The sequence below is a fragment of the Streptomyces albofaciens JCM 4342 genome, assembly GCF_008634025.1.
GTDB lineage: Bacteria > Actinomycetota > Actinomycetes > Streptomycetales > Streptomycetaceae > Streptomyces > Streptomyces albofaciens.
Genome location: NZ_PDCM01000001.1, coordinates 665,115 through 722,785, shown reverse-complemented (window position 1 = coordinate 722,785; position 57,671 = coordinate 665,115). Strand labels below are relative to the sequence as shown.

At 71.4% G+C, this 57,671-nt stretch carries 50 protein-coding genes and 4 tRNA genes (1 of these 54 only partly in view); 16 read left to right on the top strand and 38 right to left on the bottom strand.

Annotation, left to right across the window (positions count from 1 at the left end; translation table 11 throughout):
• The 10 genes from CP973_RS03405 to CP973_RS03355 all read right to left on the bottom strand — a co-directional run.
• Positions 1-1,653: the 5' portion of a DNA-directed RNA polymerase subunit beta' gene (locus tag CP973_RS03405; RefSeq protein ID WP_150243081.1), read on the bottom strand. 2,247 nt of this gene lie to the left of the window's left edge; 1,653 of the gene's 3,900 nt are visible here — the first part of the coding sequence; it begins with the start codon at positions 1,651-1,653; the stop codon falls past the left edge of the window.
• A gap of 96 nt (positions 1,654-1,749) precedes the next feature.
• Positions 1,750-5,232: a DNA-directed RNA polymerase subunit beta gene (gene rpoB, locus CP973_RS03400; protein ID WP_150237430.1), complete on the bottom strand. Its 3,483-nt coding sequence runs from the start codon at positions 5,230-5,232 to the stop codon at positions 1,750-1,752.
• A gap of 608 nt (positions 5,233-5,840) precedes the next feature.
• Positions 5,841-6,230, bottom strand: a complete 390-nt coding sequence (gene rplL / locus CP973_RS03390; protein ID WP_150237429.1) for a 50S ribosomal protein L7/L12 — start codon at positions 6,228-6,230, stop codon at positions 5,841-5,843.
• A gap of 89 nt (positions 6,231-6,319) precedes the next feature.
• Positions 6,320-6,871, bottom strand: a complete 552-nt coding sequence (gene rplJ / locus CP973_RS03385) for a 50S ribosomal protein L10 (protein WP_150237428.1) — start codon at positions 6,869-6,871, stop codon at positions 6,320-6,322.
• Between the two features lie 317 nt (positions 6,872-7,188).
• Positions 7,189-8,022 carry an SCO4651 family lipoprotein gene (locus tag CP973_RS03380; RefSeq protein WP_150237427.1) on the bottom strand — a complete coding sequence of 278 codons (834 nt, stop codon included), beginning with the start codon at positions 8,020-8,022 and terminating at the stop codon, positions 7,189-7,191.
• Positions 8,023-8,295: 273 nt separating this feature from the next.
• Positions 8,296-9,018 (bottom strand): 50S ribosomal protein L1, encoded by a 723-nt coding sequence (gene rplA / locus CP973_RS03375; RefSeq protein ID WP_150237426.1) that lies wholly within the window; start codon positions 9,016-9,018, stop codon positions 8,296-8,298.
• 106 nt (positions 9,019-9,124) lie between these two features.
• A complete protein-coding gene (gene rplK / locus CP973_RS03370; RefSeq protein ID WP_004571802.1) occupies positions 9,125-9,559 on the bottom strand; it encodes a 50S ribosomal protein L11 in 435 nt (144 codons plus the stop codon).
• Between the two features lie 169 nt (positions 9,560-9,728).
• Positions 9,729-10,631, bottom strand: coding sequence for a transcription termination/antitermination protein NusG (gene nusG / locus CP973_RS03365; RefSeq protein ID WP_150237424.1), 903 nt, complete (start codon positions 10,629-10,631; stop codon positions 9,729-9,731).
• Between the two features lie 72 nt (positions 10,632-10,703).
• Positions 10,704-10,997 carry a preprotein translocase subunit SecE gene (secE, locus tag CP973_RS03360; RefSeq protein WP_150237423.1) on the bottom strand — a complete coding sequence of 98 codons (294 nt, stop codon included), beginning with the start codon at positions 10,995-10,997 and terminating at the stop codon, positions 10,704-10,706.
• Between the two features lie 109 nt (positions 10,998-11,106).
• Positions 11,107-11,179, bottom strand: a tRNA-Trp gene (locus CP973_RS03355).
• A 184-nt stretch (positions 11,180-11,363) separates the two neighbouring features.
• On the opposite strand from CP973_RS03355, the gene CP973_RS03350 reads away from it, so the two are divergent.
• Both CP973_RS03350 and CP973_RS03345 read left to right on the top strand, forming a co-directional pair.
• Positions 11,364-12,596 (top strand): pyridoxal phosphate-dependent aminotransferase, encoded by a 1,233-nt coding sequence (locus CP973_RS03350; RefSeq protein WP_150237422.1) that lies wholly within the window; start codon positions 11,364-11,366, stop codon positions 12,594-12,596.
• Positions 12,597-12,715: 119 nt separating this feature from the next.
• Positions 12,716-13,738, top strand: coding sequence for an adenosine deaminase (locus tag CP973_RS03345; protein WP_150237421.1), 1,023 nt, complete (start codon positions 12,716-12,718; stop codon positions 13,736-13,738).
• 6 nt (positions 13,739-13,744) lie between these two features.
• Here the strand turns inward: CP973_RS03345 and CP973_RS03340 are convergent, their stop codons facing one another.
• The 6 genes from CP973_RS03340 to CP973_RS03315 all read right to left on the bottom strand — a co-directional run bounded on the left by CP973_RS03340 (position 13,745) and on the right by CP973_RS03315 (position 16,362).
• Positions 13,745-14,800, bottom strand: a complete 1,056-nt coding sequence (locus CP973_RS03340; protein WP_150237420.1) for a UDP-N-acetylmuramate dehydrogenase — start codon at positions 14,798-14,800, stop codon at positions 13,745-13,747.
• Positions 14,801-14,870: 70 nt separating this feature from the next.
• A complete protein-coding gene (locus CP973_RS03335; RefSeq protein WP_150237419.1) occupies positions 14,871-15,305 on the bottom strand; it encodes a MaoC family dehydratase in 435 nt (144 codons plus the stop codon).
• A 4-nt stretch (positions 15,306-15,309) separates the two neighbouring features.
• Entirely contained in the window at positions 15,310-15,765 is a 456-nt protein-coding gene (locus tag CP973_RS03330) for a MaoC family dehydratase N-terminal domain-containing protein (protein ID WP_030589579.1), read from the bottom strand.
• A gap of 152 nt (positions 15,766-15,917) precedes the next feature.
• Complete coding sequence (gene rpmG, locus CP973_RS03325) at positions 15,918-16,082, bottom strand: 50S ribosomal protein L33 (RefSeq protein WP_004571794.1); 165 nt, start codon at positions 16,080-16,082, stop codon at positions 15,918-15,920.
• A gap of 87 nt (positions 16,083-16,169) precedes the next feature.
• Positions 16,170-16,242, bottom strand: a tRNA-Met gene (locus tag CP973_RS03320).
• A 47-nt stretch (positions 16,243-16,289) separates the two neighbouring features.
• Positions 16,290-16,362 (bottom strand) — tRNA-Thr (locus CP973_RS03315).
• A gap of 182 nt (positions 16,363-16,544) precedes the next feature.
• On the opposite strand from CP973_RS03315, the gene CP973_RS03310 reads away from it, so the two are divergent.
• On the top strand, positions 16,545-17,834 hold the full coding sequence (locus CP973_RS03310) for an amidohydrolase family protein (RefSeq protein WP_150237418.1): 1,290 nt from the start codon (positions 16,545-16,547) through the stop codon (positions 17,832-17,834).
• Positions 17,835-17,902: 68 nt separating this feature from the next.
• Positions 17,903-18,574, top strand: coding sequence for an SDR family oxidoreductase (locus CP973_RS03305; protein WP_150237416.1), 672 nt, complete (start codon positions 17,903-17,905; stop codon positions 18,572-18,574).
• Between the two features lie 100 nt (positions 18,575-18,674).
• Here the strand turns inward: CP973_RS03305 and CP973_RS03300 are convergent.
• Positions 18,675-18,756: transfer RNA gene (locus tag CP973_RS03300), tRNA-Tyr, on the bottom strand.
• Positions 18,757-18,947: 191 nt separating this feature from the next.
• Here CP973_RS03300 and CP973_RS03295 point away from each other — a divergent pair.
• Together CP973_RS03295 and CP973_RS03290 are read left to right on the top strand one after the other, a co-directional pair.
• Entirely contained in the window at positions 18,948-19,436 is a 489-nt protein-coding gene (locus CP973_RS03295; protein ID WP_150237413.1) for a YajQ family cyclic di-GMP-binding protein, read from the top strand.
• Positions 19,437-19,620: 184 nt separating this feature from the next.
• A complete protein-coding gene (locus CP973_RS03290) occupies positions 19,621-20,346 on the top strand; it encodes an antibiotic biosynthesis monooxygenase (protein ID WP_150237411.1) in 726 nt (241 codons plus the stop codon).
• Between the two features lie 45 nt (positions 20,347-20,391).
• Here the strand turns inward: CP973_RS03290 and CP973_RS03285 are convergent, their stop codons facing one another.
• From CP973_RS03285 to CP973_RS40680, 15 genes are all read right to left on the bottom strand, one after another.
• Positions 20,392-20,787 (bottom strand): YccF domain-containing protein, encoded by a 396-nt coding sequence (locus tag CP973_RS03285; RefSeq protein WP_150237408.1) that lies wholly within the window; start codon positions 20,785-20,787, stop codon positions 20,392-20,394.
• A gap of 151 nt (positions 20,788-20,938) precedes the next feature.
• Positions 20,939-21,802, bottom strand: a complete 864-nt coding sequence (htpX, locus tag CP973_RS03280; RefSeq protein WP_150237406.1) for a zinc metalloprotease HtpX — start codon at positions 21,800-21,802, stop codon at positions 20,939-20,941.
• A gap of 369 nt (positions 21,803-22,171) precedes the next feature.
• On the bottom strand, positions 22,172-23,755 hold the full coding sequence (locus CP973_RS03275; protein WP_150237404.1) for an NADH-quinone oxidoreductase subunit N: 1,584 nt from the start codon (positions 23,753-23,755) through the stop codon (positions 22,172-22,174).
• Positions 23,755-25,437 carry a complex I subunit 4 family protein gene (locus CP973_RS03270; protein ID WP_150243079.1) on the bottom strand — a complete coding sequence of 561 codons (1,683 nt, stop codon included), beginning with the start codon at positions 25,435-25,437 and terminating at the stop codon, positions 23,755-23,757. The genes CP973_RS03275 and CP973_RS03270 overlap by 1 nt, the downstream gene beginning before the upstream one ends.
• 17 nt (positions 25,438-25,454) lie before the next feature.
• On the bottom strand, positions 25,455-27,488 hold the full coding sequence (locus CP973_RS03265) for an NADH-quinone oxidoreductase subunit 5 family protein (RefSeq protein ID WP_150237402.1): 2,034 nt from the start codon (positions 27,486-27,488) through the stop codon (positions 25,455-25,457).
• Positions 27,485-27,883, bottom strand: a complete 399-nt coding sequence (gene nuoK / locus CP973_RS03260) for an NADH-quinone oxidoreductase subunit NuoK (protein WP_150237400.1) — start codon at positions 27,881-27,883, stop codon at positions 27,485-27,487. Before nuoK ends, CP973_RS03265 begins: the two co-directional genes overlap by 4 nt.
• Positions 27,883-28,575, bottom strand: coding sequence for an NADH-quinone oxidoreductase subunit J family protein (locus CP973_RS03255; RefSeq protein ID WP_150237398.1), 693 nt, complete (start codon positions 28,573-28,575; stop codon positions 27,883-27,885). Before CP973_RS03255 ends, nuoK begins: the two co-directional genes overlap by 1 nt.
• On the bottom strand, positions 28,572-29,201 hold the full coding sequence (locus CP973_RS03250) for a NuoI/complex I 23 kDa subunit family protein (RefSeq protein WP_150237396.1): 630 nt from the start codon (positions 29,199-29,201) through the stop codon (positions 28,572-28,574). The genes CP973_RS03255 and CP973_RS03250 overlap by 4 nt, the downstream gene beginning before the upstream one ends.
• Positions 29,201-30,166: a complex I subunit 1/NuoH family protein gene (locus CP973_RS03245; protein WP_031189458.1), complete on the bottom strand. Its 966-nt coding sequence runs from the start codon at positions 30,164-30,166 to the stop codon at positions 29,201-29,203. The genes CP973_RS03250 and CP973_RS03245 overlap by 1 nt, the downstream gene beginning before the upstream one ends.
• Positions 30,163-31,563: an NADH-quinone oxidoreductase subunit C gene (locus tag CP973_RS03240; RefSeq protein WP_150237394.1), complete on the bottom strand. Its 1,401-nt coding sequence runs from the start codon at positions 31,561-31,563 to the stop codon at positions 30,163-30,165. The genes CP973_RS03245 and CP973_RS03240 overlap by 4 nt, the downstream gene beginning before the upstream one ends.
• Entirely contained in the window at positions 31,560-32,384 is an 825-nt protein-coding gene (locus tag CP973_RS03235; RefSeq protein WP_425281932.1) for an NADH-quinone oxidoreductase subunit B, read from the bottom strand. The genes CP973_RS03240 and CP973_RS03235 overlap by 4 nt, the downstream gene beginning before the upstream one ends.
• A complete protein-coding gene (locus CP973_RS03230; RefSeq protein ID WP_150237392.1) occupies positions 32,375-32,776 on the bottom strand; it encodes an NADH-quinone oxidoreductase subunit A in 402 nt (133 codons plus the stop codon). Before CP973_RS03230 ends, CP973_RS03235 begins: the two co-directional genes overlap by 10 nt.
• Before the next feature lie 165 nt (positions 32,777-32,941).
• On the bottom strand, positions 32,942-33,979 hold the full coding sequence (locus tag CP973_RS03225; protein ID WP_244409257.1) for a CpaE/TadZ family protein: 1,038 nt from the start codon (positions 33,977-33,979) through the stop codon (positions 32,942-32,944).
• A 429-nt stretch (positions 33,980-34,408) separates the two neighbouring features.
• Complete coding sequence (locus CP973_RS03215; RefSeq protein ID WP_150237387.1) at positions 34,409-35,761, bottom strand: EsaB/YukD family protein; 1,353 nt, start codon at positions 35,759-35,761, stop codon at positions 34,409-34,411.
• Positions 35,754-36,464: an RDD family protein gene (locus CP973_RS40680; RefSeq protein WP_244409256.1), complete on the bottom strand. Its 711-nt coding sequence runs from the start codon at positions 36,462-36,464 to the stop codon at positions 35,754-35,756. The genes CP973_RS03215 and CP973_RS40680 overlap by 8 nt, the downstream gene beginning before the upstream one ends.
• A 143-nt stretch (positions 36,465-36,607) precedes the next feature.
• Between CP973_RS40680 and CP973_RS03205 the strand changes: the two genes are divergently transcribed.
• From CP973_RS03205 to CP973_RS03175, 7 genes are all read left to right on the top strand, one after another.
• Positions 36,608-37,939, top strand: a complete 1,332-nt coding sequence (locus CP973_RS03205; protein WP_150237385.1) for a sensor histidine kinase — start codon at positions 36,608-36,610, stop codon at positions 37,937-37,939.
• A 387-nt stretch (positions 37,940-38,326) separates the two neighbouring features.
• Entirely contained in the window at positions 38,327-39,643 is a 1,317-nt protein-coding gene (locus CP973_RS03200) for a sensor histidine kinase (RefSeq protein ID WP_425281931.1), read from the top strand.
• A gap of 402 nt (positions 39,644-40,045) precedes the next feature.
• Positions 40,046-40,705, top strand: a complete 660-nt coding sequence (locus tag CP973_RS03195) for a LuxR C-terminal-related transcriptional regulator (RefSeq protein ID WP_280119013.1) — start codon at positions 40,046-40,048, stop codon at positions 40,703-40,705.
• 275 nt (positions 40,706-40,980) lie between these two features.
• Positions 40,981-42,984 carry a 2-oxoacid:acceptor oxidoreductase subunit alpha gene (locus tag CP973_RS03190; protein WP_150237381.1) on the top strand — a complete coding sequence of 668 codons (2,004 nt, stop codon included), beginning with the start codon at positions 40,981-40,983 and terminating at the stop codon, positions 42,982-42,984.
• On the top strand, positions 42,977-44,071 hold the full coding sequence (locus tag CP973_RS03185; protein WP_150237379.1) for a 2-oxoacid:ferredoxin oxidoreductase subunit beta: 1,095 nt from the start codon (positions 42,977-42,979) through the stop codon (positions 44,069-44,071). Before CP973_RS03190 ends, CP973_RS03185 begins: the two co-directional genes overlap by 8 nt.
• 210 nt (positions 44,072-44,281) lie before the next feature.
• Positions 44,282-45,316, top strand: coding sequence for an EamA family transporter RarD (rarD, locus tag CP973_RS03180; protein WP_150237377.1), 1,035 nt, complete (start codon positions 44,282-44,284; stop codon positions 45,314-45,316).
• A 255-nt stretch (positions 45,317-45,571) separates the two neighbouring features.
• Positions 45,572-46,864, top strand: a complete 1,293-nt coding sequence (locus tag CP973_RS03175) for a M28 family metallopeptidase (protein ID WP_425281930.1) — start codon at positions 45,572-45,574, stop codon at positions 46,862-46,864.
• Positions 46,865-46,915: 51 nt separating this feature from the next.
• On the opposite strand, the gene CP973_RS03170 is transcribed toward CP973_RS03175, so the two are convergent.
• From CP973_RS03170 to CP973_RS03145, 6 genes are all read right to left on the bottom strand, one after another.
• Positions 46,916-47,896 carry an ABC transporter permease gene (locus CP973_RS03170; protein WP_208853126.1) on the bottom strand — a complete coding sequence of 327 codons (981 nt, stop codon included), beginning with the start codon at positions 47,894-47,896 and terminating at the stop codon, positions 46,916-46,918.
• Complete coding sequence (locus CP973_RS03165; RefSeq protein WP_150237375.1) at positions 47,883-48,956, bottom strand: ABC transporter ATP-binding protein; 1,074 nt, start codon at positions 48,954-48,956, stop codon at positions 47,883-47,885. Before CP973_RS03165 ends, CP973_RS03170 begins: the two co-directional genes overlap by 14 nt.
• Before the next feature lie 165 nt (positions 48,957-49,121).
• Complete coding sequence (locus CP973_RS03160; protein ID WP_150237373.1) at positions 49,122-50,438, bottom strand: LolA family protein; 1,317 nt, start codon at positions 50,436-50,438, stop codon at positions 49,122-49,124.
• 419 nt (positions 50,439-50,857) lie between these two features.
• Positions 50,858-51,871, bottom strand: coding sequence for a polyprenyl synthetase family protein (locus CP973_RS03155; protein ID WP_150237371.1), 1,014 nt, complete (start codon positions 51,869-51,871; stop codon positions 50,858-50,860).
• A 402-nt stretch (positions 51,872-52,273) separates the two neighbouring features.
• Complete coding sequence (locus tag CP973_RS03150; protein ID WP_150237369.1) at positions 52,274-53,473, bottom strand: FAD-dependent oxidoreductase; 1,200 nt, start codon at positions 53,471-53,473, stop codon at positions 52,274-52,276.
• A 154-nt stretch (positions 53,474-53,627) separates the two neighbouring features.
• Positions 53,628-54,914, bottom strand: a complete 1,287-nt coding sequence (locus CP973_RS03145) for a carboxylate--amine ligase (RefSeq protein WP_244409255.1) — start codon at positions 54,912-54,914, stop codon at positions 53,628-53,630.
• Positions 54,915-55,224: 310 nt separating this feature from the next.
• On the opposite strand from CP973_RS03145, the gene fahA reads away from it, so the two are divergent.
• The 3 genes from fahA to CP973_RS03130 all read left to right on the top strand — a co-directional run bounded on the left by fahA (position 55,225) and on the right by CP973_RS03130 (position 57,654).
• Positions 55,225-56,424, top strand: coding sequence for a fumarylacetoacetase (gene fahA / locus CP973_RS03140; protein ID WP_150237367.1), 1,200 nt, complete (start codon positions 55,225-55,227; stop codon positions 56,422-56,424).
• Positions 56,421-57,089, top strand: a complete 669-nt coding sequence (locus CP973_RS03135; protein ID WP_150237365.1) for a GOLPH3/VPS74 family protein — start codon at positions 56,421-56,423, stop codon at positions 57,087-57,089. Before fahA ends, CP973_RS03135 begins: the two co-directional genes overlap by 4 nt.
• A gap of 73 nt (positions 57,090-57,162) precedes the next feature.
• Positions 57,163-57,654, top strand: a complete 492-nt coding sequence (locus CP973_RS03130; RefSeq protein WP_150237363.1) for a hypothetical protein — start codon at positions 57,163-57,165, stop codon at positions 57,652-57,654.
• The last annotated feature ends 17 nt before the right edge of the window (positions 57,655-57,671 follow it).

The following is a 57,671-nucleotide window of genomic DNA, read 5'->3' as shown; positions in this document are numbered from 1 at the left end:
CGCCTCCGCGGACAGCGGCAGGTGCACGGCCATCTGGTCACCGTCGAAGTCCGCGTTGAACGCGGTGCACACGAGCGGGTGAATCTGAATGGCCTTGCCCTCGACCAGCTGCGGCTCGAAGGCCTGGATGCCGAGGCGGTGCAGCGTGGGCGCACGGTTCAGCAGAACCGGGTGCTCCGCGATGACCTCTTCGAGGACGTCGTAGACGACCGTGCGGCCGCGCTCGACCATCCGCTTGGCGCTCTTGATGTTCTGCGCGTGGTTCAGGTCGACCAGGCGCTTCATCACGAACGGCTTGAAGAGCTCCAGCGCCATGGCCTTCGGCAGGCCGCACTGGTGCAGCTTCAGCTGCGGACCGACGACGATCACGGAACGCGCGGAGTAGTCCACACGCTTGCCGAGCAGGTTCTGACGGAACCGGCCCTGCTTGCCCTTGAGCATGTCGGACAGCGACTTCAGCGGACGGTTGCCGGGGCCCGTGACCGGGCGGCCGCGGCGGCCGTTGTCGAAGAGCGCGTCGACGGCCTCCTGGAGCATGCGCTTCTCGTTGTTCACGATGATCTCGGGCGCGCCGAGGTCGAGAAGCCGCTTCAGGCGGTTGTTGCGGTTGATCACACGGCGGTACAGGTCGTTCAGGTCGGAGGTCGCGAAGCGGCCACCGTCCAGCTGCACCATCGGACGCAGGTCCGGCGGGATGACCGGGATGCAGTCCAGCACCATGCCGTTGGGGCTGTTGCGGGTCTGCAGGAACGCGGAGACGACCTTCAGGCGCTTGAGCGCGCGGGTCTTCTTCTGGCCCTTGCCGGTACGGATGATCTCGCGGAGCTTCTCAGCCTCTTCGTCGAGGTCGAAGGACTCCAGGCGCTTCTGCAGCGCGGCCGCGCCCATGCCGCCCATGAAGTACGTGCCGAAGCGGTCACGCAGCTCGCGGTAGAGCAGCTCGTCGCCCTCCAGGTCCTGGACCTTGAGGTTCTTGAAGCGGCTCCACACCTCGTCGAGGCGGTCGATCTCGCGCTGCGCGCGGTCGCGCAGCTGCTTCATCTCACGCTCGGCACCCTCGCGCACCTTGCGGCGCACGTCGGCCTTGGCGCCCTCGGCCTCCAGCTCGGCGAGGTCGGTCTCCAGCTTCTTGGCGCGGGCCTCCAGGTCCGCGTCGCGGCGCTGCTCGATCTGCTGGCGCTCGACGGAGACGTGCGCCTCCAGCGAGGGCAGGTCGCGCGTACGGCGCTCCTCGTCCACCCACGTGATCATGTAGGCGGCGAAGTAGATGACCTTCTCCAGGTCCTTCGGGGCGAGGTCGAGCAGGTAGCCCAGCCGCGACGGAACGCCCTTGAAGTACCAGATGTGCGTGACCGGGGCGGCCAGCTCGATGTGGCCCATCCGCTCACGGCGCACCTTGGCGCGAGTGACCTCGACGCCGCAGCGCTCACAGATGATGCCCTTGAAGCGGACACGCTTGTACTTGCCGCAGTAGCACTCCCAGTCCCGGGTGGGGCCGAAGATCTTCTCGCAGAAGAGGCCGTCCTTCTCGGGCTTGAGGGTGCGGTAGTTGATGGTCTCCGGCTTCTTGACCTCGCCGTGGGACCACTGTCGGATGTCGTCCGCGGTCGCCAGGCCGATCCGCAGCTCGTCGAAGAAGTTGACGTCGAGCACTGTCGTCAATCCCTCTTTCAGGGTCGAGTCTCAATCATGGTCTGAGGGGGTCCGGGGTGGGGCCGGGACCTCGCTGGGAGGTCCCGGCCAGACCCGTCAGACCTCTTCGACGCTGCTCGGCTCGCGCCGGGACAGGTCGATGCCGAGCTCCTCCGCGGCGCGGAAGACATCCTCGTCCGTGTCGCGCATCTCGATGGACATGCCGTCCGAGGACAGCACCTCCACGTTGAGGCACAGCGACTGCATTTCCTTGATGAGGACCTTGAAGGACTCGGGAATGCCGGGCTCGGGGATGTTCTCGCCCTTGACGATGGCCTCGTAGACCTTCACGCGGCCGGTCACGTCGTCGGACTTGATGGTCAGCAGTTCCTGGAGGGCGTACGCGGCGCCGTAAGCCTCCAGCGCCCACACCTCCATCTCACCGAAGCGCTGGCCACCGAACTGGGCCTTACCACCCAGCGGCTGCTGGGTGATCATCGAGTACGGGCCGGTCGAGCGGGCGTGCAGCTTGTCGTCGACCAGGTGGTGGAGCTTCAGGATGTACATGTACCCGACCGAGATCGGGTCCGGGAACGGCTCACCGGAACGGCCGTCGAACATCCGGGCCTTGCCGGAGTTCTTGACCATCCGCTCGCCGTCGCGGTTGGGGAGCGTCGCGTCGAACAGACCGGCGAGCTCGTCCTCGCGCGCACCGTCGAAGACCGGGGTCGCGACGTTGGTGCGCGGCGCGACGTCGTCGGCGCCGATCGCCTGGAGGCGCTTCTGCCAGTCCTCGTCGCCCTCGACCTTCCAGCCCTGGCTGGCGAGCCAGCCGAGGTGGATCTCCAGGACCTGTCCCGGGTTCATTCGGGACGGGACACCCAGCGGGTTGAGGATGATGTCGACCGGGGTGCCGTCCTCCAGGAACGGCATGTCCTCGACCGGCAGGATCTTGGAGATGACGCCCTTGTTGCCGTGGCGGCCGGCGAGCTTGTCACCGTCGGTGATCTTGCGCTTCTGCGCCACGTAGACGCGGACCAGCTGGTTCACGCCCGGGGGCAGCTCGTCGCCCTCCTCGCGGTCGAAGACGCGGACGCCGATGACCTTGCCGATCTCGCCGTGCGGGACCTTCAGCGAGGTGTCACGGACCTCACGGGCCTTCTCACCGAAGATCGCGCGCAGCAGGCGCTCCTCGGGGGTCAGCTCGGTCTCACCCTTGGGCGTGACCTTGCCGACGAGGATGTCGCCGGCGACGACCTCGGCACCGATCCGGATGATGCCGCGCTCGTCGAGGTCCGAGAGGACCTCCTCGGAGACGTTCGGGATGTCCCGGGTGATCTCCTCGGGGCCGAGCTTGGTGTCCCGGGCGTCGACCTCGTGCTCCTCGATGTGGATCGAGGACAGGACGTCGTCCTGCACGAGGCGCTGCGACAGGATGATCGCGTCCTCGTAGTTGTGGCCCTCCCACGGCATGAACGCCACGAGGAGGTTCTTGCCGAGCGCCATCTCGCCCTGGTCCGTGGACGGACCGTCGGCGAGCACCTGGCCCACGACCACACGGGCGCCCTCGTCCACGACGACCTTCTGGTTGAAGGAGGTGCCCTGGTTCGAGCGGGTGAACTTGGCGACGCGGTACGTGGTGTACGTGCCGTCGTCGTTGGCGACGGTGATGTAGTCCGCGGAGACCTCCTGGACCACACCGTCCTTCTCCGCCTTGATGACGTCGCCGGCGTCGACCGCGCAGCGGTACTCCATGCCGGTGCCGACCAGCGGGGCCTCCGCCTTGATCAGCGGCACGGCCTGGCGCATCATGTTCGATCCCATGAGCGCGCGGTTGGCGTCGTCGTGCTCCAGGAAGGGGATCATGGCGGTCGCGGCCGACACCATCTGGCGCGGCGAGACGTCCATGTAGTCCACGTCCTCGCGGGCGGCGAGGTCGACCTCACCACCGCGGCGGCGGCACATCACACGGCCCTCGGCGAACTGCATGTCCTCGGTGAGGGGCGCGTTCGCCTGGGCGATCAGGAAGCGGTCTTCCTCGTCGGCGGTCAGGTAGTCGACCTGCTCGGTGACCCGGCCGTCGACGACCTTGCGGTACGGCGTCTCGATGAAGCCGAAGACGTTGACCCGGCCGTACGAGGCGAGCGAACCGATCAGACCGATGTTCGGGCCTTCGGGCGTCTCGATCGGGCACATGCGGCCGTAGTGCGAGGGGTGCACGTCACGGACGTCCAGGCCGGCCCGCTCACGGGAGAGACCACCGGGGCCCAGCGCCGACAGACGGCGCTTGTGGGTCAGGCCCGACAGCGGGTTGGTCTGGTCCATGAACTGGGACAGCTGGCTGGTGCCGAAGAACTCCTTGATGGAGGCGACGACCGGCCGGATGTTGATCAGGGTCTGCGGCGTGATCGCCTCGACGTCCTGGGTGGTCATGCGCTCGCGCACGACGCGCTCCATACGGGCGAGACCCGTACGGACCTGGTTCTGGATCAGCTCGCCGACGTTGCGCAGACGGCGGTTGCCGAAGTGGTCGATGTCGTCGGTCTCGACGACGATCTCCGTGCCGTTCTCGCCGATCGTCTCGGTCTCGCCCGCGTGGAGCTTCACCAGGTACTTGATCGTGGCGATGATGTCGTCGGTGGTCAGCACACCCGCGTCGAGCGGCTCGTCCCCGCCGAGCTTCTTGTTGACCTTGTAGCGGCCGACCTTCGCCAGGTCGTAGCGCTTGGGGTTGAAGTAGAGGTTCTCCAGCAGCGTCTGCGCGGCCTCGCGCGTCGGCGGCTCGCCCGGACGCAGCTTGCGGTAGATGTCGAGCAGCGCGTCGTCCTGGCCCTGGGTGTGATCCTTCTCCAGGGTGGCGCGCATGGACTCGTACTCGCCGAACTCCTCCAGGATCTGCTCGGTCGTCCAGCCGAGGGCCTTGAGGAGGACGGTCACGGACTGCTTGCGCTTGCGGTCGATGCGCACGCCGACCATGTCGCGCTTGTCGATCTCCATCTCCAGCCAGGCACCCCGGGACGGGATGATCTTGGCGGTGAAGATGTCCTTGTCGGACGTCTTGTCGATCTGGCTGTCGAAGTAGACGCCCGGCGAGCGGACCAGCTGCGAGACGACGACACGCTCGGTGCCGTTGATGCAGAAGGTGCCCTTGTTGGTCATGAGCGGGAAGTCGCCCATGAAGACCGTCTGGGACTTGATCTCCCCGGTCTCGTTGTTGGTGAACTCAGCCGTGACGAAGAGCGGGGCCGCGTACGTGAAGTCGCGCTCCTTGCACTCGTCGATGGAGTTCTTCGGGGGCTCGAATCGGTGGTCGCGGAACGTCAGCGACATCGACCCGGAGAAGTCCTCGATCGGGGAGATCTCTTCGAAGATCTCCTCCAGACCGGACTTGGTGGGGACGTCCTGACCACTTTCCAGCGCAGCCTCGACGCGACCCTTCCATGCGGCATTGCCGAGCAGCCAGTCGAAGCTTTCGGTCTGCAGCGCAAGGAGGTTCGGAACCCCGAGGGGCTCCTTGATCTTCGCAAAAGAGATGCGCAGCGGGGCGGTGCTGTCGCCGTTGTTCGTATTGGCAGTCGAGGCGTTGCGCGAGGCGGCCAAGAGGGGGTCCTTCCGAGGGCTCGGACTCACTACGCGCGTACCGGTCCCGGACCGAACACAGCCGGAGGAAAGGCCCAGGTCAGGGCGGTTCGGTCGGCATTGCTCGGGCTCGGGTATGCCCCTGGTGACGGGCAGGGAGCAGCTAACAGGCAGCGCAAAGGGTCAGTGTAGCCACTCGGCACACTGATGTCCAGAGCGAGTTTCCGGAGACCGGTCCAGCACTGTGATACCGATCTTCTCCCTCCGGGAGGCGGCACCCTCCGTGACGGAGGTACCCCTCTTTGTTCTTCTCAACGCCCAACGTCTCATGCCTGCCGCAAGCCATGCGCCAAGAGGCGCACTCCGATGCTTCCCTCTTCGCCGGCGATCCATGCCTCGAACCCGGATCGCTTCTGGCGTCGCGTCCTGAGAATTGCGCGCTGCGTGCGGTTCGTCAAGGCCCCCCACCCGCTGGAAGATCGTCACGGGGCGCGGAGCCGCGGGGCAACGAAGATCACCATACTCGCACGGAAGGGCGGGTCCGCGCAGCCGCGGCCCGAACGCCCGAAGGCGACCACCCGCATGGGTGATCGCCTTCAGGTGTGTGAAGAGTCGGCAGACTCGTCAGGTCACTTGACCTCGACGGAGGCGCCGGCGCCCTTGAGGGCCTCGGCGGCCTTGTCCGCGGCGTCCTTGGCGACCTTCTCGAGGACCGGCTTCGGGGTGCCGTCGACGAGGTCCTTGGCCTCCTTCAGACCCAGCGAGGTCAGCTCACGCACGACCTTGATGACCTGGATCTTCTTGTCGCCCGCACCGGTCAGGATGACGTCGAACTCGTCCTGCTCCTCGGCGGCGGCGGCCTCGCCACCACCCTGGCCCGGGGCGGCAACGGCGACGGCGGCCGGAGCGGCAGCCTCGACCTCGAACTTCTCCTCGAACGCCTTCACGAACCCGGAGAGCTCGATGAGGGTCATGTCCTCGAACTGGGCGAGCAGTTCTTCCTGGGTGAGCTTCGCCATGATGGCGGTCCTTCCACTAAATCGGCTGGTGCCGGATGTACATTGCGGCGGGCGTGCTGAGCAGACGTGCCCGCAGGACTGCGGAGTGGTTACTCCGCGGCCTCGGCGGGAGCCGGCTCACCGGCACCGCCCTGCTCGACCTTGCTGCGAAGAGCTTCCGCGGTGCGGACCATCTTCGTGAGCGGGGCCTGGAAGGTCGCCGCGGCCTTGGCCATGGACGCCTTCATGCCACCCGCCAGCTTGGCGAGCAGAACCTCGCGGGACTCAAGGTCCGCAAGCTTCTTGATCTCGTCGGCGGACAGCGCCTTGCCTTCAAGGACACCGCCCTTGATGACGAGAGAGGGGTTCTCCTTGGCGAAGTCACGAAGACCCTTCGCCGCCTGGACCGGGTCACCGGTCACGAAGGCGACCGCCGTCGAGCCCTTGAGGTGCTCGTCCAGCGTGATCCCGGCCTCATTGGCCGCAATCTTGGTCAGCGTGTTCTTCACCACACGGTACTGAGCGTTGTCACCGAGCGAACGGCGCAGCTCCTTGAGCTGAGCGACGGACAGTCCGGTGTACGCGGTCACAACAGCGGCGTTGGAGTTACGGAGCTTCTCCGTGATCTCCTCGACGGCTGCGACCTTGTCGGGCCTCGCCATGAGCCTCGGCCTCCTTCCGGGTGATGAGGACCGCGCAGAAGGGGCTGGGCAAAACAAACGCCCCGGCGCAAGCGCACGGGGCATGGCTCAACCGGGAGAAACGGAGTTCTTCCGGGAGATCTTCCTCGTCCACCTGCGCAGGCCGTCCGCAGCTAGCGGATCCTTCGGTTCCGTACGCCCATACAGGCGCGCGGAGACAACCAGCGGTCTTTGGCTTCCTCGCTACGGTACGCGAACGGCCCAGGCGCAGGCAAATCCGTCCCCGGGCACGGCAGCGCGCGGCGCGCCGGGCCCGGGAACGGCGGTTCTCGGCGGCGTCAGCCCGCCAGGCCGCCGCCCATGGCACCGGCCGCGTCGGTGACCTGCGAGGCCGGCGGCTCCTCGACGGAGACCTTGGTGCCGTAGTCCGAGTAGAAGACGGTGCTCTCGAAGCCGCCCTGGTTGTTCTGCATCTTCTCGGTCTTCTTGACGAGCAGGTCGTCGGGGCCGATCCACAGGTCGATGGTCTCGTTCTTCGTGCCGCTCTTCCTGAGCGACTCCTCCATCGACTTCATGTCCTTCTCGCTGAAGTCCTTGGACGCCTGCATGCGGGTCAGCTCGGCCACGTCGAAGGTGGCGGTGTAGTGGGTCGCCTTGACGCCGCGCACGTCCTCCGTACCGACCTTCTCGGCCTTGCCCGTGGCGAGAACCAGGCCCACGGACCGCGACGGGTTGTTGTTCTGCATCTGGTCCTTGAGCAGCGCGAACACCGGGCTCTTCTTGGCCATGGCGTTGTAGTCGTACTTCATCCAGGGCTTGCCGCCGAGCCCGAGGTTGAGGTACATCGCCTCGGGCGTGTACAGGGCCTTCATGGGCTTGCCGCCGCCCAGGCCGCCCTGGCCGGTCGTCTCGACGTTCATCCGCATGCCCTGGGACCAGTCCATCGCGCCCTTCATGGACTGGGTGGTCTGCCCCGTCTTGGTCGTGCTCTCGACCTTGGCCGACTTCTCCGAGCCGGTCTTCTCGGACGCCGTCCGCAGGGCCGCGGCGGCGGCCTGGACCGGCGAGCCGCCGCCCGCCTTGTTGCCGCCGTCCTTGCCGCCGCAGGCGGTCAGTCCGGCCAGCATGACGACGCCGGCGGCCGCGGCCGCGGTGATCCGCGCAGTACGCACTGTGCTCTCCCCGTTGTAGATCAGCTTTACGACTGCGAGTGAGCGTAGTGCAGGGGGCTGACAGCGCCCGCCGCCGGGCCCGCGGGCGTCCCAAACGCCCGGTGACACCCCGTACGCCCGGCGACGCCCCGTACGGGCCCGGTGTCCGCGCCACGGCCGCCCCACGCCGTCGCACACCGCCCCGGCCGTCCGCCGCCGCCCGGACATGCGTCGGGCCCCGCACCTCGGTGAGGTACGGGGCCCGACGTACGCGTACGCGCGGCGTCGTCAGTGTCAGACGGCGGCCGGGTCCTCCTCGGTGAGGAGGTTGCGGGTGCGGTTGGCGTCGACCTGGACACCGGGGCCCATCGTGGTGGTGATGGTGGCCTTCTTGATGTACCGGCCCTTGGCGGCGGACGGCTTGAGACGGTTGATCTCTTCCAGCGCCGCGGCGTAGTTCTCCACCAGCTTGGTGTCGTCGAAGGACACCTTGCCGATGATGAAGTGGAGGTTCGCGTGCTTGTCCACGCGGAACTCGATCTTGCCGCCCTTGATGTCGGTGACAGCCTTGGCGACATCCGGGGTGACGGTGCCGGTCTTCGGGTTCGGCATCAGACCACGGGGACCGAGCACGCGGCCGAGGCGGCCGACCTTGCCCATGAGGTCCGGCGTGGCGACGACGGCGTCGAAGTCCAGACGGCCCTTGGAGACCTCGTCGATCAGTTCGTCGGAGCCGACGATGTCGGCGCCCGCGGCTTCCGCGGCCGCAGCACGGTCGCCGGTCGCGAAGACCAGGACCCGGGCGGTCTTACCGGTGCCGTGCGGAAGGTTCACGGTGCCACGGACCATCTGGTCGGCCTTGCGCGGGTCGACACCCAGACGCATGGCGACCTCGACGGTCGCGTCGAACTTGGCCGTGGAGGTCTCCTTGGCCAGACGGACGGCCTCGAGCGGGGCGTACAGACGCTCCCGGTCGACCTTCGCGTCCGCGTTGCGAAGATTCTTGCTGCGCTTCACTGCTGCTCCTGAATGATGGCGATGGAGTCGTGGTGCGGGCCAGCGCCTGGCCCTGCCACGTGCCCCTGGCTGCGGCGGGTGCCGCGGGGCGGGTGCGGGGTGGCTGTCAGCCCTCGACCGTGATGCCCATGGAACGGGCGGTGCCGGCGATGATCTTCGACGCGGCGTCCAGGTCGTTGGCGTTCAGGTCGGGCATCTTGGTGGTGGCGATCTCGCGAACCTGGTCGGCCGTGATCTTGGCGACCTTGTTCTTGTGCGGCTCGCCGGAGCCCTTCTCCACGCCCGCGGCCTTCAGGATCATCTTCGAGGCCGGCGGGGTCTTGGTGATGAAGGTGAAGGAACGGTCCTCGTAGACCGTGATCTCCACCGGGATGACCCAGCCGCGCTGCGACTCGGTCGCGGCGTTGTAGGCCTTGCAGAACTCCATGATGTTGACGCCGTGCTGACCCAGCGCGGGGCCGACCGGCGGAGCCGGGTTCGCGGCACCGGCCTGGATCTGGAGCTTGATGAGCCCCGTGACCTTCTTCTTCTTGGGAGGCATGCTCTCTCCGGGTCCTAGTGAGAGGTTTTTCGCCAGTCCATCCGGTCATCCGGATGGAGGCATACCGCACCACGATAACGGGTATGGCAGTACGGCCAAAAACCGAGCAGGTCAGACGGTCCCCGGAGGGTCCGCCCGACCTGTTCGGAAGCTGGTGTCCTGAAGAGCGTCAGTTCTTCTGGATCTGGTCGAAGCTCAGCTCGACCGGGGTCTCGCGGCCGAAGATCTCGACGAGGCCCTTGACCTTCTTCGAGTCGGCGTTGATCTCGTTGATCGTGGCCTGGAGCGTGGCGAACGGGCCGTCGGTGACGGTGACCGAGTCGCCCACCTCGAAGTCCAGCACCTGGACCTCGACCTTGCGGGACGGGGCCGGCTTGCCCTCGGCCTCGGCGGCCTCCTTGGCGGCCTTCTCCTCGGCCTCCGGGGCGAGCATCTTGACGATCTCGTCCAGGGTGAGCGGGTACGGGTCGTAGGCGTTGCCCACGAAGCCGGTGACGCCCGGCGTGTTGCGCACGACGCCCCAGGACTCGTTCGTCAGGTCCATGCGCACGAGCACGTAACCCGGGAGCTTGTTCTGGCGGACGTTCTTGCGCTCGCCGTTCTTGATCTGGACGATCTCTTCCTCGGGGACCTCGGCCTGGTAGATGAAGTCCTCGACGTTGAGCGAGACGGCGCGCTGCTCCAGGTTGGCCTTCACGCGCTTCTCGTAGCCCGCGTAGGTGTGGATCACGTACCACTCGCCCGGCAGGGTGCGCAGCTCCTCGCGCAGCGCGGCGATCGGGTCGGCCGGCTCGTCCTCGCCCTCGGCCGCCGCGTCCTCGGCGGTCTCGGCACCCTCGGCGGCGTCCTCGTCCTCGGCGGTGACCGCGGCCTCCTCGGCGGCCTCGCCCGCCTCGGCCTCCTCGGTGTCGAGCTCGTCGGCCGCGTCGGCGCCCTCGACGATCTCGCGGGCGGCCTCTTCGCCGGCGCTCGCCGCAGCGTCGCCCTCGACCTCGGCCGAGGCAGCCGCGTCAACGTCGGCCGCTGCCGTCTCGACGGAGTCGGCGGCGTCGTTCAGGTTCGGGTCAGACACGGTGGCTGCTTCTTCCTGGCTTCAAGGGGTTGAACATGCAAAGGGGCGCCCGCAAAGGCGCCCTTCGCGGGATCAGCCGAAGACGTACTTGACGGCCTGGTTGAATCCCAAGTCAATCACGGTTACGAGACCGATGACGATGACGACGAAGATGATCACCACAGTGGTGTACGTCGAAAGCTGGCCCCGCGTGGGCCAGACGACCTTGCGGAGCTCCGCGATGATCTGCCGGTAGAAGAGCGCCAGCCGGGCGAAGGGGCCCTTCTTGCCGCGCTTGCCGCCGCGACGGGGCTTCTTCGACTCCGAGGCCTCGCCTTCGGAACGACCGCGCTCAGGCATGTCGATGGAGCCCAGGGCGTCCGTCACTCGTCCTCACCTGAATCCGGGTCGTTGGCCGTGCCGCGCCCGGTAGAGCCGCACGGCGGTGCATTTCAGTACGTACGCGTGCACGCGACTCGGTGAAGAGTGCGTGTAGCAGGGCCGGAGGGACTTGAACCCCCAACCGCTGGTTTTGGAGACCAGTGCTCTACCAATTGAGCTACGACCCTTTGTGGTTCCCCCAACCTACCGCATCCCGACCACTGCACCAGGTGCGAGGTCGCCGACGGCCTGTTGGGAGCCAACGGTCAGCGAGTGTACGTGCTTCGCGGCCGGGCGTCGAACAGAAAGCCCCGAGGTGGCGCCTCCAAACCCGTGTGCCCGCCTCCCGGGCGGTCTGGGAACATGCAGTACATGAGCGCTACTCCTCCCGCACAGTCCCCCACCGACCGTCGGGTGTCGGCCCGCGTCGGGGCGATCTCCGAGTCCGCGACCCTCGCCGTGGACGCCAAGGCCAAGGCCCTCAAGGCCGCCGGGCGCCCGGTGATCGGCTTCGGCGCCGGCGAGCCCGACTTCCCCACGCCCGGCTACATCGTCGAGGCCGCCGTCGAGGCCTGCCGCGACCCGAAGTACCACCGGTACACCCCGGCCGGCGGCCTGCCCGAGCTGAAGGCCGCGATCGCCGCGAAGACGCTGCGCGACTCCGGGTACGAGGTCGAGGCGGCGAACGTTCTCGTCACCAACGGTGGCAAGCAGGCGATCTACGAGGCGTTCGCGGCGATCCTGGACCCGGGCGACGAGGTCATCGTGCCCGCCCCGTACTGGACCACCTACCCGGAGTCGATCCGGCTGGCGGGCGGCGTGCCGGTGGAGGTGGTGGCCGACGAGACCACCGGTTACCGGGTCTCCGTGGAGCAGCTGGAGGCGGCCCGTACGGACCGTACGAAGGTGCTGCTGTTCGTCTCGCCGTCCAACCCGACCGGCGCGGTCTACACCCGCGAGCAGGTCGAGGCGGTGGGCCGCTGGGCCGCCGAGCACGGTCTGTGGGTGCTCACCGACGAGATCTACGAGCACCTGGTCTACGGCGACGCGACGTTCTGCTCGCTGCCCGTGGTCGTGCCGGAGCTGCGCGAGAAGTGCATCATCGTCAACGGTGTGGCGAAGACGTACGCGATGACCGGCTGGCGGGTGGGCTGGGCCATCGGCCCGAAGGACGTGATCAAGGCCGCGGCGAACCTCCAGTCGCACGCCACCTCCAACGTCTCCAACGTGGCGCAGGCCGCGGCCATCGCGGCGGTCTCGGGCGACCTGACGGCCGTCGAGGAGATGAAGACCGCCTTCGACCGCCGCCGCCGGACGATGGTGCGGATGCTCAACGAGATCGACGGCGTGCTGTGCCCGGAGCCGGAGGGCGCGTTCTACGCGTACCCGTCGGTCAAGGGCCTGCTCGGCAAGGAGATCCGCGGCAAGCGCCCGCGGACCAGCGTGGAGCTGGCCGAGCTGATCCTGGAGGAGGCCGAGGTCGCGGTGGTCCCGGGCGAGGCGTTCGGCACACCGGGCTACCTGCGCCTGTCGTACGCGCTCGGCGACGAGGACCTGGTCGAGGGCATCACGCGCGTCCAGAACCTGCTGGCCGAGGCGAAGTAGCGCACGGCCGGACGCATGCGGGCCCCGGGGTTTCCCCGGGGCCCGCATCTGCTTTCGGGCGGGCGCTCGTTCGGGAAAGGGCCTACCGGCACGTCGGGCCCGTACGGCAAGATCCTGGGATGGAACGTGTACGCGATGTCCGGGCCCTGCCCAAGGCCCACCTGCACCTGCACTTCACCGGATCGATGCGGCCCGCGACCCTGCTGGACCTCGCCGACAAGTACGGCGTGCACCTGCCGGAGGCCCTGAAGGGCGGCGAGCCGCCGAAGCTGCGGGCGACGGACGAGCGCGGCTGGTTCCGCTTCCAGCGGCTGTACGACATCGCCCGGTCCTGTCTGCGCTCCCCCGAGGACATCCGGCGGCTGGTCCGCGAGACCGCCGAGGAGGACGTGCGGGACGGCTCCGGGTGGCTGGAGATCCAGGTCGACCCGACCTCGTACGCGCCGCGGCTGGGCGGGCTGATCCCCGCGCTGGAGATCATCCTGGACGCGGTGCGCGCCGCCTCCCGGGAGACCGGCCTCGGGATACGCGTCCTGGTGGCCGCGAACCGCATGAAGCACCCCCTGGACGCCCGTACGCTCGCCCGGCTCGCGGTCCGCTACGCCGACCAGGGCGTGATCGGTTTCGGCCTCTCCAACGACGAGCGGCGGGGCTTCGCGCGCGACTTCGACCGGGCCTTCGCCATCGCGCGCGACGGCGGGCTGCTGGCGGCGCCGCACGGCGGCGAGCTGTCCGGCCCGGCGAGCGTGCGGGACTGCCTGGACGACCTGCACGCGGCGCGGGTCGGCCACGGCGTACGCGCCGCGGAGGACCCGGCGCTGCTGCGGCGGCTGGCCGAGCGGGGCGTGACCTGCGAGGTCTGTCCGGCGTCGAACGTGGCCCTGGGTGTCTACGAGAAGCCCGAGGACGTGCCGCTGCGGACCTTCTACGACGCCGGCGTCCCGATGGCGCTGGGCGCCGACGACCCGCTGCTGTTCGGCTCCCGGCTGGCGGCCCAGTACGAGATCGCCCGCACCGCGCACGGCTTCTCGGACGCCGAACTGGCCGAGCTGGCCCGCCAGTCGATCCAGGGCTCGCGGGCGCCGGAGGACGTGCGGCGGAAGCTGCTGGCGGGGGTGGACGCCTGGCTGGGGGCGGACTGACGCGTCCTAAAGGGTGACGCCGACCGTCACCGGCTCGTTGACCAGGGTGATGCCGAAGGCCGCGCGGACGCCCTCGCGGACCTCCCGGGCCAGCGCGAGCAGGTCCTCGGTGGTGGCCCGGCCGCGGTTGGTCAGGGCGAGGGTGTGCTTGGTGGAGATGCGGGCCGGGCCGTCGCCGTAGCCCTTGGTGAAGCCCGCGCGGTCGATGAGCCAGGCGGCGGAGGTCTTCACGCGGCCCTCCCCCGCCGGGAAGGCGGGCGGCGTGACGTCCGCGCCGAGCCGCTCGTGGACGCGGGCGAGGAAGTCGGCGTGCTGCGCCTCGGTGAGGACGGGGTTGGTGAAGAAGGACCCCGCCGACCAGGTGTCGTGGTCCTCCGGGTCCAGGACCATGCCCTTGCCGGCCCGCAGCTTGAGCACGGTCTCGCGGGCGGTGGCGGCCGGCACCCGCTCGCCGGCCTCGACACCGAGGGTGCGCGCGGTCTCCGCGTACTTGATCGGCGCGGACAGCCCGCCCGCGTCCTCCAGGGCGAAGCGCACCCGCAGCACGACGAAGCGGTCGGGGTGCTCCTTGAAGCGGCTGTGCCGGTACGAGAACGCGCACTCGGCGTTCGAGAGAGTCACGGTCTCGCCCGCTATGCGGTCGTACGCAACCACTTCGGTGATCGTGGAGGACACTTCCTGTCCGTACGCGCCCACGTTCTGGATGGGCGTGGCACCGGCCGAGCCGGGGATGCCGGCCAGGCACTCGATGCCCGCGAGCCCGGCCCCGACCGTACGGGCCACCGCGTCGGACCAGTTCTCGCCCGCGGCCAGCGTCAGGTCGGTGCCGTCGAGGGCGAAGCCGCGGGTGGCGATGCGCAGCGCGGTGCCCTCGAAGCCCTTGTCGCCGATGACCAGGTTGCTGCCGCCGCCGATGACGAGCAGCGGTGTGCCGGAGGCGTCGGCCTCGCGGACGGCGGCGATCACTTCGTCGTCCGTGGTGGCGGTGAGCAGCCGGGTGGCCGGTCCGCCGAGACGGAAGGTGGTCAGCGGGGCGAGGGGCGCGTCGTGGAGTTCCTGCACGGGCTCAAGAGTACGGGGGCGGCCCCGGCACCCGGGCCGGGCCGCCCCCGTGCGGCTACGCGCGCGCTTTTCAGGCGAGCTTGACCACCGCGCGCGACATCCCGAGCACCTTCCGGCCGTCGCTGGTCGCGGTCAGGTCGACACGGACCGTACGGGCCTCGTCGTCCAGCTTGGCCGCGACCTTGCCGCTGACCTCGATGACCGCGCCCTTGTCGTCGTTGGGGACCACGACGGGCTTGGTGAAGCGCACGCCGTACTCGACGACCGCGCCCGGGTCGCCGGTCCAGTCGGTGACCACGCGGACCGCCTCGGCCATGGTGAACATGCCGTGCGCGATCACGTCGGGGAGGCCGACCTCCTTGGCGAACTTCTCGTTCCAGTGGATCGGGTTGAAGTCGCCGGAGGCGCCCGCGTAGCGCACGAGCGTGTCACGGGTCACGGGAAAGGTCTGCGCCGGGAGTTCGGTGCCGGCCTCGACGTCGTCGTAAGAGATCTTCGCGGTCATCGGGTCAGCCCTCCTGTCCGGCGGCGCGCGCCACCAGCTTGGTGAAAGCGGTCACCACGTGTTCGCCCGCTTCGTCGTGCACCTCGCCACGGATATCGAGAATGTCGTTTCCCGCCATGGATTTGATCGCCTCGATGGTCGAGGTGACGGTCAGCCGGTCACCGGCGCGCACCGGGCGGGTGTAGACGAATTTCTGGTCGCCGTGCACCACCCGGCTGTAATCGAGACCCAGCTGCGGGTCCTCGACGACCTGGCCCGCGGCGCGGAAGGTGATGGAGAACACAAAAGTCGGCGGGGCGATCACATCGGGGTGCCCGAGCGCCCTGGCGGCCTCGGCGTCGGTGTACGCCGGGGCGGCGTCCCCGATCGCCTCGGCGAATTCGCGGATCTTCTCCCGGCCGACCTCATAAGGAGCGGTGGCCGGGTAGCTCCGCCCGACGAAGGACTGGTCGAGCGCCATGGGCTCGCAACCTCCCTGAACTGGTCCCTGTAACGGTCCCTGACCTTGTCATACCGGTGCGCGGGCCCGGCGCCGCGCCGCGCGCCCCGGGCACCACAACGCCGCGAGGCCGCCCCCATGGTCTGGGGACGGCCTCGCGGTCGAGCCTGGTGTTATCGCGTCTCGCGGTGCGCGGTGTGCGCGTTGCAACGCGGGCAGTGCTTCTTCATCTCAAGACGGTCCGGGTCGTTGCGCCGGTTCTTCTTGGTGATGTAGTTCCGCTCCTTGCACTCCACGCAGGCCAGCGTGATCTTCGGGCGGACGTCGGTGGCAGCCACGTGAGTGCTCCTTGACGGACGGATGGACGGGTGAACGCATGAAGAGTAGCCGATCGGGAGACCGACCCCACAATCGGCTACTGTATGTAGCGGTGACCGGACTTGAACCGGTGACACAGCGATTATGAGCCGCTTGCTCTACCGACTGAGCTACACCGCTGCGATGCGAGCGGACCCCGCCCGAAGGCGGGATACCTCACACATCAGAGCCCCAATACGGAATCGAACCGTAGACCTTCTCCTTACCATGGAGACGCTCTGCCGACTGAGCTATTGGGGCGAGCGATGAAGACATTACACGGCCTGCCGCCAAAGGTGAAATCCGTATCCGGCGACCGCCCCCGCCCGCCCCTCGCACCACACCGGTACGACTATTTCGCGCCTCCGCGAAGCCTCCCGGACCGCCCCCTAGGCTCGGACCACGCTGCGTGATCTTGCACGCCCGGTCCTTCGAGGAGCGCGATGTCCGAGAGCAGTCAGCCGCAGCCGGGTCCCGAGAAGGCCTCCGGCGGCGATGGCACCGGCGCCGCGGCGGGCACCCTGGTGCTCTGCGACGCCCGGCTCGCCGACGGCCGCGTGGTGGACGTACGGCTCAGCGGCGGGCGCATCGAGGCGGTCGGCACGGCGGGCAGCCTCGCCCCGCAGGGCACCCGTATCGACCTCGGCGGCTATCTGCTGCTCCCGGCCCCCGCCGAGCCGCACGCGCACTGCGACACCGCGCTGACCGCGGACGCCACCGGGCCCGCCACCGACACCCTCGAAGACGTGCAGCGCCGCACCACGGAGGCGGCCCTCCTGCAACTGGGCCACGGCGCGACGGCGCTGCGCACCCACGTGCGCATCGGCGACGTCCAGGCGCTGCGTTCGCTGGAGGCCGTCCTCCAGGCGGGCCGGTCGCTGCGCGGGCTGGCCGAGCTGACGGCGGTGGCCGTGCCGCGGATGCTCACCGGGGCGGCCGGGGCGGACGGGCTGGCGATGCTGCGGGACGCCGTGAAGATGGGCGCCACGGTCATCGGCGGCTGCCCGGACCTCGACCCCGACCCGGCCGGGTACGTCGAGACCGTCCTGGAGGTCGCGGCCGAGCACGGCTGCGCGGTGGACCTCCACACGGACGGCGACGACCCCGCGCGGCTGGCCCGGTTCGCCGCGGTGGCGGGCGGGCTGCGGCCCGGGGTGGCGATCGGACCGTGCGCGGGCCTGTCGGCGCTGCCGCCGGAGGTGGCGGCCCGCACCGCCGAGCACCTCGCGGCGGCCGGCGTCACGGTCGTGTGCCTGCCGCAGGGCGGCTGCGCGGCCCTGGAGCGGCGTGGCGCGGCCCGGCCGGGGTCCGGCAGGGCGGCGGCCCCGGCGGCCCGTCAGGCGCCCGTACGGCTGCTGCGCGCGGCCGGGGTGCGGGTGGCGGCCGGCAGCGGCGCCCTGCGCGACGCCGCGAACCCGGTGGGCCGCGGCGATCCCCTGGAAGCCGCGTACCTCCTGGCCTCCCTGGGGGAGGCGAGCCCCGAGACCGCCTACGAGATGGTCGGCACGGCCGCCCGCGCGACGCTGGGCCTGCCGGAGGTCCGCGTCGAGGCGGGCTTCCCCGCCGAGCTCCTGGCCGTGCGCGGCGGCAGCCTCGCCGGGGTACTGTCCCTCGCGTACAGCCGGATCGTGGTGCACAAGGGACGCGTGGTGGCCCGGACGAGCGCGGTGCGCGAGTACTGCGACTCGGCGGCGGTGGTCGCGCTGGAGCTGCCGCGGCAGTCGCAGCGCTGAGCGGCCGGGCGCCCCGGTGGCGTCGGGGTGTCGCGCTCTGACGGGGTGACAGGCGTACGGTCGGGATCATGCGCATTGTCATCGCAGGTGGACATGGTCAGATCGCGCTGCGGCTGGAACGGCTGCTGCACGCGCGCGGGGACGAGGTGGCGGGGATCATCCGGCGGCCCGAACAGGCCGGGGACCTGCTCGCCGCCGGGGCCGAGCCGGTCGTCTGCGACCTGGAGGCGGCCATGGTCGACGACGTCGCCCGGCATCTCGAAGGGGCGGACGCGGCGGTCTTCGCGGCGGGCGCCGGGCCGGGCAGCGGCGTCGCACGCAAGGAGACGGTGGACCGCGCCGCCGCGTCCCTGTTCGCGGACGCGGCGGAGGCGGCCGGTGTACGGCGCTTCGTCGTCGTCTCGTCGATGGGCGCCGACAAGGAGCCGCCCGAGGGCACCGACCCGGTCTTCGCCGCGTACCTGCGCGCCAAGGGCGCCGCGGACGCCGACGTACGGTCCCGGTCCGGCCTCGACTGGACGATCCTGCGCCCCGGCCGCCTGACGGACGACCCGGGCACCGGTCTGGTCCGGCTCGCCGAGTCGACCGGCCGCAGCGAGATCCCCCGCGACGACGTCGCGGCCGTGCTCGCCGCCCTCCTGAGCGAACCGGCCACGGCCGGCCGCACGCTGGAACTGATCGGCGGCGACACCCCGGTCGAGGACGCGGTCCGCGCGTACGGCGGACGGCCGACCGGGTAGGTGTGAGCCGTACGACACGGATGCCGGCACGAACAAACGGATACCGACACGAAGAAGAGGCCCCGATCCGCTTGCACGGATCGGGGCCTCTTCGGACCGGTGGCGGCGCCAGGATTCGAACCTGGGAAGGCTGAGCCGGCAGATTTACAGTCTGCTCCCTTTGGCCGCTCGGGCACACCGCCTGGGTCTGCTGCCGGGAGATCCGCCCGTCGGGCGTCGCTCCGTGGCAACGACGTAAACCATACCCGATGGCCGGGGGTGGTTCGCCACCCGGTTCTTCCCGGATCGATCATGCGCGGGGTGACTAGGCTTGCACAGCGGTCCGGACCGGGCCGTACCCCTGACGGATCTACGTACGAGGAGCCAACTCAAGATGGCCGACTCCAGTTTCGACATCGTCTCGAAGGTCGAGCGGCAGGAGGTCGACAACGCCCTCAACCAGGCCGCCAAGGAGATCTCGCAGCGCTACGACTTCAAGGGCGTGGACGCGTCGATCAAGTGGTCGGGCGAGAAGATCGAGATGCGGGCCAACGCCGAGGAGCGGGTGAAGGCTGTCCTCGACATCTTCCAGTCCAAGCTGATCAAGCGCGGGATCTCGCTGAAGGCGCTGGACGCGGGCGAGCCGGAGCCCTCCGGCAAGGAGTACAAGATCTTCGCCTCCCTCCAGGAGGGCATCACGCAGGAGAACGCGAAGAAGGTTGCCAAGATCATCCGCGACGAGGGCCCCAAGGGCGTCAAGGCGCAGGTGCAGGGCGACGAGCTGCGGGTCAGCTCGAAGAGCCGGGACGACCTCCAGGCGGTGCAGCAGCTGCTCAAGGGCAAGGACCTGGACTTCGCGATCCAGTTCGTGAACTACCGGTAGGTCTGTCGGCAGGCCTATCGGCAGGAGCGGTTCCGGGCTGCGGCCCAAGGTGGTCCGGTGGGGCGGTACGCGGGTGCGTACCGCCCCACCGGCGTGTACGGGGGTGTGACCTGGAACCGGGCTCCGGGAAGTCGTGCAGTCCGGGCCTTGACCTCAAGTTTGGTTGAGGTCGGAGAGTGTGCGCATGACTTCGGAAACGGAAAACCAGCAGGCCACGCACGCCCCGACCACGGTCCCGGGGTTCCAGGACCCGGCACGCTTCCTCGTGGACACGCTGCCCGAGATACGGCGACCCGGCGTCGGGCCCGTGCTGATCAGCGAGTGGGACGCGGAGGACACCGAGCGGCAGCAGGCCATGATCGAGGGGGCCGCGCGGGCGCTGGCGGCGGCGCCGGTGCCGGACGGGCTGGTGTCGCAGGTGTTCCTGGCCGGGACGGACGGCCGTACCGTGCTCGGCTTCGGGCAGTGGGAGGAGGGGGCCGCCGGCGCTCCCCTGCGGGCCGTCGGGGAAGGCGGGGCGCGGCGCTACCGCTACTACCGCAGCCTGCTCCCCCAGGGCGAGCCGCCGGAGCCGGGGTGCATCGTGACCGTCCGCTTCGAGACGACGGGGCACGAGGCCGCCCGGCAGCTGGTCGACGGCCTGGTGGACATGATGAACGGCCTCCAGCCGGGCGCCGCCGACGGCTCCCGGACGCCGTCCGGCGGGATCTCCTCGAACTTCCACATCAGCGAGGACGGCACCCGGGTCTTCAACTACAGCGAGTGGACGGACGAGGCCGCGCACCAGCACATGGTCGAGACGTCGCTCCAGCGGGGCGGTGCGGTGATGCGGTTCGTGGAGAGCGTCCCGGGCGTCACGCCGCTCGGGTTCAAGCGGTACGTGGCGCCCCGGGGGCTCGTACGGCGGTGAGGGAGCGGGGCGCCGGGAGGGGCGGGCGGCGGGCGCCCGCCCTGCTCAGTAGCGCGCCGCGAACGGCTGGTCCGTGGGGACGATCTCGCGGCCGAGCGGGAGGAGCGAGATCGGCACCATCTTGAAGTTGGCGATGCCGAACGGGATGCCGATGATCGTCACACACAGCAGGAGCCCGGTGACGATATGGCCGAGCGCCAGCCACCAGCCCGCGAAGATCACCCAGATGACGTTGCCGATGACCGATCCGGCGCCCGCGTCGCGGCGCTCCACGGTCGTACGGCCGAAGGGCCACAGCGCGTAGCCGGCGATGCGGAACGAGGCGATGCCGAAGGGGATCGTGATGATCAGGACACAGCAGATGATGCCCGCGAACACGTAGCCGATGGCCATCCACAGGCCGCTGAGGACCAGCCAGATGACGTTGAGGATGAGCTTCATGCGCGGCAGCCTTCCGTGCACCCGAGTAGTGCGGTGGTCGAGTCTTACCTCCAGGTAGACGCAGGGACGGCGCGAATCGTTGCAGGCGCCGCGGGGGCGCCGCGGGGCCGGGCCTCAGGAGTGGCGGCGTCCCTCAGAAGTGGCGACGCCCTCAGGAGTGGCGGCCCGCCATCTGTTCCAGGCGGGTGATGCGCTCGCGCATCGGCGGGTGGGTCGAGAACAGCTTGGTCAGCCCGTCACCGGGCCGGAACGGGTTGGCGATCATCATGTGGCTCGCCGTCTCCAGCCGGGGCTCGGCCGGCAGCGGGAGCTGCTGGGTGCCCGCCTCCAGCTTGCGCAGCGCGGAGGCGAGGGCGAGCGGGTCGCCGGTGAGCTGGGCGCCGGAGGCGTCGGCCTGGTACTCGCGGGAGCGGCTGACGGCCAGCTGGATCACGGAGGCCGCCACCGGGCCGAGGATCATGATCAGCAGCATGCCCAGGATGCCGGGGCCCTCCTCGTCGTCGGAGCGGCCCGTGGGGATCAGCCAGGCGAAGTTGACCAGGAACATCACGACCGAGGCCAGCGCCCCGGCCACGGAGGAGATGAGGATGTCGCGGTTGTAGACGTGGCTGAGCTCGTGGCCGATGACGCCGCGCAGTTCGCGTTCGTCCAGGAGGTGCAGGATGCCTTCCGTACAGCAGACGGCGGCGTTGCGCGGGTTGCGGCCGGTGGCGAAGGCGTTGGGGGCCTGGGTCGGGGAGATGTACAGGCGGGGCATGGGCTGGCGCGCCGCCGTGGACAGCTCGCGGACCATCCGGTAGAGCTGCGGGGCCTCGAATTCGCTCACCGGGCGGGCGCGCATGGCCCGCAGGGCGAGCTTGTCGCTGTTCCAGTACGCGTAGGCGTTGGTTCCGAGGGCCACCAGGACCGCGACGATCAGGCCCGTACGGCCGAAAAAGCCGCCGATGACGATGATGAGCGCGGACAGTCCCCCGAGGAGTACGGCGGTCCTGAGCCCGTTGTGCCTGCGGTGCACGGTGCGCCCTCCAGGTGGTACGGCAGGGGAACCCTTTGCTGACGTTTCCTCCACTTTTCAGTGGACCCTTTCTGTCTGGTCAACGCCAGATGAAGGGTGCTGGTTCCCTTGTGCGCGCGAAGGCGGCGTACGGCCGTACGAGTGTGCCCCCGGCCGGGTGCCTCGCGTACGCGCTCCGGTAGGGGTGACGGCCGGGCGGATTCCGGCCAGGCGGGGGTGCCGGGCCGGTGACTTCCGGCCACGTGGAGGGCGGGAGCGGACGGGGCGGGTCAGGTCGCCGGGCCGGTTGGCCGCCGGGCCTTGTCAGGCGCCGGGCTGGTCGGACGACCGCCGGTCAGACGGCTGCCGGGCAGCGCTCGCGCGGCGCGCTCAGAGGAGCGCGCCGGAGGCGAAGCGGAGGACCAGCTGCGGCGCGCCGGACAGGACGATGCCCAGTACGGCGGCCAGGGCGATGGCGGCGGTGAGCGGGACGGTCCGCGTCCCGGCCACGGTCACGCCTCCGGCAGTCCCGGCCCCGGTACCGCCGGTGTCGGCTCCGGTCTCCGCTCCGGTGCCGGCCGCGCCCTCGGCCGGCTCCTCCGCCGTACGGAAGAGCACCGCCGTCCACTGGAGGTAGTAGTAGAGCGCGATCACCACATTGACGGCCATGACGACGGCGAGCCACGCCAGGCCCGCGTCCACCGCCGCCGAGAAGACCGTGACCTTGGCGAACAGGCCGATGATGCCGGGCGGCAGGCCCGCGAGGCAGAGCAGGAAGAAACCGAGGGCGAGCGCGGCCAGCGGGCGGCGTGCGTAGAGGCCGCGGTAGTCGCTGACGCGGTTGGCGGGGCTCGTACGGGCCACGAGGGCGGCGACCCCGAAGGCGCCGAGGTTCACGGCCGCGTACATCAGCGCGTACGCGACGGTGGACCCGATGGCGTGCGCGGCGTCGTCGGCGTACCCGGCGGCGGCGATCGGCACCAGGAGGTAGCCGGCCTGGCCCACCGAGGACCAGGCGAGCAGGCGTACGGCGCTGTGCGCGCGGTCCGGGGCCTGGCGCAGCGCGGCGACGTTGCCGACGGTCATGGTCAGGGCGGCAAGTACGGCGACGGCCGGGCCCCAGACGTTCGCGTACGAGGGGAAGCCCTGGACCGCGACCAGGATCAGGCCGGAGAAGCCGACGGCCTTGCCGACCACGGAGAGGTACGCGGCGACCGGCAGCGGCGCGCCCACGTAGGTGTCGGGCACCCAGAAGTGGAACGGCACGGCGGCGGTCTTGAAGGCGAAGCCGACGAGGGTCAGCGCGACGCCCGCCGTGGCCAGAGTGGCCAGCTGCGGGTCGGGCAGGTGCGTGAGGGCGTCGGCGACGCGGCTCAGGTGCAGGCTGCCGGTCGCCGCGTAGACGAAGCTGACGCCCAGGAGCATGACCGCGGTGGCCGCCACCGAGGACAGGAAGAACTTCAGGGCCGCCTCCGAGGAGAGGCGGTTCGCGCGCTTGAGCCCCACGAGGGCGAAGGCGGGCAGCGAGGCCACTTCGAGGGCGATGACGAGCGTCGCCAGGTCCCGGGAGGCGGGCAGCAGGGCCGCGCCCGCCGCCGAGGACAGCAGCAGGAACCAGAACTCGCCCGCGGGCAGCCGGTGGTCCTCGATGGCGGTGACCGACAGCAGGGCGGTGAGCAGCGCGCCGGCCAGGACCAGGAACTGGATGACGACGGCGAAGTGGTCGGCCGCGTAGCTGCAGACGCCGGGGTCGGTGGTCAGGCAGAAGGTGCGGCGGTCCCCCGCCACCAGGGGGAGCAGGGAGAGCGCGGCCAGGGCGAGGCCGCCGATCGCGCACCAGCCGAGGACCGGCTTGCGGTGCCCGGGGACGAAGAGGTCGGCGACCAGGACGGCCAGGGCGACGACGGCGGTGATCGTGGGCGGTGCGACGGCGAGCCAGTCGACGGACTGGACCAGGGAGGTCACGGAACTCATCACTTACCGCCTCCGAGGAGCTGCTGGACGGCCGGGTCGGTGAGGCCGAGGAGGGCCGCGGGCCACAGGCCGGCGAGGACGGTGAGGGCGGCGAGGGGTGACCAGGCCGCGTATTCGTAGCGGGCCAGGTCGGGGATGACGGGGGCGGTGCGGGTGGCGCCGGACTCCTCGGAGTCCGCGGCCGCGAGGGCACCGGGCTTCTCGGAGCCGGCGGTCGCGAGGGCACCGGGCTCCTCGGCAGCCGCGGTTCCGGCGGCTTCGGCCGGGCCTCCCTCGGCCGTCTCCCTGCTCCCCATGCACACCCGTCGTACGACGATCAGCAGGTACGCGGCGGTGAGCAGCGTGCCGAGGCCGGCCAGCGCCATGAAGGTCAGGAACGCCGGTCGGCTGAGGCCCGCGGCGGGCCTGAAGGCGCCGAACATGGCGAGCATCTCGCCCCAGAATCCGGCGAGGCCGGGCAGGCCGAGGGAGGCGATGGCGCCGAAGGCCAGCAGGCCGCCGAAGCGCGGGGCGCGTCCGTACAGGGCCGCGCCGGCGCGGCCCGCGAGCCGGTCCAGGTCGGTGGTGCCGTACCGGTCCTTGAGGGCGCCGACCAGGAAGAACAGGAGGCCGGTGATCAGGCCGTGCGCGATGTTGGCGAACAGGGCGCCGTTCAGGCCGGTCGGTGTCATGGTCGCGATGCCGAGCAGGACGAAGCCCATGTGGCCGACCGAGCTGTACGCGATCAGCCGCTTGAGGTCGCCCTTGGCGCCGCGCCGGGCGAGCGCCAGGCAGGCGAGCGAACCGTAGACGATGCCGACGGCGGCGAACGCGGCGAGGTACGGGGCGAAGGTGTGCATGCCGTCGGGCGCGATGGGCAGCGCGATGCGCACGAAGCCGTACGTGCCCATCTTCAGCAGCACGCCCGCCAGCAGCACCGAGCCGACGGTGGGGGCGGCGGTGTGCGCGTCGGGCAGCCAGCTGTGCAGCGGCCACATCGGCGCCTTGACGGCCAGTCCGATGCCGATCGCGAGCACCGCCAGCAGCTGGACGGTGTGGCTGAGCTGGGCTTTCGGCCCGTTGTCAGTGGCGAGTGCCACCATGTCGAACGTGCCGGACTTCACGCCGATGAGCAGGAGGCCCAGCAGCATCACGACCGAGCCGAGGAGGGTGTAGAGGATGAACTTCCACGCCGCGTACTGCCGTTGCGCACCGCCCCACCGGGCGATGAGGAAGTACATCGGGATGAGGACCATCTCGAAGGCGAGGAAGAACAGCACGAGGTCCAGGACGGCGAAGGTGGCGAGGGTGCCGGCCTCCAGGACCAGGAGCAGGGCCACGAATGCCTTGGGGGACGGGCCCACGGGCATGCGGAAGTAGCTGTAGAGCGCGCAGAGGAAGGTCAGCAGCGCGGTCATCACGAGGAGGGGGAGCGAGATGCCGTCGATGCCGAGATGGATCCGGATGCCGAGCGCCTGGATCCAGCTGATGTCGGTGGTGGCCTGCATCCGGGCCGGGTGGTCGTGGTCGAAGCCGACGGCCAGGGCGACGGCCGCGGCCAGCACCACGCCGGTGACGGTCACACCGTGGCGCAGTACGGCCTGGCCGGGGTCGCGGCCCTTGAGGCCGGGCGGGGCCGGGAGCAGTGCGGCGACCGCGCCCAGCAGGGGGAGGACGACGACGGCCGCGAGGAGAAGCTGCATAGCGGTGTGATTCACGGTCAGGCTCCCGTGCCCGTAGCGACGAGGACGACGGCGACGGCCAGGACGAGCGAGCCCGCGAGCAGCGCGCCCAGGTAGGTCTGCACATTGCCGGTCTGGGCACGGCGGACGACGGCTCCCAGCCACCGGGAGGCGGTGCCCGCGCCGTGCACGTACGCGTCGACGACCTCGCGGTCGACGAAGCGCACGAGCCGGGCCCCGGCCCGCACCGGCCGTACGAACAGGGCGGTGTAGACGGCGTCGAGGTGGAAGCCGACGGCGGCGGGGCGGTGCAGCGGGCCCAGCAGGAGCCGGCCGGGGTCGGCGGGGTCCGGGGCGCCGACGTTGTCGCCGTAGGCGGCGGCGTGGGTGGCGATGGCGCTCTCCTCGGAGTCCGCGGGGGCGGCGTCCGGGGCCACGGCGACCGCGCCGAGCGGGACGCGGGCCGCGAGGGCGGTGGTGTGCCGCCAGGCTCCGTAGGTGACCAGGGCGCCGACGAGGGCGATACCGGTGCCCAGGACGGAGGTGGTCAGGGTCGGGGTCAGCGAGCGGCCGTCGAACCAGTCGGGCAGGGCGGGGGTGGCCAGGCCCAGCGCGAGGGTGGGGACGAACAGCACCCACAGCACGGCGTTCATGACGATCGGCTGCTTGCCGTGGTCGGGGGCGGTTTCCGGGCCCTTGCCGTGGAAGGCCAGCAGCCACAGCCGGGTCGCGTACCCGGCGGTGAGGAAGGCGGTGACGAGTCCGGCGAGCAGGACGGTCCAGCCGACCGCCGTGGGGACGGCGGCGAGCGTGCCGGAGGCCGTCGCGTGGCCGGAGGCGGCGTGTTCGGCGGCACCGAGGACGGCTTCCTTGGAGAAGAAGCCGGCGAACGGGGGGATGGCGGCCAGGGCGAGCAGCGCGACCGTCATCGTCCAGTAGGCGTCGGGGATGCGCTGGGCCAGGCCGCGCATCCGCGACATGGCGGCCAGCGAGTTGGTGCCGGCGGCGTGGATGACCACACCGGCGGCGAGGAAGAGCAGGGCCTTGAACGCGCCGTGCGACAGGAGGTGGAAGACGGCGGCGCCGCGGTCGCCGACGGCCAGCGCGCCGGTCATGTAGCCGAGCTGGCCGACCGTCGAATAGGCCAGGACGCGCTTGATGTCGTCCTGCGCCAGGGCGGCGAGTCCGGAGCCGACCATGGTCACCGCAGCCATGACGGCGAGCACGACCATCGCGGCGGCGGAGGCCGCGAAGACGGGGAGGAGACGGGCAACGAAGTAGACACCGGCGGCGACCATGGTGGCCGCGTGGATGAGGGCGGAGACCGGGGTCGGGCCGGCCATCGCGTCGGGCAGCCAGGTGTGCAGCGGGAACTGCGCCGACTTGCCCGCGACACCGGCCAGGAGCAGCAGCGCGATGAGCGTGGGGTGGTCCAGGCCGCCGACGGCCACGGTCTTGAGGATGCCGGTGATGCGGAACGTACCGGCGTCGGCGGCGAGCGCGAAGATGCCGAAGAGGAAGGGGACGTCGCCCAGCTTGGTGACGAGGAACGCCTTGAGGGAGGCGGAGCGGGCGGCTTCGGTCTCCCAGTAGTGGCCGACCAGGAAGTACGAGCAGATGCCCATGATCTCCCAGCCCACCAGCAGCACCATCAGGTCGCCGGAGTAGACGACCAGCAGCATCGCGGCGGTGAAGAGGGAGACCAGGGCGGCGTAGGAGGGGTAGCGGGGGTCGTCGCGCAGGTAGCCGGTCGAGTAGAGCTGCACGCAGCAGGCGACGACCGCCACGAGCACGGCGACGAGGGCGGCGAAGCCGTCGATGTGCAGGGCGAGGTCGATGGGGACGGAGCCGGTCGGGGTGAGCCGGGTCGCGGCGTCCACCGGGGCCTTCCCCGCACCGGCGCCACCGCCCTGCGCGACGGCCACGACGACGGCCAGGGCGGCCGCGGCGACGGTCGGCAGGATGGCCAGCGGGCGCACGAACCCGGGCGCCCGGCGGCCGAGGAAGAGGCCCGCGAGGGCGCCGAGGAAGGGGAGGAGGGGTACGAGTACGGCGGTGGTCGTGGTCGTCACGCGGCGGCCTCCGCCTGCTGGTCCGGCCGCGGCCGGCCGGCGGCGTCCGCGCCGCCGGTGAGGTCATCGTTCGGGTCCGTGCCGTCCGGGCGTTCGACGAGGTCGCGGAGGCGGTCCACGTCCGAGCTGCCGCGGTTGCGGTAGACGAGCAGGACGATCGCCAGGCCGATACCGATCTCGGCGGCGGCCACGGCGATGGTGAAGAGGGTGAGCGCCTGGCCGGCGTGCAGCTTGTCGCGCAGCCAGACGTCGAACGCCACCAGGTTGAGGTTGACGGCGTTGAGCATCAGCTCGACGGACATCAGGACCAGGATCGCGTTGCGCCGGGCCAGCACGCCGTACAGGCCGACGCAGAACAGGAGGACGGCGAGGACGGCGGGATAGGCGAGATGCATCAGCCTTGGTCCTCTCTGGGACGTGCGCGGTCACCGGGCTGTGCGCGCGAGCCGGACCGTTCGCGGAAGCCGGGCTGCTGACGGGAGCCGGTCTGCTTGGCGCCGCCGGTCGCCTTGCCACCGCCGGTCTGCTCGCCGCCGTCGGCCTGCTCGCGGTCGCCGTTCCTGCGGGAGAGCACGATCGCGCCGACGAGGGCGGCGAGGAGGAGTACGGAGAGCGCTTCGAACGGCAGCACCCAGTACTGGAACAGACTGCGCCCGGAGGCTTCGGTGGAGCCCTGGACCGCGCCGTCCAGGTCGATCCAGGTCGTACGGAACGCGTCCGTGACGACCCAGACGAGCGCGGCGGCGGAGGCGACGGCCACGGTGAGCGCGGCCCAGCGGTTGCCCGAGTCGGCGTCCGGGGAGCGGCCGATGGGCGCCTTGGTGAGCATCAGTCCGAAGAGGAGGAGGACGACGACGGACCCCACGTAGATCAGGACCTGCACCCAGGCGATGAACTCGGCGGTCAGCAGCAGGTACTCGACGGCGATGCCGCCGAGGGTGACCACCAGCCACAGGGCGGCGTGCACCAGCTGCCGGGTGGTGACGGTGACCACGGCCGCGCCGAGGGTGACCAGCCCGACGAGGAGGAAGGCGATCTCGACCCCGGTCGGGGAGAGGAAGCCGTGGCTTGCGGCGGCGAGCGTCACGCTTCTCCCTCCTGTTCCTGGGCGGTGCCCGGGGCTGCTCCCCGGGCTGCTTCCTGTTCCGCCTGCCGCTCGGCGGCTTCCTGCGCGGCGAGTTTGTCGGCGGCCTTGCGGGCGGCGGCGATCTCCTTGGGCTCCTCGGCCGCGGGGTCGAGGGCCGGCGGTTCCGGGACCGTCCACATCCACTCGCGGAGTTTGTCCCGCTCGTGGGTCAGGTTGTGGATGTCGGTCTCCGCGTACTCGAACTCCGGCGACCAGAACAGCGCGTCGAAAGGACACACCTCGATGCAGATACCGCAGTACATGCACAGCGAGAAGTCGATGGCGAAGCGGTCCAGCACGTTGCGGCTGCGTTCGCGACCGCCGGGGGCGGCGGGCGGCACCGTCTCCTTGTGGGAGTCGATGTAGATGCACCAGTCCGGGCACTCGCGCGCGCACAGCATGCAGACCGTGCAGTTCTCCTCGAACAGCCCGATCACACCGCGGGTGCGGGGCGCCAGTTCGGGCTGGACGTCCGGGTACTGCTCGGTGACCGAACGCTTCGTCATCGTCCGCAGCGTCACGGCCAGGCCCTTGGCGAGGCCGCTGCCGGGCCAGCCGGACTTCTTCCGCGGGGTCTCCGGGGCCATTACGAGATCACCACCTTGACGACGCCGGTGAGGGCGATCTGGGCGAGGGCCAGCGGGATCAGCACCGTCCAGGCCAGCTTCTGCAACTGGTCCTCACGCAGCCGCGGGTAGCTGACGCGCAGCCAGATCACGCCGAAGGCGAGGATCGCGGTCTTCAGGAGCGTCCACAGCCAGCCGAGGCCGTCGGCGCCGAACGGCCCGTGCCAGCCGCCGAGGAAGAGCACGGAGGTCAGGGCGCACAGCACGACGATGCCGGCGTACTCGGCGAGCAGGAACAGCGCGAAGCGCAGCCCGGTGTACTCGGTGTACGCGCCGAAGATGATCTCGGAGTCGGCGACCGGCATGTCGAACGGCGGCCGCTGGAGCTCGGCCAGCCCCGCCGTGAAGAAGACCAGGCCGCCGACGATCTGCCAGGGCACCCACCACCAGTGGAAGGCGTCGAGGATGCCGGGCAGCGAGAGCGTGCCGGCGGCCATCGCGACGGAGGCGGCGGCGAGCAGCATCGGCAGCTCGTACGCCAGCAGCTGGGCGGCCGTACGCAACCCGCCGAGCAGCGAGAACTTGTTGGCCGACGCCCAGCCCGCCATCAGCGAGCCCAGCACGCCCACGCCCATGACGGCGAGAACGAAGAAGACGCCCGCGTCCAGCGACTGCCCGACCGCGTTGTGCGGGCCGATCGGGATGGCGATCAGGACCAGCAGGTACGGCAGCAGGGCGACGGCGGGCGCGAGCTGGAAGATGCGCCGGTCGGCCCCGGCCGGTACGACGTCCTCCTTCTGCGCGAACTTCACGCCGTCGGCGACGAGCTGGGCCCAGCCGTGGAAACCGCCCGCGTACATGGGCCCGAGGCGGCCCTGCATATGGGCCATGACCTTGTGCTCGGTCTGGCCGATGACCAGCGGGAAGACCAGGAAGGCGACGAAGACGGCGATCAGGCGCAGGGCGATGTCGAGGGCGTCGCTCATGGTCTGGTCCCGCCTTCTTCTGTCGCGGTGCCGGGGGCGGCGTCGGGGTCGGTGCCGGGGGCTTCGCCGGGGTCGGCCGCTGCGCCGGGGTCGGGGGTGGTGGTTTCGCCGGGGTCGGAGTCGGGGGTGGTGGCTTCGCCGGCCTTGGGCTTGGGGGTGGGCTTCGGGTCGGGTTTCCGCTCAGACTTCGGCTCGGGCTTCGGTTCGGGTTTCGGCTCGGGCTTCGGTTCGGGTTTCGGCTCGTCCTCGAAGGCGGGGCGGGCATGGTGCCACGGGGCGTCGGAGGACGCCGGGGTGACGGGCGCCTTACGGGCAGCCGGTTCCTGACCGGACTCCTTGCCGGGCTCCCGGCCTGCCGCTTCCTGACCGGCCGCTTCCTGGCCGCCCGCCGCCTGATCAGCTGCTTCCTGACCAGCCGAGCCTTGACTGACCGAACCCTGGCTGACCGAGCCCTGGCTGGCGCTGCGCATCCGGCGGGCGGGGCGCTCCGGACGGGCGGGACGTTCCGGCCTGGCGGGACGTTCCGGCCGGGCGGCCGGGGCCGACGGCTCGGTGGCAGCCGACGCGTCGGCTGCCGGTGGCTGCGTCGCATCCGTAGCGGCGCTCGGCTGCTGGCTCGCCGATCCGGCGCTCGCCGTACGCGTACGACGGACCGGCCGCTCCCCCGCGGCCCCACCGGCCGCACGGGCACCACCGGCCGCACGCGCACCGCGGGCCGGACGGGCCGGGGCGGGCGGCAGCTGGCCCTTCAGCGGGCCCCACTCGTTCGGGTCGGGCACGCCGGGCGGCAGCATCTGGCGGCGCTTGGGCCCGCCGTGCTCCGACTCACCCGGCTCCTTCGCGCCCGGCCACGCCTTGGCGACCCGCGCCGCGAGCACGAAGTCCTTGCGCAGCGGGTGGCCCTCGAAGTTCTCCGGGAGCAGCAGGGGCTCCAGGTACGGGTGGCCGGTGAAGTCGACGCCGAACATCTCGTGCGTCTCGCGCTCGTGCCAGCCCGCGCCCGCGTACACGCCGGTGGCGGTGGGCAGTACGGCCGCGTCGTGCGGGACGGTGGTGCGCAGCACCAGGCGCCGTACGGTGCCGGGCCGGGCGATGTCGGCGAGGTGCGCGCAGACGCGGAAGCCCGTACCGGGCTCGTCGACCGCGCTCAGCCAGTCGAAGTAGCTGCATCCGAGGTCGTCGCGGGCGGCGGTCAGCGCCGGGATCCAGGCCTCGGCGGGCACGTCAACGGTGAGCAGGTCGTAGGCCTCTTCGGCGGTCGCACCGGCGCCGAACAGTTCGGTGGCGGGCCCGGGCAGCCAGCCGACGGCCGGCTCGGCAACCGGGGGCTCAGCGGCGCGCGTCTCCTCGGCCGCCGGCTCCTCGCTCTGCGGGCCCGGGGCCTGTTCGTCGCTCACTGCTCCCCCGCTCCCTTCGGCTTCTCGCCGTCGCCGGCACCTGCATCAGCATCTGCACCGGTACCGGCACCGGCACCGGTGCCGGTACCGGTGCCGGCTTCCGCATCAGCCTCAGCCGACGCGCCCGACGTCTTGGGCTCCGGCGGCGCGACCAGCCCGCTGCGCAGCGCGGCGGCCGACGGCCCGGCCGGACCGGCCGCGCCGGCACCGTTGCCGCCGTTCACGGGCGACTGATCGCCGTTCACGGACGGCTGATCACCGTTCCCGTACCGCTCCCCCAGCGACTCGCGGGCGATCTTCTCCTGGAGCTTGAGGATGCCCTGGAGCAGCGCCTCGGGCCGGGGCGGGCAGCCCGGGACGTACACGTCGACGGGGATGATCTGGTCGACGCCCTTGGTGACCGCGTACGAGTCCCAGTACGGGCCTCCGCAGTTCGAGCACGCGCCGAAGGAGATGACGTACTTCGGCTCCGGCATCTGCTCGTACAGCCGCTTGACCGCGGGCGCCATCTTGTCCGTCACCGTGCCGGATACGATCATGAGGTCGGCCTGCCGCGGACCCGGCGCGAACGGGATCACACCGAGCCGGATGAAGTCGTGCCGGGCCATCGACGCGGCGATGAACTCGATCGCGCAACAGGCGAGCCCGAAGTTGAACACCCACAGGCTGTAGCGGCGGCCCCAGTTGAGGACCACCTTCATGGGTTCGGGGGCGAGCCGGGCGAGCGGGCCCAGCCGGCGCCGTTCGACGGCACCGCCGGCGGACACGACGGGCAGCTCGGCACCCGCCGTCGCGGTCGGCTTGGCGTTCGTCACGTCCATTCCAGGACGCCCTTCTTCCATGCGTAGAGCAGGCCGACGGCGAGGAAGCCGAGGAAGATGAACATCTCCACCAGCGTGGCGCCGCCGAAACCGGGGGCGGCGAAGACCGTCGCCCAGGGGAACAGGAAGATCGAGTCGACGGCGAAGATCACGTACAGGAAGGCGTAGACGTAGTAGCGGACCTGGGTGTGCGCCCAGCCCTCGCCGACCGGATCCACGCCGCATTCGTAGGTGAGCAGTTTTTCCGGGGTGGGCACCACGGGCCGCAGCAGCCGCCCGGCACCGAAGGCCACGGCCACGAAGAGCACACCGATCACGGCGATGAGGCCGACGACCGAATAGCCCTGGAAATAGTCCGCGGCGATGCTGGTGCGTACGGTCGCGTCCGGCACGTCCGCCCTCGCTCCCTGACTGCTCTTGTTCAACGACTTCGACGATCTGTACGCACGGGAGTCTAGGCCCTGCCCCGCCCCAGGTGAGCAGTCGCGTCACATGACGGACGGCTATGGCCCGACTTCGCCCCACCTGGCCCCGTCGCCCGGGCCCGGGTGGCGGCGTCAGGTCCGGTGCCGCTTCCCCGGGCTGCGCGACACCGCGCGGTCCATCACCTCGGCGGCGAGCCGCGCCGCCGCCTCCCGCGTCCGCTCGCCCAGCAGCTCCGTCCGCACGGCGCCGCCGGCGGCCAGATGGCGGTCGTACGGCAGCGGCAGCACCGCCGCACCGCCCGTCCCCAGGTGCTCGACAGCTTTGCGTACGTCAATGCCCCCGTCGGGTGACGTGTGGTTGAGCACGACGACGCACGTCGGCAGCAGCCCGCGGTGTACGCCGCCCATCCACTCCAGTACGGACTTGGTCGCCAGCACGCCTTCCACGGTCGCCGGGGTCACCAGGACGCGCGCCTGGGTGGTGACCAGCGCGGTGCGCGCGACCTCGGCGGGCAGCGTCTCGCAGTCCACCACCGTGGTGGCGAAGTGGCGGCGCAGGGAGGTCATGACGGTGCGGTACGTGTCGAGATCCAGCCGCGTGCCGATCGCGCCCTGGCTGCCGGGCAGCAGCCAGCCGCCGCCCGTGAACGGCAGGAGGTAGCCGGTCAGGTCGGTGATCAGCATGTCCGGGCCGACGATCTGCGCCAGGTCGGTGCCCGACCAGCGCACCTCCCGCGCGCCCAGCCGGTGCGGCAGCGTGCCCAGCGCCGGGTCGGCCTCCACCGCCAGCACCGGGTCGGAGCGGTAGTGGGCGTAGGTGAGGGCGAGCAGGGCGGCGACGGTGGACTTGCCCGCGCCCCCACGGATGCTGGAGACGGCGAGCTGCCGCCCGGTGGTCACCGGCTGCTGGATGGCGTGCGCGGCCCGGGTCAGCGCCTCGGTCTCGGCCGCGGCGGACGAGGCGAACACCCGCCGCAGCGCCCGCCCCGCCCGCCGCGCGACGGACTCCCCGTGCCGCGGCTTGGCCTGCACCCCGTCCAGCTCGGGCGGGACGAGGGGGACGGAGACGGGGGTGGGGGTGGAGGGGGAAGTGGGGGTGAGGGTGGGGTTGGAGGCGGGGGTGGGGGTGAGCGCGTGCGTCTGTTTGGCCAGAGGTACGGGCGGAGGCATCGCCCCCGGCGCATACCCAGGCATCGGTGGCATCTGTGGCACCGCCGCCCCCGGAGACATCTCCGGCCCCGACGGCATTGGCACTCCCGACGGCAACGACTGCCCCACCTCCCCCCACCGCCCTGAAACCCCCGGCTCTTCCGGTACTCCGGGTACTCCGGGTACTTCCGGTACTCCCGGTTCTCCCGTTACTCCCAGCCGCCCCGGCTCTCCCGGCTCTCCCGGCTCTCCCGGCACCCCCGGCACTCCCTGCCGCCCCGGCTCCCCGGGCTCTCCCCGGCGCCCCGACTCTCCCGACATGAACCCTCCGCCGCCCCTTCTGGTCAGACCGGTCGATGTGCTCGACCGCCGCGGCCGATCATTTTGGTCGACCCGCTCGCCGCTTCCGATCGACCGGGTGCCCGGAACACGTCCGGCACCCGGTCACAGCTACAGCAACCGGTCGAAAACCCCGAGCGCCCCGAGCCCCGCCGGAATGAGCGCCACCGCGCTCACCACCTCGGCCACGTCCGTCAGGCGTCGCAGCAGTGCCCGTACGTGCTCCGGCAGCCGTACGGCGAGCGCCGCGACCGGCAGCGCCGCCAGCAGGCACAGCGCGATCAGCGCCCCCGCCGGGCTGCCGCCGTCCGCCCACAGCAGGGCGAGCCGTACGCAGACCGCCGTACCGGCCGTCAGCAGCGCCACGACCTCCAGTACCAGCGGGTAGGCCCGCGCCCGAGAGAACAGCACGACGCACAACAGCACCGCGCCCGCCACGGCCCAGCCGCCACCCGTCCCGGACACGCCCCCGGCCGCCAGCACCCCGGCCGCTCCCGCCGATCCGGCCATCGCGACGGCGGCCGGCGTGAGTCCGCGGTGCGTGGCGCCCAGCGCCGCCGCGACCCGGTGGCTGCTGACCGGCGTACCGCCGGAGCGCCGGTCGTCCAGCCGCGTCAGCCCGGCCGACGTCAGGGCGAGCCGTGGCAGACAGCCCAGCGCCAGCACCGACACCAGGCCGATCAGGACGGCCGCCCGCGCCGGGCCGGCTAGCGCCGCCCCCGCCTCCCACACGCCCACCGCAGCCGCGACCGCCGCCGCACCGACGAGTCCGCCCCGCCCCAGGCCCGTACAGATCCCGAGCAGCGCGAGTACGGCCGCCACCGTCAGGCCGACGGCGGCCAAGCGTGGCGCGCCTCCCGAGGTCACGTCCCAGGAGGCGAGCACGCCGAGTACACCGCCCATCAGGAGCAGCGCCGTGCCCGGCAGGCGTCGGCCGAGCAGCGGGCCGGCCACGGCACCGGCCCCGGCCACGATCAACGCGGCCCCACCGAGCCACGGCCCGGCCTGCTCAGGCCCGTACGCGCGCGCGGCGAGCAGGCCCGCCACGGCCGACAGCAGCGTCCCGGCCGCGACCGCGGTCCACGCCCGACTCCGCTCGTCCCACCGCCGGGCGGGCAGGTCGAGACCCTCGCCCGGCACCGCGCCCACTACCCCAGGTGCGGGTGCGGTCGGCATCGGCGCCTCCGGCGATTCCTGTTCCCGTTCCCGCAGCAGCCGCAGTACGGACCCGTCGGTCACGTTCGCGGACGCGAGCGTCTCGCCCTGGGCGAGTACGGCACCGCCGTCCGTCACCAGGCGGCAGCGTGACGGCCCGTACGCCGCCGGGTCGCCGGCCGCCCGCAGCACCTCGGGCAGCAGCGTGCCGACCGGCTCGTGCGCGGGCAGCACCAGGTCCACCCGACGCCGTTCGCCCGCCAGCACGACCCGCCGCAGCGCCACCCGCGCCCCGGCCTCGTTATGCACGGCTGCTGACCACCACGGTCCCGGCCACCTTGTCGTGCAGACACTGCCGGTACGGCTCGTCCCAGAGGCACCACAGCACGTTGAGCAGCCCCAGCAGCGGGACGAATCCCATCGGGAAGACAATCGCCCAGCGCCCGAACGCCCGCCCGAACGACAGCGGCGCGCCGGTGTCCAGCCGGGCGACGCGCAGGCCGCAGATCCGCTTGCCGAACGTGCCGCCGTACTTCCCGTTCATGAACGGCTCGTACAGGAGCAACGCGATGACGGCGGCGATTCCGATCAGTGCCGTCGGAATACCGAACGCGGCGCCGCGCGGCAGCACGGCCTGTATGAGAGCGACCGCCCCGACCACCAGGAATATCGCGACGGTCTGGAAGACGAAGTCCAGCAACCGGGCCCCGAGCCGCGCGCCCCGGCTGCCCAGCATGGCCAGGGGCGGCCCGCCCGCCTGCGGCGCTCCGTAGGGGTGGCCCTGCGGTCCCGGCGCCGAAGAGCCCGGGGCCTGCCCGTACCCGTAGGCCCCCTGTCCCCCGTACGCACCTTGCTGCGCGTACGCACCTTGCTGCCCGTACGGCGCCTGCTGGCCGTTCGCGCCCTGCTGCCCATATGTCCCCTGTTGCCCGTACGGACCCTGCTGTCCGTACGGGCCTTGCTGTCCGTACGCCCCTTGCTGTCCGTACGGGCCTTGCTGGTACTCACTCATGCCGCAGATCCAAGCTGGCCGTGCGGCCTCCGCACAAGCCGCGCCCGTCGCGGCCCCGAGGAGGCGGCGGGTGAGGAAAACCCCACCCCGGGGCACCGACGATCCCCATGGTTACTACCGGCGGTGACCGGCAAGCTAGGCGTATGACCGCACGCTCCGCTCATGATCGACGCCGGGACCGTCCTCCGCACCCGGCCGCGCCGCCGTCGGCCACCGCCGACGGCGGCGAGGGGTACGGCACCGGCGAGGCCCTGCCGCCGCCGCGGGCCGCGCTCGCCCCCGCGACCTGGCGGGAGATCCTCCACCTGCTCACCGATCTCCCGCTGGGCGTGCCGGCCTTCGCCGTGGTGACGGTGTGGCTGGCGGCGGGTATCGGGCTGTCCGTCACCGTCGTCGGACTGCCGCTGCTCGCGGTGGGGCTCCAGGTGTGCGGCAAGTACGGAAAGCTGGAACGGGCCCGCGCACGGCGCCTGCTGGGCGTTCGGGTGGACGAGCCGAGTCCGCTCCGTGCGGCGGGGAACGGTTTCTTCTCCTGGCTGTGGATGCGGCTGAAGGACCCGGTCGGGTGGCGGCACGCGCTGTACGCGTTCATCCGGCTGCCCTGGTCGGTCATCACCTTCCCGGTCGTGCTCACCTCGCTCTTCGTGGCCTGGCCGGCGCTGCCCTGGATCGCGCGCGGGCTGACGAACGTCGACCGGATGATGGTGCGCGGCCTGCTGTCCCCCTCCGACGAGCTGGAGCGGCGGATCGCCGAGCTGAAGATGGACCGCGCGACCGTCTCCGACACGGCCGCCGCCGACCTGCGGCGCATCGAACGCGACCTGCACGACGGCGCGCAGGCCCGGCTCGTCGCGCTGGCGATGGGGCTCGGACTGGCGAAGGAGAAGCTGCTGGAGGATCCGGACGCGGCGGCGCAGATGGTCGACGAGGCGCACGGTGAGGTGAAGCTCGCCCTGCAGGAGCTGCGGGACCTCGCGCGCGGCATCCACCCGGCGATCCTCACCGACCGCGGTCTCGGCCCGGCCCTGTCGGCCCTCGCCGCCCGCTGCACCGTGCCGGTCGAGGTCGAGGTGGACGTGGCGGAACGGCCCGCGCCGGCCATTGAGGGCATCGCGTACTTCACCGTCTCCGAGCTGCTGCAGAACGTCTCCAAGCACAGCGGCGCGCGGACGGCGCGGGTCGGTGTCTGGCGTGCGCAGGACCGGTTGCTGATCGATGTCCAGGACGACGGGCGGGGCGGCGCGCGGCTGGACGGCGGCAGCGGCATGGCCGGGCTGGCGGAGCGGCTGGGATCGGTGGACGGTCTGTTCGTCCTCGATTCCCCGGTCGGCGGCCCGACCCGGGTGACCGCCGAACTGCCGTGGCGCGGCCGCGAGCAGGAGCGGAGCAAGGAGAAGGGACGGGAGCGGGGCCGAGGGCGGGGACGCGAACGAGGTCAGGGCCGGGCACGCGAGCGCCGGCCGAAGGGGGCGTGAGCACCGGCCGCAGGCAACCCACAGCCCCAGCCCGCATCCCACGACCCGATCCCGCACCCGCCACCCGATCCCGCACTCCGCCACCCGCAGGGCACAAGCAGCCCGCAGGACACAAGCACCCCCCTGGACACAAGCCCCCCTGGCCACAGGCATCCCGCAGGGCACAAGCGCCCCCGCCAGGCCGGAGGCCACTCCACAGGGGTGGGGAAAACCCCAGTACGAAGACTGCGTTTTCCCTCATGGTGCGGAGGGCGCCGAGCGCGGAGGCTGGAGGTAGTCGGCAGAGCTGGGCCAGCGGCGCCGGCGACAACAGCAGCTGGACGTGGCCGCAGGCGCGACGGAGCGCCGTCGGCAGACCGGCCCGGACCTGGCAGAACGGACGACGAGATGATGGACACCGCGTACGGACACCGCCCCTCCGCCTCACGCCTGCCCACCGCACTGCGGGCCCCGTTCTCGGGGCGCACCTGGCGGGAGTTGCTCTACCTCGTCCTCAGCCTGCCGCTGTCGACCGTGATGTTCGGCTATGCCGTCACCATGATCTCGCTCAGCGCCGGCCTGCTGGTCACCTTCCTGGGCATACCGGTCCTCGCGGGCGCGCTGGTGGGGTGCCGGGGCATGGGCGCCCTGGAGCGGATCCGGGCGCGCACCCTGCTGGAGCTGGACGTGGCCCACCCGGAGCCGGTGCGCCCCGCCAAGCCGGGCCTGCTGAGCTGGGTCGGCGCGGTCCTCAAGAGCGGTGTCTCCTGGCGCCACCTCCTGTACTCGCTCCTGCACTTCCCCTGGGCGCTCTTCGCCTTCTGCTTCTCGGTGACGTTCTGGTCGGTGGGCTGGTCACTGCTGCTCTACCCGGTGTGGCAGTGGACGTTCCCCGCCTACCTCGACCAGCCCGGCATCCAGCTGTGGGGCAACGGTCACGGCGACGGCGTCTACCTGGACACCCCCGCCGGGATGGCGGTGGCCAGCGCGACCGGGCTGCTGCTCGTCCTCGCCGGTCCGTGGGTGATACGCGGGCTGACGCACGTGGACCGCGTCCTGGTGTACGGGCTGCTCGGCCCCTCCACGCTGGCCACGCGCGTCTCGGAGCTGGAGACGGACCGCGGGGTGGTCGTGGACACCGCCGCCGCCGACCTGCGGCGCATCGAGCGCGACCTGCACGACGGCGCGCAGGCGCGGCTGGTGTCGCTGGCCATGGACCTGGGCCTGGCGAAGGAGAAGCTGGCCGAGGACCCGCAGGCCGCGGCCAAGATGGTGGACGAGGCGCACGGCGAGGTGAAGATAGCCCTACAGGAGCTGCGGGACCTCGCGCGCGGCATCCACCCGGCGATCCTCACCGACCGCGGTCTCGGCCCGGCCCTGTCGGCCCTCGCCGCCCGCTGCACCGTGCCGGTCAAGGTCTCGGTCGATCTGGACCGCCGCCCGGCCGCGGCCATCGAGGGAATCGCCTACTTCACCGTCTCGGAGCTGCTGCAGAACGTCTCCAAGCACGCGCGGGCGACCGCCGCCACCGTGGACGTGTGGCACGCGGGCGACCGGATCATGGTCCTGGTCTCGGACAACGGCCAGGGCGGCGCGACCACGGAGTCGGGCGGCGGGCTGAGGGGCCTGGCGGAGCGCCTCGACTCGGTCGACGGTCTGCTCGTCGTCGACTCGCCGGTCGGCGGCCCGACGTCCATCACCGCCGAACTCCCCTGGCGCGGCTGACCCACCGCCCCACCACCGCTCCCCCACCACCGCTCCCTCAGCTCCCACCACCCCTCCGCCCCCGTCAGCTCCCATCACCACCGCCCCTCGCCTCCGACCCAGCCCACCTTTCCGCTCCGTGCCCAGCCCTCTCCTCCCCTCCCCTCCCCTCTCCTCCCCTCCCAGCCCAGCCCACCCTCCGCTCCGGACCCCGTCCACCTCCCCGGACGGCCGTCCTTCCCGCCCCTCGAACGGCCGTCCCTCCCGCCCCTCGGACGGCCGTCCGTCCCTCCCGCCCCCTTCCGGACTGCCTTCCCCTATTCCTGGCGGTGGGGGGCGGGTGGGTCCGGATGCTGGGATGCTGGAGGGCGCAGGGTGGGGAAGAAACGGAACGTGGGGGCTTGAAGAGTCGTGGAGGACAGGGTGCGGGTGGTCATCGCCGAGGACTCGGTGCTGCTTCGGGAGGGGCTCACCCGGTTGCTGACCGACCGTGGGCACGACGTCGTCGCGGGGGTGGGCGACGCCGAGGCGCTGATCAAGGTCATCGGCGAGCTGGCCGCCGAGGGCGAGCTGCCGGACGTGGTCGTGGCGGACGTACGGATGCCGCCGACGCACACGGACGAAGGGGTACGGGCCGCGGTGCGGCTGCGGCGCGACCACCCGGGGCTGGGGGTGCTGGTGCTGTCGCAGTACGTGGAGGAGGAGTACGCGACGGAATTGCTGGCCGGATCCAGTCACGGCGTCGGCTATCTCCTCAAGGACCGGGTAGCTGAAGTACGGGAGTTCGTCGACGCGGTGGTCCGGGTCGCCGCGGGGGGAACCGCGCTCGACCCCGAAGTGGTCGCGCAGCTCCTGGGCCGCAGCCGTAAGCAGGACGTGCTGACGAACCTCACGCCACGGGAGCGGGAGGTCCTGGGGCTGATGGCCGAGGGACGGACGAACTCCGCGATCGCACGGCAGCTGGTGGTGAGCGACGGTGCGGTGGAGAAGCACGTCAGCAACATCTTCCTCAAGCTGGGTCTGTCGCAGAGTGACGGGGATCACCGACGGGTGCTGGCCGTGCTCACCTATCTCAACTCCTGAGAAATCCGACACGCCGCCAGTTGCGCAGGTTGCGGGCGGCCCGCGGGGCGGACCGGGACCTAAGGAGTAGAACCAATGGCCGAGGCGCGAGCGTCTTGGAGAAGGGGGCCGGGGGGCGGTTCTTCCATGACAAATCCTGACAGAACGGCATCTCACGCGGACGTCCATCATGTGATCGCCCAGGGGAAGGCGACCCTTACCCACGTACGATGTTCATGGGACGACCGGTCGGCACGACGAGTCCCGAGCCACCGCCCCGAGGGAGGTCCGAAGCAGTGACCAGCCAGGTCAGCAGCCAAGCCGAGCAGGCCGACGGAGCGCTCACCGGGGAGCCGCAGGCTCCCGGGACCGGCGCCGAAGGCAACGGCGGGAAGAACGGCGGTAAAGAGGTACGTCGCCTGGACCGGGTGATCATCCGGTTCGCGGGCGACTCCGGTGACGGCATGCAGCTCACGGGCGACCGGTTCACGTCCGAGACGGCGGCCTTCGGCAACGACCTGTCGACGCTGCCGAACTTCCCCGCCGAGATCCGGGCCCCCGCCGGCACCCTGCCCGGCGTCTCCAGCTTCCAGCTGCACTTCGCGGACCACGACATCCTCACCCCGGGCGACGCGCCCAACGTCCTGGTGGCCATGAACCCGGCCGCGCTGAAGGCGAACCTGGGCGACGTACCGCGCGGCGCGGAGATCATCGTCAACACCGACGAGTTCACCAAGCGGCCGATGGCGAAGGTGGGTTACGAGGTCAGCCCGCTGGAGGACGGCACGCTCTCGGCGTACAACGTCCACCCGGTGCCGCTGACGACGCTGACCATCGAGGCGCTCAAGGACTTCGGGCTGTCCCGCAAGGAGGCCGAGCGCAGCAAGAACATGTTCGCGCTGGGCCTGCTGTCGTGGATGTACCACCGGCCGACCGAGGGCACCGAAGCGTTTCTGCGGCAGAAGTTCGCCAAGAAGCCGGATATCGCCGAGGCCAACGTCGCCGCCTTCCGCGCGGGCTGGAACTTCGGCGAGACCACCGAGGACTTCGCGGTCTCCTACGAGGTCGCGCCCGCCACCCAGGCCTTCCCGACCGGAACCTACCGCAACATCTCCGGCAACCTGGCCCTGTCGTACGGCCTGATCGCCGCCGGGCAGCAGGCCGACCTGCCGCTCTACCTGGGCTCGTACCCGATCACCCCGGCCTCGGACATCCTGCACGAGCTGAGCAAGCACAAGAACTTCGGCGTGCGCACCTTCCAGGCCGAGGACGAGATCGCCGGCATCGGCGCGGCACTGGGCGCCGCTTTCGGCGGGGCGCTCGCGGTGACCACCACCTCGGGCCCCGGCGTGGCGTTGAAGTCGGAGACCATCGGGCTCGCGGTCTCCCTCGAACTGCCGCTGGTCATCGTGGACATCCAGCGCGGCGGCCCGTCCACCGGCCTGCCCACCAAGACCGAACAGGCCGACCTGCTCCAGGCGATGTACGGGCGCAACGGCGAGGCGCCGGTGCCGATCGTGGCGCCGAAGACGCCCGCCGACTGCTTCGACGCGGCGCTGGACGCGGCGCGCATCGCGCTGACGTACCGCACGCCGGTCTTCCTGCTGTCCGACGGCTACCTGGCCAACGGCTCCGAGCCGTGGCGCGTCCCGGAGGTCGACGAACTGCCGGACCTGCGCGTGCAGTTCGCGAACGGCGCGAACCACACGCTGGCCGACGGCACCGAGGTGTTCTGGCCGTACAAGCGCGACGAGCAGACGCTGGCCCGCCCGTGGGCGGTGCCCGGCACGCCCGGCCTGGAGCACCGCATCGGCGGCATCGAGAAGCAGGACGGCACGGGCAACATCTCTTACGATCCGGCCAACCACGACTTCATGGTGCGCACCCGCCAGGCGAAGGTCGACGGCATCGACATCCCCGACCTGGAGGTCGACGACCCGACGGCGGAGGCGGCCGTCCGCGGCGGCCAGGGCGCGGCCGCCGCGCAGGGCGCCGACACCCTGGTGCTGGGCTGGGGTTCGACGTACGGGCCGATCACCGCGGCCGTCCGGCGCGTACGCCGGGACGGCGGGCGGATCGCGCAGGCGCATCTGCGCCACCTCAACCCCTTCCCGCGGAATCTCGGCGCGGTGCTGGCACGTTACGACAAGGTGGTCGTACCGGAGATGAACCTCGGCCAGCTCGCCACCCTGCTGCGGGCCAAGTACCTCGTCGATGCCCGCTCGTACACCCAGGTCAGCGGGATGCCGTTCAAGGCCGAGCAGCTTGCGGAGGTCTTTAAGGAGGCCATCAATGACTGAGACGATCGCGGAGGGGACCCAGGCGATCGAGGCGCTTTCCCTGGTGCCCAAGGCCGAGGGCAAGCAGTCCATGAAGGACTTCAAGTCCGACCAGGAAGTGCGCTGGTGCCCCGGTTGCGGTGACTACGCGGTGCTCGCCGCCGTGCAGGGCTTCATGCCCGAACTCGGTCTGGCGAAGGAGAACATCGTCTTCGTCTCGGGCATCGGCTGCTCGTCCCGGTTCCCGTACTACATGAACACCTACGGGATGCACTCCATCCACGGCCGTGCCCCGGCCATCGCCACCGGCCTGGCCTCCTCGCGCCGCGACCTGTCGGTGTGGGTCGTCACCGGCGACGGCGACGCGCTGTCCATCGGCGGCAACCACCTCATCCACGCGCTGCGCCGCAACGTCAACCTGAAGATCCTGCTGTTCAACAACCGGATCTACGGGCTGACCAAGGGCCAGTACAGCCCCACCTCCGAGGTCGGCAAGATCACGAAGTCGACGCCGATGGGTTCCCTGGACGCGCCCTTCAACCCGGTGTCGCTGGCCATCGGCGCCGAGGCGTCCTTCGTGGCCCGTACGGTCGACTCCGACCGCAAGCACCTGACCAGCGTGCTGCGGGCGGCGGCCGCCCACCCGGGCACGGCGCTGGTGGAGATCTACCAGAACTGCAACATCTTCAACGACGGCGCCTTCGAGGTCCTCAAGGACAAGCAGCAGGCCGAGGAAGCCGTGATCCGCCTGGAGCACGGGCAGCCGATCCGCTTCGGCGCGCCCGCCGAGGACGGCCTCGGCTCCAAGGGCGTGGTACGGGATCCGGCCACCGGCGACCTCAAGATCATCGACGTGACGGCGGAGGGCGCGGACGCGGTGCTCGTCCACGACGCGCACAACCCCTCGCCGACCACCGCCTTCGCCCTGTCCCGCCTCGCCGATCCGGACACGCTGCACCACACCCCCATCGGTGTGCTGCGCAATGTGGACCGCCCGGTCTACGACGCGCTCATGAGCGACCAGTTGGAGACGGCCATAGAGCAGAAGGGCAAGGGCGACCTGGCCTCGCTGCTCGCCGGCAACGACACCTGGACGGTGGTCGGCTGAGCGGCCGCCCACCGCACTCCGGTGCCCGTACGGGACGTCTTCGGACGCCCTGTACGGGCACCGCTGTTTTCGGCCGGTCTCCGTCGCCCGCGCGCCTGTCATGACCGTATTCCGATACGGGCATGACAGTCGGCCCGCCGGGCGTTACCTTCAAGAGCGCGACCCGCACGACCGCCGGCGCAGATGGAGCAGCATTCACCGGAGGGCCCCTTGCCACCCCAGTCCGACCAGCGCACAGGACTCGTCTACGGCACTGCCGCGTACGTGGTGTGGGGCCTGCTCCCGCTGTACTGGCACCTGCTGGGCGACCTGGCCCCCGCCGAGATCCTGGCCCACCGCATGGCGTGGTCGCTGCCGGTGGCCGCGGTGATCCTGGCCTGCATGCGCCGCTGGTCCTGGATACCGGAGCTGGTGCGGCAGCCCAGGCGGCTCGGCCTGGTGCTGGTCTGCGCCACGGTGATCTCCGTCAACTGGTTCCTGTACATCTGGGCCGTCAACAGCGGCCACGTCCTCGAAGCCAGCCTGGGGTATTTCATCAACCCGCTGGTCAGCATCGCCTTCGGCGTCCTGGTGCTGCGCGAGCGGCTGCGGCCGTTGCAGTGGACGGCGGTCGGCGTGGGCACCGCGGCGGTGGTCGTGATGGCCGTGGCGTACGGCAAGGTGCCCTGGATCTCGCTCGCCCTGGCGTTCACGTTCGCCACGTACGGCCTGGTCAAGAAGGGCGTGAAGCTGGACGGCATCGAGGGCTTCAGCGCCGAGACGGCGATGCAGTTCCTGCCCGCGCTCGGCATCCTGGTCTACCTCGGCGCACGCGGCGAGGCCGGGTTCACCAGCGGCGGGGTGGGGCAGATGCTGCTGCTCATGGGCTGCGGCGTGGCCACCGCGCTGCCGCTGATCGCCTTCGGCGCGTCGGCGGTGCGCCTGCCGCTGACCGTGCTCGGCATGCTCCAGTACCTGGCCCCGACCTTCCAGTTCGCCCTCGGCCTGCTGGTCTTCCACGAGGAGATGCCGCCGGAGCGCTGGGCGGGCTTCGGTCTGGTGTGGCTGGCGCTGGTGGTGCTGACGTACGACGCGATCCGTACCGCCCGTTCGGCCCGTACGGCGCTGGTCACGGCTCGGGAGACGGCACGGGAAGCGGCCCGGGAGGCGACTGCGGCCCTGCCCCCGCAGACCTCGCGGCCCGGTCCGGAGTCCGCCGCGGCGGCCCCGGAAACCGCCCCGGAACTGGGTGCCGCCAAGTCCTGAACCCGGCATCACCGAGCCCCGGGCCGCCGCGAGCGCTATGCGGATCGGGGTGTCCGGATTCCGCCTTGTCAGCGGGGCACGGCGCGCCCACCATCAGCTTCGCGCCATGCACGGTCCGTTCATCTCACGTTCGGAATCCGGAGACCCCTCATGTCATGGAAAGCCGAAAGACCCAGCGCCACCAGGCTTTTTCGAAGATCCGACCGGAGCCGGGGCAGCGGCCCCGGCGGTCTGAAGGCCACCGCGGCCGGTGCCGTGGTCGGCCTGATCGTTGCGATACCCGGGGCGGCCGGTGCGGCCACCGCCGCGCCCGCCGCCGCCCGCTCCACCGCCCCCACCGCGGCTGCCGCCCCCGACATACCGGTGGCCAACGTCAAAGCGCACCTCAGCCAGCTCCAGTCGATAGCCACCGCCAACGGCGGCAACCGGGCCCACGGCCGGCCCGGTTACCGGGCCTCGCTCGACTACATCAAGGGCAAGCTGGACGCCGCGGGCTTCACCACCACCGTGCAGCAGTTCACCACCAGCGGCGCCACCGGCTACAACCTCATCGCCGACTGGCCCGGCGGCGACCCGAACCAGATCCTGATGGCCGGCGCGCACCTGGACTCCGTCGGCGCGGGCCCCGGCATCAACGACAACGGCTCCGGCTCCGCCGCGGTCCTCGAAACCGCGCTGGCCGTCTCCCGCGCCGCCGTCAAACCCGCCAAGCACCTGCGCTTCGGCTGGTGGGGCGCCGAGGAGCTGGGGATGCGCGGCTCCCAGTACTACGTCGGCCGGCTGGCCGCGACGGAGCGCTCGAAGTTCAGCGGCTACCTCAACTTCGACATGGTCGGCTCCCCCAATCCCGGCTATTTCGTCTACGACGACGACCGCGCCATCGAGAGCGTCTTCAAGGACTACTACGCCTCGGTGAACATCCCCACGGAGATCGAGACCGAGGGCGACGGCCGCAGTGACCACGCGCCGTTCAAGAACGTCGGCATCGCCGTGGGCGGCCTGTTCTCCGGCGCCGACTACACCAAGACGGCCGCCCAGGCGCAGAAGTGGGGCGGTACGGCGGGCCAGCCCTTCGACCGCTGCTACCACCGTTCCTGCGACACCTCGGCGAACATCAACGACACCGCCCTGGACCGCAACAGCGACGCCGTCGCGCACGCGGTGTGGACGCTGGGCGTCGGCTCGACCACCCCGCCCGGTGGCACCGTCTTCGAGAACACCGATGACGTCCCGATCCCGGACGCGGGGGCCGCGGTCAGCTCCTCGGTGACGGTCTCCGGGCGTACGGGCAACGCGCCGGCCGCCCTGAAGGTCGGGGTGGACATCAAGCACACCTACCGCGGCGACCTGGCCATCGACCTCGTCGGGCCGAGCGGGCGGACGTACCGGCTGAAGAACTCCAGCGGCTCGGACTCGGCGGCGAACGTGATCACCACGTACACCGTCGACGCGTCCGCCGAGACCGCCGACGGCACCTGGCAGCTGCGGGTGCAGGACCTCGGGCCGCAGGACACCGGCTACATCGACAGCTGGAAGCTGACCTTCTGACGGCCGTCGGCGGCAGTGGGCGGTGAACACCCGGCGCGGGGCGTCACGGCATCAGACCGTGATGTCCCGCGCCGTGAAGCGCGCCCAGGCGGCGGAGCCGAAGACCGCCGCGTACAGCGCCTGGAGGCCGAGGTTCTGCTGGAGCCGGTCCCAGTAGACGGGATCGCGCAGCAGATCGGCGAAGGACAGCCAGTGGTGCGGGAAGAGGTACGGCTGGATCGCGTGCAGCTGCGGAATGGTGTCCAGGATCTGGACCATGATCAGCAGGCCGACCGTGGTGGCCATCGCGGCGATGCCGCTGTTGGTGAGCGTCGAGACGAACAGTCCGATCGCCGCCACCCCGACCAGGGACAGGGCCACCACCGCCGCGACGGCCAGCGCGCGCAGCAGCCCCTCGCCGAACGGCACGGTCGTCCCGGACAGCAGCGTCACCTCGCCGACGGGGAACAGCAGCGCGCCGGTCAGCAGCGCCGACGCCGCCACGACCAGCGTGGCCACCAGGCAGAACGTCAGCGTGGTCGCGTACTTGACCAGCAGCAGCCGGGTCCGCCCGGCCGGTGCGACGAGCAGATAGCGCAGCGTGCCGGTGTGCGCCTCGCCGGCGACGGAGTCCCCGGCGACCACACCGACGGCCAGCGGCAGGAAGACCGGCAGCGTGACGGCCAGCGAGGTGAAGACCAGGAAGAGGCCGTTGTTGGTGATCTGCGAGACGAAGGCGGCGCCGCCGCTCCCGCCGCCCGCACCACCGTCGCCGCCGCTCGTCTCGATCTTCACGGCGATGCCGATCAGGACCGGTACGGCGGCGAGCACGGCGAGCAGGACGAGGGTGCGCCAGCGGCGGAAGGTCGTACCGATCTCGTTGCGCAGCAGGCCGAGCGACCACAGGGGCCGCGCCGTACGCCCCACGGCGGTGCCCCCGGCACCCGCTTTCCCGCCCCCGGCACCGGCTCCGGCGCCCGCTTTTCCGGCTCCGGCGCCCCCGGGTGTCTTCCCGGTGTCCTGCGCGCCCTCCGCCGCCTCAGCCCGCGACATCGAAGCCCTCCCCTGTGAGCTGGACGAAGACGTCCTCCAGGGACGCCCGTTCGGTGCCGAAGGACCGGACCCGCACCCCGGCCCGCACCAGCGCGGCGTTCACGTCCGCGAGATCGAGTACGTCCGTGGGATCGGGTACGTCCGTGGGATCGGGCACGCCTCCGGGCCCGGACACGCCCCCAGTACCGGCGACGCCCCCAGCACCGGACACATCCGTGAGGCCGGGCGGTCCGGCGGGCGGCGCGGGCAGCTCCCCGGTCACCCGCTCGTCCGTCACCACGAGATCGGTGATCCCGTGTTCCTTGAGCACCCGCACCGCGTCGGCGGTGTCGGGCGTGCCGACCGTCAGCCGCCCGCGGGTGCCGGCGGACAGCGCGGCGACCGTGCCCTGGGTGACGAGCCGGCCGCGCGCCATCACCGCGGCGTGCGTGCAGACCTGCTCGATCTCGTCGAGGAGGTGGGAGGAGAGGAAGACGGTGGTGCCGTCCCCCGCCAGCTCCCTGATCAGCGTACGGATCTCGCGCATGCCCTGCGGGTCCAGGCCGTTGGTCGGCTCGTCCAGCACGAGGAGGTCCCGGGGCTGGAGCAGTGCCGCGGCCAGCCCCAGCCGCTGCTTCATGCCCAGCGAGTACGCGCGCGCCTTCTTGCGGGCGGCCGCCGCCAGACCGACCCGGTCCAGGGCCTGGTCGACCCGCCGCGCACGTGTACGCGGATCGGCGGCCGGATCGGCGGCGTCGAACCGTACGAGGTTGTCGCGCCCGCTGAGGAATCCGTACAGGGCCGGCCCCTCGATGAGGGCGCCGACCCTGGGGAGCACCCGGCGGGCCGCCCGCGGCATCGGCTCGCCGAGCAGCCGGGCCCCGCCAGCGGACGGCTCGATCAGGCCGAGCAGCATCCGGATCGTGGTCGTCTTGCCCGAGCCGTTGGGTCCCAGGAAGCCGAAGACGCTGCCGTGCGGTACGGCGAGGTCGAGCCGGTCGACGGCGAGCTGTCCGCCACGGTACGTCTTCGTCAGCCCCCGGGTCTCGATCACCCGGTCCCCGGCGGACGGCTGCGTCATCGGCTCCCCCAACTGATCGGGCAACGGGTCGGGCTGCGGACCGGGCCACGGATCGGCCTCGGATCGGGCCGCGGGCCGGCCACGGGTCGGACCTGTGGCCGCGGCCCGCCCGCGGCGGCGGCCCGGAGGGCGGGGCGGGACCGGCCCGCCCCGCCGAACCGCGCGTTACTTGGCGGCCTCGGCGGCCTTGATCAGGGACGCCTTGTCCACGGCACCGGCGTAGACCGAGCCGTCGTCCGTCACCAGGGCGTTGACCAGACGGGTGCTGAACATCCGGCCGGAGCCGAACTTCCCGCTGACCTTCTCGCCCAGGCTGTCCAGCAGCTTGGCCGCGTCGCCGGAGGCGTTCTTGCCGGCCGAGGACAGGCCGGAGCCGTTCCCCTTCAGGTGGGCTATGGAGGTCCAGCCGTCACCGATGACCTCGAAGCCGCCGTTCTTGCCGCCCTTGCCGTTCTGGCCGGTCAGGCCGTACTTCCCGAGGATGCCCTTGAGGTCCTCGGCGGCCCGGCCCTGGTCGGCGCGGTGCCGGTCGCGGGCCTTGTCGCCGTCCACGACCTTTGCGCCCTTCGGCGGCTTGAAGTCGAAGGTGTCCGCCGCGGGCTTGGCGAAGTCGACGGAGGTGAAGCCCACGTCGACCGCCGGGGCGCCGCCGCCCTTGGGCGTGAGCGTGAACTTCAGCGGCACACCGGTCTCGGCGTCCACCGAGATCCGTATCGAGTCGACCGTGGAGCCGGACTGCTTGGGCTTGACCGAGAGCTGGTAGGCGTCCCGCCCGGCCACCTTGGCCGTGCCGTCGACCGACACCGAGGTGGTGTCGCCGACCGCGTCCAGCGCCTTCTTGGCCAGCTCCTGCGGGGTGGCGTTCTTCAGGTCCGCGGAACCACCGGACCCGGCGGACTTCTCCGAGCGGTGCTGCCCCTTGCCGGCGTCGGCCGGGACCGTGCTGTGGTACGCGGTGTTGCTGCTGCTCTCGTAACCCCACAGGTCGCGGCCGTTGTGGACGAGGTTGTACTCGGCGGACTTGCCGACGACGGAGAGCCGCTGCTTGTCGGGGCCGTCGACGGCGACGCGCAGCGTGTGCGACCCGGACGCCAGCTCCGACAACTGGCTCTGCGGGCTCGCGGAGGACGCGGTGCCGCCGTCCCCGCCCTTGCCGCCGCGGTCCGCGGCCCCGCCGCCGAACGCGCTCGCGCCGCTGCCGGTCAGGCCGGCGGGCAGCCCCAGGTCAGTGGACGTACGGACGGTGCCGGACAGCTGCTGTACGTCCGACTTGGCGATCTTCGCTATGAGGTCCTGCGCCGAGATCTCCGGCAGATCCGGGGAGCCCGAACCGGCGAAGGCCGGGACCAGCCCGATCGAGGCCGCCGCGACGCCCACGACCGCGACCGGGATCGCGTACCGCATCGTCCTGCGGCGCTTCGCGGAGCGCCCCCCGTCCCCGTCCCACTCGTCGGTGACCTGTATCGGTTGGTTCCGTGGCATGTGCCCTACCTCCGTCGTAAGCGGCGGCCTGCTACGCGACGCACTCGTCCCACTCCCGGGCTCATTGTGACCCGTTCCGCCGTGGCGTGGTGCTGTTCATCCCACCAAATCGGCCAGAGGTCCGCGTCAGCCCCCGGGGCCAACTCCCTCTACTCCCGTGGGATGACCTCCCTTGGCCGAAAGGCAGAGCCGGTACGGCCGGAGGCGGAGCGAACCCTGAGGGACGACCGGGGTCCCACCGGTGTCACGGGCCTCCATGAACCCTCACGCCCCGTAGAGCGCGCCGCCTCGCAGGGCACTCAGCTCCGTACGGCGCGCCACTTCGCAGGACACTCCGCCCCGTAAGGCGCGCCGCCTCGCACGGCACTCCACCCGTAGGGCACGCCGCCTCGCAAGGCACTGCACCCCGTAGGGCGCCGTCAGCCCGCCCGGTGCACCACCGAGTCGCACAGCCCCTCCAGGGCCGTCTTCGCCATGCACTCCGGCAGCGGCGCCAGGGTGGTCCGCGCCTCCTCCGCGTAGCGGACGGTGTCCCGGCGGGCCTGCTCCAGCGCCGGGTGGGCGCGCAGCCCGGCCAGCGCCTCGGCGTGCCGGGTGTCGTCGGTGAGGTCCCCGGCCAGCAGGTCGCGCAGCTCGCGGTCCTTGTCGGTGCCGTGCTCGCCGTCGGCGAGGGCGCGCAGGTGCAGGACCGGCAGGGTCGGGATGCCCTCGCGCAGGTCCGTGCCGGGGGTCTTCCCGGACTCGTGGGAGTCGCTGGCGATGTCCAGGACGTCGTCGGCGAGCTGGAAGGCGGTGCCGAGCCGCTCGCCGTACTGGGTCAGGATGTTGACGATGGACTCGTCGGCGCCGGACATCATCGCGCCGAAGCGGCCCGCGACGGCGATCAGCGAGCCGGTCTTGCCGGCGATGACGTCCAGATAGTGCTCGATCGGGTCCCGGCCGTCGCGCGGTCCGGCCGTCTCCAGGATCTGGCCGGTCACCAGGCGCTCGAACGCCTCGGCCTGGATGCGGACGGCCTCCGGGCCGAGGTCGGCCAGTATGTGCGAGGCGCGGGCGAACAGGAAGTCGCCGGTCAGCACGGCCACCGAGTTGCCCCAGCGGGCGTTGGCGCTGGGCACGCCGCGGCGCACGTCCGCCTCGTCCATGACGTCGTCGTGGTACAGCGTCGCCAGGTGCGTCAGCTCGACGACGACGGCGGACGGGACGACGCCCGGCGTGTGCGGGTCGCCGAACTGCGCGGCCAGCATCGCCAGCAGCGGCCGGAACCGCTTGCCACCCGCGCGCACGAGATGCTGGGCGGCCTCGGTGATGAACGGCACGTCGCTTTTGGTGGCCTCCAGCAGGCCTTCCTCGACAGCCGCCAACCCGGCCTGGACATCGGCCTCAAGAGCCTGGTCCCGCACGCTCAGCCCAAAGGGCCCGACGACGGTCACGAGGGGTACTCCTGTCTGCTGACGATCAAACGGATTGTCGATCTGTCGCTTGTCTCCACCATTGGCCAGCGTATCCGGTCGCTGTTGGATCACCGTGAGCGCCCGCCCCTCCGGGGCGCTCGAACGGCGTGCGAGCCCGGGGAGGCCCGGCACGGGCGCCAGGACAGCCGCCCGCTATGCCCGGTACCTACCAATGATGCGCGTTTCCCGCAGGAAATCCGCAGGACAGTTACAGCAGAACCGCAGCAGGACCGCAGCAGAAACACATCCGCATCGCAGCCGGACGGAAGCCGGAGCGCCCCGCCGCCACGCGGCAGGGCGCTCCTCCCGTTCGTCGGTACACCTGGTGACGGTCGTCGGTACGCCCTGGTCCCGGTCGTCAATACGCCTCGGCCCCGGCCGTCAGTACGCCCTGGCCACCGCCCCCGCCAGCCGCCGGGACGCGAATTCCGTACCGCACACGAAGCGCATCACGGGCCCGAAGGACGCCGCCGCCGGGAGCCCGGTGAAGTACAGGCCCGGAACCGACGAGCCGAAGCCCGCGTCCAGGCGGGGGCCGCCGCCGCTCACGGTGATCCCGGTGCGCAGGCCCTGGCCGAGGAAGTCCATCGCCGCCAGGTCGACCCGGTAGCCGGTGGCGGCCAGGACGTGGTCGGCGGCCAGTTCACCGGTCCGCCCGTCGGGACCGCGCAGGGTCAGGACCGGACGGCCGTCCTCGACCCGCGCCCGTACGACCTGCCGCCCGGCCGTCACCTGGACCCGCCCCACGAAGCGCTCCCGCAGCCACCAGGCGCCCAGCGGCCCCAGCACCCGGCGCACCAGGTAGCGCCGGGCGGGCGCGGGCAGATGGCGGAAACCTCCCGCGTAATAGGTGAATGCATACAGTGACCAGGCGTTTCCGAACGGTGTCTCGGGGCGCAGCTTCGGCTGCCGGTCCGGCGGAGCGCCGAAGCCCACCGCGGTCCGGCCGCGCGCCACTACCCGGACGGAGCGGGCACCGTTCTCGGCGAGCAGCACCGCGCTCTCCAGCGCCGACTGTCCGGCGCCGATCACCACCACGTCCCGGCCCGCGAAGACCGACAGGTCACGGTGCTGGTAGCTGTGCGAGACGGGCCCGGTGGGGGACGGTCCGTCCGGCACCGCCGCGGCCAGTTCCCGTGGCAGCCGCGCGAATCCGGTCAGTCCGGTGGCCACGACGACCGCCCGCGCCCGGAACTGTTCGCCGCTGTCCAGTTTCAGCTCGAAGCCGCCGGCCCGCCGGTCGGCCGAGACGACCCGTACCTGCTCCAGGTCGGGCACCAGCCGCTGCTGGAACCATTCGCCGTACCGTACGAAGGTCTCGACGGGGATGATGTCCCAGTCGGACTCGTACCGCCGCTCGCCGACCGCGTCGCAGAAGTCGCGCAGCGAGTGCCCGGCCTGCGGGGTGTCGATGCTGGACGCCACGGGCGTCGACTTGAGCAGCATCCCGGCGGGCATGTGCTCGCGCCAGCTGACCATCGGCCTGCCGAAGACGCGTACGGGCACTCCCCGCGCGCGCAGGTGCGCCGCCGTCGACAGGCCGTACGGACCGGCCCCGATGACTGCTACCGGAGTGTTCACGTGCGTTCCCCTCCCCAGAGTGTTGCTGGTCCGGCAGTGCTGCCACTGCCCCGGCGGGGAACTGCTGCACGGCTCCCCCCGTTGTCCACCACTGCTCTCGCGTCGCTCCGCTCCCCCGCTGTTGTCGCCGCACCGTCCCGGCGCCCCCGCGCCGTTACGGCCGCGTCTGCTGCTGAAGCGCACCGCTCTCCGCCGCCGCCCGCGCGCGCTTGCTCGCCCGCCGCAGCTCCAGCAGGTGCCGTGCCCCCGGTCCCACGAACCGGGCCAGCATGGTGAAGAACGGCTTGAGGTCGTCGGCGGCCAGCCACGCCAGCTCGGTGCCGGTGGCGCGCTCCGGCGCGTGCGGTGTCGTATAGCCGCTGCGGCGGTACGCGAGCATCGCCGGCAGGTCGATGTTCTCCACCACGAACCGCCGGCCCGCCCGCTGCTCCGCCTCCGGCACCTTCCGGCCGGTCAGGTCCAGATGCTGCGCCCGTACGACGTCGATGCCCGCCTCGTTCTCGAACAGGCGGAACTGGGCCCCCACCCGCGGGTTGAAGTCCAGCAGCTTGTAGGCGCCGTCCCGCCGGTCGTAGCGCCAGTCCAGGTCGGCGATGCCGCTGAAGCCGATGCGCTTGATGAACTGGGCGGTCATCTCGGCCAGTTCCGGGTTGTCGACGACGTACGCGCAGGCCGTCATGCCCGCGTGCGGCGGCCAGGAGCGCACCTTGACCCCGGTGAACAGGGACAGCGCGGTGCTCTCCGCGTCGAAGTACGCGTGCACGATCCAGTCCTCGGCCTCCTCCCGCGGCAGGTACTCCTGGAGGATCACGTCCGGCCGCGGCCCCCAGTCGCGGGCCAGGCCGAGCAACTGGCCCGGGCCGGAGATCCGCGTCGTACCGGCCACCACGGGGTGTCTGCGCCGCTGGAACGCCTCCCTGTTCTTCGCGACGACCGGAAAGCGCGCCCGCGCGGCGAAGCGCTCGATGTCCTCCGGCGACTCCGGGAAGGTGGCCGCCGGTGACGGCACCCCGTGCTCGACGCAGAGTTCGTGCAGCCCCTGCTTGCTCGCCAGGCGGCGCGGCAGGCACGCGTCGAGGCGGGGGAACAGGAAGCGGTCGCCGAGCGCGTCGGCGTATTCGCCGATCAGGACGGCGGCCTCTTCGTCGGTCGGTATCAGGACCGTGGGCCGGCCGATGCGCTTGCCGATGCGCAGCAGCACCTCGGCGAGCCGCTGCGGGTCCTCCCGCCCGGTGGTCGGCCAGACGCAGCGCCCGTGCAGATAGCGGGAGGCGGCGGCGGGCGTGAACCGGTCCTCGGTGATGGCGTACATGGGCACGCCGAGCCGCCCCAGGCTGCGGATCGCCCCTACCCCGCCGTGGTGCAGTGGATAATCGCCGATCTTCACGATGAGCCCCGGTACGGTCCGGTCCACCGCGAACGATGTGCTGGTACGAGCCACCTGACCCCCCAACGGCGCGTCCCGCCCCGGCCGCGCCCCATGGAAGCTAGGGCCCGAACTGACCGAACCGGCACCGCTTTTCAGGACATTACGAACTCTTTAGCCGCCGATGTCTATGTCCTTCGCGCGTTCCGTTCCGGTTTTCGTCCGCTGCCGCGTGGTTCCACGTGAAACCGTGGCACCGCCGCCCCGTCCGCCGTCCATCTGGCCATCCCCTCGCGGCCCGTTGGGCCGTAATCTGATCCGCGGGCCCACCGGCCCGCGGCCACAGGTGACGACACACGCGAGACGACCACGCGAGGAGCCGTACATGCCCGAGCAGCACCCGCTCGACCTGCCCGAGGACCACCCCTTCGGGCCGCACACCCTTCCGTACGGCGTCTTCAGCACGGCGGACGAACCGGAGCGGCGCCGCATCGGCGTGCGCTACGGCGACCACGTACTGGACCTGAACGCGCTCGCCGCCACCTCCGGGTCACCGCACGCCGACCTGCTCGCCGCGCCGACGCTGAACCCGCTGCTCGCCGCCGGCCGCGAGATCTGGCAGGCCGTACGGGAGGCCGTGCGCACGGCGGTCACCGACCCCGCGCACCGGAGCACCACCGAGTCGCTGCTGGTCCCCCTGTCCGGGGTGACCCTGCATCTGCCCTTCGAGGTCGCGGACTACGTCGACTTCTACGCGAGCGAGCACCACGCCACCAACGTCGGCCGGATCTTCCGCCCGAACGCCGACGCGCTCACCCCCAACTGGAAACACCTGCCGATCGGCTACCACGGCCGGTCCGGCACGGTCGTCGTCTCCGGCACCCCGGTGGTCCGGCCCAGCGGCCAGCGCAAGGCACCGGCCGACGCGGCGCCCGTCTTCGGCCCGTCCACCCGGCTGGACATCGAGGCGGAGGTCGGTTTCGTCGTCGGCACCCCGTCCGCGCTCGGTGAGCCCGTCGGCCTCGACGGCTTCCGCGAGCACGTCTTCGGCGTCTGCCTCGTCAACGACTGGTCGGCGCGCGACATCCAGGCGTGGGAGTACGTGCCGCTCGGCCCCTTCCTCGGCAAGTCGTTCGCGACCTCGGTGTCCGCCTGGATCACGCCGCTGGACGCGCTGGACCACGCCCGTACGGCGCCGCCCGCCCGTGACGTGCCGCCGCTCCCGTACCTGGACGACTCGGACACCGAACCGGGCGGCATCGACCTGCGCATCCAGGTGGACATCAACGGCGAGACGGTCGCCCGCCCGCCGTTCTCCGCCATGTACTGGACGGCCGCCCAGCAGCTCGCCCACATGACGGTCAACGGCGCCTCGCTGCGCACCGGCGACCTCTACGCCTCGGGCACGGTCTCCGGACCGGAACCGGACCAGCTCGGCTGCCTCCTGGAACTCACCCAGGGCAAGGGGCCCTTCCTGGAGGACGGCGACGAGGTCACGCTGACCGCCTGGGCACCCGGCCCCGAGGGCTCCCGCATCGGCCTGGGCGAAGTCACCGGGCGCATCCGACCCGCGCGGACCTCATGACCGGGAGCACGGGGGAGAGCTCGCACCCGGACCGGGGACCCACCCTGCCCGAGGAGTTACTGCTCCTCGCCCTGGACCCGGAGCACGGCAAGCCGCTGAACGACGCCTCCCACCTGCGCTACGGCCTGGCCGGGGCGGCCCTCGCCGAGCTGGAGTGGGCCGGGCAGGTCGCCGAGGGCCGCGGTGGCCGGATCATCGTGGGCAGTCCACTGCCGCTCGGTGACCTGGTGCTGGACACCGCACTGAGGACCCTGCCGGTCCCCGGCAAGGGCGGGGACGTCAAGGCCAAGCGGTGGGTGCGGAGCGCGGCACGCGGCATCGACGAGGTGTGCCGACAGCGGCTGGAACAGCGTGACGCGGTCCGCCGGGAGTCCCGGCGGGCACTGGGCCTGTTCCGTTACGAGCGTCTGGCGCCCGGCCCGGTGGACCTGGCCGGGCCGGCCCGCACCCGCTTCAAGGGCGCCCTGGCCAGCGGCTTCGCGGACCCCCGCGACCGGCTGCTCGGCGCCCTGGTCTCGGCCGTCCAGCTGGACCGCAAACTGGTGCAGGGCCACGACCGGCGTGCCGTACGCCGTGACCTGAAAGCGCTGGCCCGTGAGCACTGGATCACCCGCGCCGTCGCGGCCGCGATCTTCGAGGACGAGGCCGCGGCCAGCGGCGGATGAACCCGAGCCGCCCCGTGCCGCGTGTCGCGTTGCTAGCCTCTCGTCTCCCTGTCCCACAACGGAGGAGACGTACGTGCGCAAGGCAGCGCAGATCGCCGGGACGGCCGCCGTGGCCACACTGCTGCTCAGCGGCTGCGGCAGCAGCGGCAGCAAGGACGGCGCGGCGGACCGGCCGAGCAAGGCACCGGCCGCCACCCCCTCGCAGACCGCCGGCGGGGACAAGCCCGCCGAGGGCACCAGCAGCCTCGACGGCGCCTGGACGGCCAGGACCGGCGACTCGCACCTCACCCTGGTGATCTACCGGGGCACCGCCTCCATGGGGCTCGGCGCCGACACCGGAACGGCTTGCCAGGGCAGGGTCGAGCAGGTGGGCACCACGGTCATCGCCCTGAAGTGCATGGGCGGCCACACCACCCGCACCCTGGGCACCGTCACACCGGGCGGCGACGGCAAGACGCTGACGGTGAAGTGGAAGGGCGGGCCCACCGACGCGTTCACCAAGGCCGAGGGCAAGCTGAAGCTGCCCGGGATGCCCGGCCTCCCCACGGGCGCCCCGGTCTCCTGACGGGGTATCAGCCCTCC

Coding starts and splice junctions, on each gene's coding strand:
- CP973_RS03160 (WP_150237373.1), bottom strand. CDS start 50,438: ATGCCACGGAACCAACCGATACAGGTCACCGACGAGTGGGACGGGGAC.
- CP973_RS03290 (WP_150237411.1), top strand. CDS start 19,621: ATGACTTCGGAAACGGAAAACCAGCAGGCCACGCACGCCCCGACCACG.
- rplJ (WP_150237428.1), bottom strand. CDS start 6,871: ATGGCGAGGCCCGACAAGGTCGCAGCCGTCGAGGAGATCACGGAGAAG.
- CP973_RS03250 (WP_150237396.1), bottom strand. CDS start 29,201: ATGGCCCCGGAGACCCCGCGGAAGAAGTCCGGCTGGCCCGGCAGCGGC.
- CP973_RS03170 (WP_208853126.1), bottom strand. CDS start 47,896: ATGTCGCGGGCTGAGGCGGCGGAGGGCGCGCAGGACACCGGGAAGACA.
- CP973_RS03330 (WP_030589579.1), bottom strand. CDS start 15,765: ATGGCGCTCGACCAGTCCTTCGTCGGGCGGAGCTACCCGGCCACCGCT.
- CP973_RS03310 (WP_150237418.1), top strand. CDS start 16,545: ATGTCCGAGAGCAGTCAGCCGCAGCCGGGTCCCGAGAAGGCCTCCGGC.
- rplL (WP_150237429.1), bottom strand. CDS start 6,230: ATGGCGAAGCTCACCCAGGAAGAACTGCTCGCCCAGTTCGAGGACATG.
- CP973_RS40680 (WP_244409256.1), bottom strand. CDS start 36,464: ATGAGTGAGTACCAGCAAGGCCCGTACGGACAGCAAGGGGCGTACGGA.
- CP973_RS03225 (WP_244409257.1), bottom strand. CDS start 33,979: ATGCCTCCGCCCGTACCTCTGGCCAAACAGACGCACGCGCTCACCCCC.
- CP973_RS03285 (WP_150237408.1), bottom strand. CDS start 20,787: ATGAAGCTCATCCTCAACGTCATCTGGCTGGTCCTCAGCGGCCTGTGG.
- CP973_RS03270 (WP_150243079.1), bottom strand. CDS start 25,437: ATGCAGCTTCTCCTCGCGGCCGTCGTCGTCCTCCCCCTGCTGGGCGCG.
- rplK (WP_004571802.1), bottom strand. CDS start 9,559: ATGCCTCCCAAGAAGAAGAAGGTCACGGGGCTCATCAAGCTCCAGATC.
- CP973_RS03245 (WP_031189458.1), bottom strand. CDS start 30,166: ATGAGCGACGCCCTCGACATCGCCCTGCGCCTGATCGCCGTCTTCGTC.
- CP973_RS03185 (WP_150237379.1), top strand. CDS start 42,977: ATGACTGAGACGATCGCGGAGGGGACCCAGGCGATCGAGGCGCTTTCC.
- CP973_RS03200 (WP_425281931.1), top strand. CDS start 38,327: ATGATGGACACCGCGTACGGACACCGCCCCTCCGCCTCACGCCTGCCC.
- nuoK (WP_150237400.1), bottom strand. CDS start 27,883: ATGCATCTCGCCTATCCCGCCGTCCTCGCCGTCCTCCTGTTCTGCGTC.
- CP973_RS03345 (WP_150237421.1), top strand. CDS start 12,716: ATGGAACGTGTACGCGATGTCCGGGCCCTGCCCAAGGCCCACCTGCAC.
- CP973_RS03295 (WP_150237413.1), top strand. CDS start 18,948: ATGGCCGACTCCAGTTTCGACATCGTCTCGAAGGTCGAGCGGCAGGAG.
- CP973_RS03335 (WP_150237419.1), bottom strand. CDS start 15,305: ATGACCGCGAAGATCTCTTACGACGACGTCGAGGCCGGCACCGAACTC.
- fahA (WP_150237367.1), top strand. CDS start 55,225: ATGCCCGAGCAGCACCCGCTCGACCTGCCCGAGGACCACCCCTTCGGG.
- CP973_RS03235 (WP_425281932.1), bottom strand. CDS start 32,384: ATGGACGTGACGAACGCCAAGCCGACCGCGACGGCGGGTGCCGAGCTG.
- CP973_RS03165 (WP_150237375.1), bottom strand. CDS start 48,956: ATGACGCAGCCGTCCGCCGGGGACCGGGTGATCGAGACCCGGGGGCTG.
- CP973_RS03205 (WP_150237385.1), top strand. CDS start 36,608: ATGACCGCACGCTCCGCTCATGATCGACGCCGGGACCGTCCTCCGCAC.
- CP973_RS03350 (WP_150237422.1), top strand. CDS start 11,364: ATGAGCGCTACTCCTCCCGCACAGTCCCCCACCGACCGTCGGGTGTCG.
- CP973_RS03275 (WP_150237404.1), bottom strand. CDS start 23,755: ATGAGTTCCGTGACCTCCCTGGTCCAGTCCGTCGACTGGCTCGCCGTC.
- CP973_RS03135 (WP_150237365.1), top strand. CDS start 56,421: ATGACCGGGAGCACGGGGGAGAGCTCGCACCCGGACCGGGGACCCACC.
- CP973_RS03305 (WP_150237416.1), top strand. CDS start 17,903: ATGCGCATTGTCATCGCAGGTGGACATGGTCAGATCGCGCTGCGGCTG.